Source organism: Amycolatopsis anabasis, from assembly GCF_009765355.1.
Classification (GTDB): domain Bacteria; phylum Actinomycetota; class Actinomycetes; order Mycobacteriales; family Pseudonocardiaceae; genus Amycolatopsis; species Amycolatopsis anabasis.
The window spans coordinates 1,709-45,639 of record NZ_VTHK01000064.1 but is presented as its reverse complement, the minus strand read 5'-3'; the positions used below and the strand labels follow the sequence as shown (position 1 = coordinate 45,639).

48 protein-coding genes are annotated in these 43,931 nt (G+C 69.7%); 15 read left to right on the top strand and 33 right to left on the bottom strand.

Annotation, left to right across the window (positions count from 1 at the left end; all coding sequences use genetic code 11):
* Positions 1 to 1,285, top strand: a 1,285-nt coding sequence (locus tag FXO23_RS43345; protein WP_158893491.1) for an alpha/beta hydrolase family protein, incomplete at its 5' end; no start/stop codon positions are given.
* Between the two features lie 403 nt (positions 1,286 to 1,688).
* Positions 1,689 to 1,817 (top strand): hypothetical protein, encoded by a 129-nt coding sequence (locus FXO23_RS52395; RefSeq protein WP_281356727.1) that lies wholly within the window; start codon positions 1,689 to 1,691, stop codon positions 1,815 to 1,817.
* A gap of 141 nt (positions 1,818 to 1,958) precedes the next feature.
* Here FXO23_RS52395 and FXO23_RS43340 read toward each other — a convergent pair whose 3' ends face one another.
* From FXO23_RS43340 to FXO23_RS43245, 20 genes are all read right to left on the bottom strand, one after another.
* Complete coding sequence (locus FXO23_RS43340; protein WP_158893489.1) at positions 1,959 to 2,948, bottom strand: Gfo/Idh/MocA family protein; 990 nt, start codon at positions 2,946 to 2,948, stop codon at positions 1,959 to 1,961.
* 81 nt (positions 2,949 to 3,029) lie between these two features.
* On the bottom strand, positions 3,030 to 3,443 hold the full coding sequence (locus FXO23_RS43335) for an enediyne antibiotic chromoprotein (RefSeq protein WP_158893487.1): 414 nt from the start codon (positions 3,441 to 3,443) through the stop codon (positions 3,030 to 3,032).
* A 208-nt stretch (positions 3,444 to 3,651) separates the two neighbouring features.
* A complete protein-coding gene (locus tag FXO23_RS43330; RefSeq protein ID WP_158893485.1) occupies positions 3,652 to 4,539 on the bottom strand; it encodes an NmrA/HSCARG family protein in 888 nt (295 codons plus the stop codon).
* The gene (locus FXO23_RS43325) at positions 4,536 to 5,702 is read right to left on the bottom strand and encodes an LLM class flavin-dependent oxidoreductase (RefSeq protein ID WP_158893483.1); all 1,167 of its coding nucleotides are present in this window, start codon (positions 5,700 to 5,702) and stop codon (positions 4,536 to 4,538) included. The genes FXO23_RS43330 and FXO23_RS43325 overlap by 4 nt, the downstream gene beginning before the upstream one ends.
* Entirely contained in the window at positions 5,699 to 6,763 is a 1,065-nt protein-coding gene (locus tag FXO23_RS43320) for a methyltransferase (protein ID WP_158893481.1), read from the bottom strand. The genes FXO23_RS43325 and FXO23_RS43320 overlap by 4 nt, the downstream gene beginning before the upstream one ends.
* A 33-nt stretch (positions 6,764 to 6,796) precedes the next feature.
* The gene (locus FXO23_RS43315; RefSeq protein WP_158893479.1) at positions 6,797 to 8,071 is read right to left on the bottom strand and encodes a beta-ketoacyl-[acyl-carrier-protein] synthase family protein; all 1,275 of its coding nucleotides are present in this window, start codon (positions 8,069 to 8,071) and stop codon (positions 6,797 to 6,799) included.
* A 26-nt stretch (positions 8,072 to 8,097) separates the two neighbouring features.
* On the bottom strand, positions 8,098 to 8,421 hold the full coding sequence (locus FXO23_RS43310) for an antibiotic biosynthesis monooxygenase family protein (protein WP_158893477.1): 324 nt from the start codon (positions 8,419 to 8,421) through the stop codon (positions 8,098 to 8,100).
* Entirely contained in the window at positions 8,418 to 8,723 is a 306-nt protein-coding gene (locus tag FXO23_RS43305; RefSeq protein ID WP_246258400.1) for an antibiotic biosynthesis monooxygenase family protein, read from the bottom strand. The genes FXO23_RS43310 and FXO23_RS43305 overlap by 4 nt, the downstream gene beginning before the upstream one ends.
* Before the next feature lie 23 nt (positions 8,724 to 8,746).
* A complete protein-coding gene (locus FXO23_RS43300; RefSeq protein ID WP_158893473.1) occupies positions 8,747 to 9,505 on the bottom strand; it encodes an SDR family NAD(P)-dependent oxidoreductase in 759 nt (252 codons plus the stop codon).
* A 30-nt stretch (positions 9,506 to 9,535) separates the two neighbouring features.
* Entirely contained in the window at positions 9,536 to 9,985 is a 450-nt protein-coding gene (locus tag FXO23_RS43295; protein ID WP_158893471.1) for an SRPBCC family protein, read from the bottom strand.
* A 2-nt stretch (positions 9,986 to 9,987) separates the two neighbouring features.
* On the bottom strand, positions 9,988 to 10,209 hold the full coding sequence (locus tag FXO23_RS43290) for an acyl carrier protein (protein WP_158893469.1): 222 nt from the start codon (positions 10,207 to 10,209) through the stop codon (positions 9,988 to 9,990).
* Positions 10,210 to 10,258: 49 nt separating this feature from the next.
* Complete coding sequence (locus tag FXO23_RS43285) at positions 10,259 to 11,482, bottom strand: ketosynthase chain-length factor (RefSeq protein ID WP_158893467.1); 1,224 nt, start codon at positions 11,480 to 11,482, stop codon at positions 10,259 to 10,261.
* Positions 11,479 to 11,919: a cupin domain-containing protein gene (locus FXO23_RS43280; RefSeq protein WP_246258399.1), complete on the bottom strand. Its 441-nt coding sequence runs from the start codon at positions 11,917 to 11,919 to the stop codon at positions 11,479 to 11,481. Before FXO23_RS43280 ends, FXO23_RS43285 begins: the two co-directional genes overlap by 4 nt.
* Positions 11,916 to 12,236: a TcmI family type II polyketide cyclase gene (locus FXO23_RS43275; protein ID WP_158893465.1), complete on the bottom strand. Its 321-nt coding sequence runs from the start codon at positions 12,234 to 12,236 to the stop codon at positions 11,916 to 11,918. The genes FXO23_RS43280 and FXO23_RS43275 overlap by 4 nt, the downstream gene beginning before the upstream one ends.
* Positions 12,237 to 12,275: 39 nt before the next feature.
* On the bottom strand, positions 12,276 to 13,031 hold the full coding sequence (locus tag FXO23_RS50905; protein WP_179957046.1) for a SchA/CurD-like domain-containing protein: 756 nt from the start codon (positions 13,029 to 13,031) through the stop codon (positions 12,276 to 12,278).
* Between the two features lie 29 nt (positions 13,032 to 13,060).
* Entirely contained in the window at positions 13,061 to 13,282 is a 222-nt protein-coding gene (locus FXO23_RS43265; protein WP_158893463.1) for a hypothetical protein, read from the bottom strand.
* A gap of 115 nt (positions 13,283 to 13,397) precedes the next feature.
* Positions 13,398 to 14,264, bottom strand: coding sequence for an NAD(P)-dependent oxidoreductase (locus tag FXO23_RS43260; protein WP_158893461.1), 867 nt, complete (start codon positions 14,262 to 14,264; stop codon positions 13,398 to 13,400).
* Positions 14,261 to 15,124 carry a diaminopimelate epimerase gene (locus FXO23_RS43255; protein WP_158893459.1) on the bottom strand — a complete coding sequence of 288 codons (864 nt, stop codon included), beginning with the start codon at positions 15,122 to 15,124 and terminating at the stop codon, positions 14,261 to 14,263. The genes FXO23_RS43260 and FXO23_RS43255 overlap by 4 nt, the downstream gene beginning before the upstream one ends.
* Complete coding sequence (locus tag FXO23_RS43250) at positions 15,105 to 16,163, bottom strand: amidohydrolase family protein (protein ID WP_158893457.1); 1,059 nt, start codon at positions 16,161 to 16,163, stop codon at positions 15,105 to 15,107. Before FXO23_RS43250 ends, FXO23_RS43255 begins: the two co-directional genes overlap by 20 nt.
* Positions 16,160 to 16,552 (bottom strand): SchA/CurD-like domain-containing protein, encoded by a 393-nt coding sequence (locus FXO23_RS43245; protein ID WP_158893455.1) that lies wholly within the window; start codon positions 16,550 to 16,552, stop codon positions 16,160 to 16,162. Before FXO23_RS43245 ends, FXO23_RS43250 begins: the two co-directional genes overlap by 4 nt.
* 255 nt (positions 16,553 to 16,807) lie before the next feature.
* Here FXO23_RS43245 and FXO23_RS43240 point away from each other — a divergent pair, with 255 nt between their 5' ends.
* The 3 genes from FXO23_RS43240 to FXO23_RS43230 are packed head-to-tail and all read left to right on the top strand — an operon-like array spanning position 16,808 to position 20,558.
* Complete coding sequence (locus FXO23_RS43240) at positions 16,808 to 18,568, top strand: amino acid adenylation domain-containing protein (RefSeq protein ID WP_218952331.1); 1,761 nt, start codon at positions 16,808 to 16,810, stop codon at positions 18,566 to 18,568.
* Positions 18,565 to 19,788 carry a cytochrome P450 gene (locus tag FXO23_RS43235; protein ID WP_158893453.1) on the top strand — a complete coding sequence of 408 codons (1,224 nt, stop codon included), beginning with the start codon at positions 18,565 to 18,567 and terminating at the stop codon, positions 19,786 to 19,788. Before FXO23_RS43240 ends, FXO23_RS43235 begins: the two co-directional genes overlap by 4 nt.
* Positions 19,785 to 20,558: an SDR family oxidoreductase gene (locus FXO23_RS43230; protein WP_158893451.1), complete on the top strand. Its 774-nt coding sequence runs from the start codon at positions 19,785 to 19,787 to the stop codon at positions 20,556 to 20,558. Before FXO23_RS43235 ends, FXO23_RS43230 begins: the two co-directional genes overlap by 4 nt.
* Here FXO23_RS43230 and FXO23_RS43225 read toward each other — a convergent pair.
* Positions 20,534 to 21,034 carry a MarR family winged helix-turn-helix transcriptional regulator gene (locus FXO23_RS43225; RefSeq protein ID WP_246258398.1) on the bottom strand — a complete coding sequence of 167 codons (501 nt, stop codon included), beginning with the start codon at positions 21,032 to 21,034 and terminating at the stop codon, positions 20,534 to 20,536. The genes FXO23_RS43230 and FXO23_RS43225 overlap by 25 nt on opposite strands.
* Before the next feature lie 123 nt (positions 21,035 to 21,157).
* Here FXO23_RS43225 and FXO23_RS43220 point away from each other — a divergent pair, with 123 nt between their 5' ends.
* The 4 genes from FXO23_RS43220 (at position 21,158) to FXO23_RS43205 (ending at position 24,417) form a co-directional block, all read left to right on the top strand.
* Positions 21,158 to 22,492 carry an MFS transporter gene (locus tag FXO23_RS43220; RefSeq protein ID WP_246258396.1) on the top strand — a complete coding sequence of 445 codons (1,335 nt, stop codon included), beginning with the start codon at positions 21,158 to 21,160 and terminating at the stop codon, positions 22,490 to 22,492.
* Positions 22,493 to 22,648: 156 nt separating this feature from the next.
* Complete coding sequence (locus tag FXO23_RS43215) at positions 22,649 to 23,134, top strand: MarR family winged helix-turn-helix transcriptional regulator (protein ID WP_246258395.1); 486 nt, start codon at positions 22,649 to 22,651, stop codon at positions 23,132 to 23,134.
* A 335-nt stretch (positions 23,135 to 23,469) separates the two neighbouring features.
* Positions 23,470 to 23,970 (top strand): cytochrome P450 family protein, encoded by a 501-nt coding sequence (locus tag FXO23_RS43210; protein WP_158893447.1) that lies wholly within the window; start codon positions 23,470 to 23,472, stop codon positions 23,968 to 23,970.
* Between the two features lie 309 nt (positions 23,971 to 24,279).
* On the top strand, positions 24,280 to 24,417 hold the full coding sequence (locus FXO23_RS43205; protein WP_158893445.1) for a hypothetical protein: 138 nt from the start codon (positions 24,280 to 24,282) through the stop codon (positions 24,415 to 24,417).
* A 5-nt stretch (positions 24,418 to 24,422) separates the two neighbouring features.
* On the opposite strand, the gene FXO23_RS43200 is transcribed toward FXO23_RS43205, so the two are convergent.
* From FXO23_RS43200 to FXO23_RS43190, 3 genes are read right to left on the bottom strand one after another with little or no spacing between them, the layout of a single operon-like run.
* The gene (locus FXO23_RS43200) at positions 24,423 to 24,635 is read right to left on the bottom strand and encodes an MbtH family protein (RefSeq protein ID WP_158893443.1); all 213 of its coding nucleotides are present in this window, start codon (positions 24,633 to 24,635) and stop codon (positions 24,423 to 24,425) included.
* A 51-nt stretch (positions 24,636 to 24,686) separates the two neighbouring features.
* Positions 24,687 to 26,267, bottom strand: coding sequence for a class I adenylate-forming enzyme family protein (locus FXO23_RS43195; RefSeq protein WP_158893441.1), 1,581 nt, complete (start codon positions 26,265 to 26,267; stop codon positions 24,687 to 24,689).
* Positions 26,254 to 27,018, bottom strand: a complete 765-nt coding sequence (locus FXO23_RS43190) for an SDR family NAD(P)-dependent oxidoreductase (protein WP_158893439.1) — start codon at positions 27,016 to 27,018, stop codon at positions 26,254 to 26,256. Before FXO23_RS43190 ends, FXO23_RS43195 begins: the two co-directional genes overlap by 14 nt.
* A 251-nt stretch (positions 27,019 to 27,269) precedes the next feature.
* Between FXO23_RS43190 and FXO23_RS43185 the strand changes: the two genes are divergently transcribed.
* Positions 27,270 to 28,409, top strand: a complete 1,140-nt coding sequence (locus FXO23_RS43185; protein WP_158893437.1) for a glycosyltransferase — start codon at positions 27,270 to 27,272, stop codon at positions 28,407 to 28,409.
* Positions 28,410 to 28,463: 54 nt separating this feature from the next.
* Here the strand turns inward: FXO23_RS43185 and FXO23_RS43180 are convergent, their stop codons facing one another.
* From FXO23_RS43180 to FXO23_RS43160, 5 genes are read right to left on the bottom strand one after another with little or no spacing between them, the layout of a single operon-like run.
* Complete coding sequence (locus FXO23_RS43180) at positions 28,464 to 29,222, bottom strand: NAD-dependent epimerase/dehydratase family protein (protein WP_158893435.1); 759 nt, start codon at positions 29,220 to 29,222, stop codon at positions 28,464 to 28,466.
* Between the two features lie 13 nt (positions 29,223 to 29,235).
* Positions 29,236 to 30,654, bottom strand: coding sequence for an NDP-hexose 2,3-dehydratase family protein (locus FXO23_RS43175; protein WP_158893433.1), 1,419 nt, complete (start codon positions 30,652 to 30,654; stop codon positions 29,236 to 29,238).
* Positions 30,655 to 30,666: 12 nt separating this feature from the next.
* A complete protein-coding gene (locus FXO23_RS43170) occupies positions 30,667 to 31,887 on the bottom strand; it encodes a cytochrome P450 family protein (protein WP_158893431.1) in 1,221 nt (406 codons plus the stop codon).
* The gene (locus FXO23_RS43165; protein WP_158893429.1) at positions 31,884 to 33,125 is read right to left on the bottom strand and encodes a cytochrome P450; all 1,242 of its coding nucleotides are present in this window, start codon (positions 33,123 to 33,125) and stop codon (positions 31,884 to 31,886) included. Before FXO23_RS43165 ends, FXO23_RS43170 begins: the two co-directional genes overlap by 4 nt.
* Positions 33,122 to 34,339 (bottom strand): cytochrome P450, encoded by a 1,218-nt coding sequence (locus tag FXO23_RS43160; RefSeq protein ID WP_158893427.1) that lies wholly within the window; start codon positions 34,337 to 34,339, stop codon positions 33,122 to 33,124. The genes FXO23_RS43165 and FXO23_RS43160 overlap by 4 nt, the downstream gene beginning before the upstream one ends.
* 636 nt (positions 34,340 to 34,975) lie before the next feature.
* Between FXO23_RS43160 and FXO23_RS43155 the strand changes: the two genes are divergently transcribed.
* On the top strand, positions 34,976 to 36,508 hold the full coding sequence (locus FXO23_RS43155; protein WP_343034582.1) for a helix-turn-helix domain-containing protein: 1,533 nt from the start codon (positions 34,976 to 34,978) through the stop codon (positions 36,506 to 36,508).
* On the opposite strand, the gene FXO23_RS43150 is transcribed toward FXO23_RS43155, so the two are convergent.
* Positions 36,498 to 36,668 (bottom strand): hypothetical protein, encoded by a 171-nt coding sequence (locus tag FXO23_RS43150; RefSeq protein ID WP_158893423.1) that lies wholly within the window; start codon positions 36,666 to 36,668, stop codon positions 36,498 to 36,500. The two genes, FXO23_RS43155 and FXO23_RS43150, sit on opposite strands and share 11 nt — an antisense overlap.
* 497 nt (positions 36,669 to 37,165) lie before the next feature.
* On the opposite strand from FXO23_RS43150, the gene FXO23_RS51270 reads away from it, so the two are divergent.
* Positions 37,166 to 37,513, top strand: a complete 348-nt coding sequence (locus FXO23_RS51270; RefSeq protein WP_218952330.1) for a hypothetical protein — start codon at positions 37,166 to 37,168, stop codon at positions 37,511 to 37,513.
* A 21-nt stretch (positions 37,514 to 37,534) separates the two neighbouring features.
* On the opposite strand, the gene FXO23_RS51265 is transcribed toward FXO23_RS51270, so the two are convergent.
* A complete protein-coding gene (locus FXO23_RS51265) occupies positions 37,535 to 38,191 on the bottom strand; it encodes a LysR family transcriptional regulator (RefSeq protein WP_218952329.1) in 657 nt (218 codons plus the stop codon).
* Positions 38,192 to 38,608: 417 nt separating this feature from the next.
* Entirely contained in the window at positions 38,609 to 39,028 is a 420-nt protein-coding gene (locus FXO23_RS43140; RefSeq protein ID WP_158893421.1) for a hypothetical protein, read from the bottom strand.
* Between the two features lie 799 nt (positions 39,029 to 39,827).
* Between FXO23_RS43140 and FXO23_RS43135 the strand changes: the two genes are divergently transcribed.
* From FXO23_RS43135 to FXO23_RS43125, 3 genes are all read left to right on the top strand, one after another.
* A complete protein-coding gene (locus FXO23_RS43135) occupies positions 39,828 to 41,903 on the top strand; it encodes a helix-turn-helix domain-containing protein (protein ID WP_158893419.1) in 2,076 nt (691 codons plus the stop codon).
* Between the two features lie 407 nt (positions 41,904 to 42,310).
* A complete protein-coding gene (locus tag FXO23_RS43130) occupies positions 42,311 to 42,694 on the top strand; it encodes a site-specific integrase (protein WP_179957045.1) in 384 nt (127 codons plus the stop codon).
* Positions 42,695 to 42,699: 5 nt separating this feature from the next.
* Positions 42,700 to 43,035: a hypothetical protein gene (locus tag FXO23_RS43125; RefSeq protein WP_158893417.1), complete on the top strand. Its 336-nt coding sequence runs from the start codon at positions 42,700 to 42,702 to the stop codon at positions 43,033 to 43,035.
* A 25-nt stretch (positions 43,036 to 43,060) separates the two neighbouring features.
* Here the strand turns inward: FXO23_RS43125 and FXO23_RS43120 are convergent, their stop codons facing one another.
* Entirely contained in the window at positions 43,061 to 43,315 is a 255-nt protein-coding gene (locus FXO23_RS43120; protein WP_158893415.1) for a hypothetical protein, read from the bottom strand.
* Between the last annotated feature and the right edge of the window lie 616 nt (positions 43,316 to 43,931).

Genomic DNA, 43,931 nt, shown 5'->3' with positions numbered 1-43,931 from the left:
CCAACTGCACCTGTTCGACCCCGCGACCGGGACCGCGGAGGATCTCGGACCCGTGGAGGTCGAAGCGCGCTCTTTGGCCTGGTGGCCGGGCGAGGACGGTTGGCACCTCGGTTACGTTGCTCTCACTCCACCGGTTCTGCATGCCGGCACCGCCGTGTTCGACCTGGCCGTGGGCAGCCGCGTCCGCCGCAACCGCACCGCTGGCCTTCCGATGTGCCCCACCGAACTGTGCCAGACCGATGCCGCCCCTCTGGTTGTCTTCGCCGACGGCTTGAACACGACCCTGGCCCGGCTCGACCCCGGTGGCCCCACGACCTTGTCGCACCACCCCGGACATCTCGACGACCTCACCACCACACCCACCGGCAGGAAAATCGCGGTACTGACCGGTACCCGTTACCAGCCCGCGAATGTTCACGTCGGGCCACCGACCCGGCCGCTGAGAAAGATCACCGACACCCGCCCGGAACTCAACGGCATCGCTCTCGGTACCCAGCGACCGCTGGCCTACCGTGCCGCCGATGGCCTCGGCCTGGACGGCTTGCTGATACTGCCGGTCGGAAAAACCGCGTCGGACGGTCCGTTCCCACTCGTCACGATCGTGCACGGAGGCCCCTACGACCGGTACGCCGATCGCTTCCAGCTGTTCTGGTTCCCCAGCGCGCACGCGCAGTTGCTGGCCGCCGCAGGGTACGCGGTGTTCCTGCCCAACCCGCGCGGCGGCCAAGGCCACGGCCACAAGTTCGCCGCCAGCGTGGCCGGCAGGGTCGGCCGGGAGGAGTGGACCGACATCCTGACCGGCATCGACCTGCTCGTTGCCGAGGGCGTCGCCGATCCGGAGCGGCTAGGCATCGCCGGCGGGAGCCACGGCGGATTCATGGCCGCCTGGGCCGTTGGCCAGACCGATCGTTTCCGCGCCGCGCTGGTCCTCGCCGGTGTCATCGACTGGGGCATGCTCGCCGCGACCGGCGAGAACGGCCAGTTCGAGGCCGCGCTCGGTGGCAGCACCGGGTGGTCCAGCGCCGGTCCGCATCCGCATGACGCGGTCAGCCCGATCTCCTTCGCCAGCCGCATCCGCACCCCAGTGCTCATCCTGCACGGCGCCGAGGACACCAACGTCCCCCTCGGCCAAGCCGTGTACTTCCACCGGGCATTGCGCTACTTCGGCGTCGAGCACGAGTTCGTTATTTACCCCAGAGAGGGCCACTCGATCCGGGAACGCAACCACCAACTCGACGTCCTGCGCCGCACCCGGGCCTGGTTCGATCGCTGGCTCCTGCCATGACCAGGGTCGCGTGGTCGTGATGTTGTTACTTCCTACGACCGCAACGAATGGGATGACCCATCGCTCCTGGAAGCCCGCGCGACCAACACCACTGACCTGACGACGAATAGCGCACACTCCGAATAGGTGCCCTCCACCAGTAGTTGGGCCGGGTCTACTGCAGGCACTCGCCGGGGGTGGTCGCCCTGCCGAACAATTGGTACGCGTGTAGGTGGCGCGCCCCGTGTGGCCGAGGGGGGAACCGGCCACGACCGGGTCGGGGCTGCAGGTTCAGCGGCCCGAACTCGTCAACACGAAGTCCGGATCTTTGCTGGCTTTCCAGGTCTTCGGTGCCTGCCAGGACACGCCCTCCTGGCGTAGAACCCGTCTGCCGGACGGTCTCGGTGCTTGCCTGGATCCAGGCGTGTTCGGCGAGGTATCCGATCAGCTTGGCCAGGCTCCAGGTCGTGAACGGCAACCCCAGTTCGGCGGGCTTGCAGTCAGCGATGCGGCAGATCTGATCACCTTGACCGCGGCCGCCCTCGACGGCTGATTCCCGATTTTCCTAGTGGTGCGAGGGAGAATCGGTCGGACTGCCGTACGCGGTTATTCGGGACGACCTGAAGGCGGGGCAGCGGGACTGCGAACCAGGGAGCCGGTGTGTGTGGGGGGATGGGGCGCGTGTTCAAGGCCGCTACTCCACTCCTGGATCCGGTAGCCGCATCGCCTGCTCTCGGATTCGGTCCACCAGACCCGCCTGCGCGACTATCGCCGGGCCCACCAGGTCTGATGGCACGCCGTCTAGGATCCGTGCTGCGAAACGGCTTACCACTGACGCGAACTGGTCGTCGGGCGGTAGTGTCCGCTCCTCCACGCTGTTCTGGTGCTCGATTCGGATGATCGGGGCGTGGCCCGCCGGTGGGGTGTACGCCCACAGCACCGCTATTCGGCCCTTGTCGCCCGTCAGCTCGTAGCGGGAGCGATATCCGTGACGCATTCCGAATGTCACCTGCGCGGTTTTACCCGCCGGCTCGGCCAGTAGGGCGGCTCCGCCCACGTCGACTCGCAAATCGGCGTCGATGTTCAGTGTTGCTCCGGCTACTTCGGCCTCGTCGCCCAGGAAGTCCAGCGCTGTGCGGATTGGGTACACGCCGATGTCCAGCAATGCTCCTCCGCCGATCTCCGGCTCGTACCGCATGTTGCCTGGTGCCGGGGCGGGGATTGCGAACTCCGCCGTCAGTGAGCGGACCGTTCCGATTGTGCCCTCTGCAACCAACTCGCTCACTGCCGCGTGCTGGGAATGGCAGCGGTACATGAAGTTCTCGAGCAGTGTCAGCCCACGCGCGGCTGCCAGCGCCACTAAGTACTCCGCGTCCTTTGCCTTTGTCGCCACGGGTTTCTCGGCCAGTACGTGCAAACCCGCCTCGAGTGCGCGCTCGACCCAGCTTGCGTGCAGGGCCGCGGGGAGCGGGATGTACACCGCATCGAGGTCTTCCCGAGCCAGCAGTTGGTGGTAGCCGGTCACCGGCTCGCCTCCGAACCCGGCCGCGAAGCGAGCGGCTTTCTCCGGATCACGGCTTGCCAGTGCCACCACTGTCACGTCGGGGTTGGCGGTCAGGGCCGGGAGCATTTTGCGCCAGGCGATGCTAGCGCAGCCCAAGACGCCGATGCGGAGCCGGCTCATGGCCGATGATCCTTTCAGGTAAGGAAGCGGCCGGTCGACCGCTGGGGGTGGGGTCGACCGGCCGCGAGACAAGCGCTCAGCTCACTCGAATGAAATCACTGCCGAGGCGACCTCGCTGTATGACTCGTTCGCCGCGCCCACGAAGCAGCCGTTGGCGACCGTGGTGCAGTCCACTGGTCCCGACGCTGTCGTGAGGACCTTGTGCACCACGAACGACGTGGACACCGCTCCCGCGGCGTCGGTGGTCCTTGTTTGGCGGCTGGTGTCGCACACCGGGCCCGTAGCGCCACCGGCGCACTCCCAGATCGTCACCGTCTCGTTGGCCGTATAGCCGGTGGCCGACACCGCCACCGACGCTCCGTCGGCCAGGCCCTTGGCCGGTGACACGGCCACGCTCGGCGTAGGTGCCGCGCTGGCCGCCGTGCTGCCCGCGATGACGACAGCGAACGCTGCCGCAGTCGCCGCGATGAACCGTACCTTGGTGGTTTTGGACATGCAGGAACACTCCGAATCATCAAGGGAAAGTGCAGGTCAGGAAACTCACGGCCGGGGTGCCGTGATCGTTTGACCGCACACCCAATACTAGGAGAGAAGTTCATAACATACAAGCAAAGAAGTATCAATTGCTAGTTTTCTGCCGGTGATGATCACGGACCAGGCCAAGAGCGGAAGCTACCCCGGCCTGGTCCCGTCGTCGCCACGATCACGCCGTCGGCACGGCCTTGATCGGCTTGGCGCCGATGTGCTGCCAGTCCTGCAGCCGCGCCCACTCGTCGAACGTGTGCCAGCCCACGTCGGGGAAGTCCGCGCGCAAGGCGGCGATGTCGGCGGTGAACCCGACGCGGTCGATGTACTTGAACATCGCGCTGAGGTCGGGACCGAGGAACGGCGCGTTCGGCGAAATCGCCGCGTAGCGGACCGGGTCGCCGATGATCCGCTCCAGGATCGCGGCCGCGGACGCGCCGGTCAGGTCGTCGCCGGCGATGTCGAACCGCTCGCCGAGCACGTCGTCGCGGTGTTCCACCGCGTGGCGCACGAACCCCGCGATGTCGGCTACCGCGATCTGCTGCAGCGCCCGCGCCGCGGGCATCGGTGTCGGCAGGAGCCAGCCGTCGTCGGTCCGCCGCAGGCCGAAGAACCGGTTCTCCATGAAGAACGCCGGGGCGACGACCGTGTGCGGCACGCCGTTCTCACGCAGGTGGCACTCGATCGCCGCCTTGCTGTCGAAGTGCGGGACCCGGGTATCGCGGTCGGCGCTCGCCGCCGACGTGTAGACGATGTGCCCCACCCCCGCGCGCCGGAGCCCGTCGACCGCACCGACCCCCGCGGTGACCTCGAAGTCCGTTCCGGCGTCGAAGGAATCCGAGAGTAGGAACGCCGCGTCGGCGCCGTGCGCGGCCTCTTCGATCGACGCGGCGACGGCCAGGTCGCCGGGCACCACCTCGGCGCCGAGGCCGGCCAGCTCGATCGCGGCCGCCGAATCGGGTTTGCGGGTGAGTGCCCGGACGACGTGCCCGCGCCGGAGCAGTTCCCGAGCGACCGCGCCGCCCTGCTGGCCGGTCGCCCCCACGACGAGGACGTCGAGACTCATACCGGAACCTCCTGGGCCACGGGCGACACCCGGCCGGCTCGGCGGGTGCGCAGGCTTCGGCTGAGCCACACCAGACCCGCCATGCTGTAGACCGCGTCGGCGGCTGCCACCATCGCCGACGCCGCGACCAGCACCGGGTGCCGCAGGCCGGCGTCCACCAGGGCGCCGATCCGGTCCCGGACCTGCTTCGGCGTGCCCGCGACCACGCGGCTCGCGACGAGCTCGTCGGGAGCCGCGCGGATGGCGTCCTCGACCTGGGCCCGGCTGTACCGGTGCGGCAGGAGGTCCATCGCCCCGCGGAAATCCGGGCCGAGCGGATGCTCGGCACCGAACGCCCGCCACGCACGTGCGTTGGCGAGCAGCGCGAGGTACCGCACGGACTTGGCGCGTAGCAGCCGCCGCACGTGGTGTTCGTCCCGGCCGAGCACCACGGTCAGCACCTGCGCCGCGTGGATCGCTTCGGGGTCGCGCCCGGCCCGCTTCGCCGCGCCTTGGACCTCGCGCAGCCGCCGCCCGTATTCGTTCGGATCGACCGGTTCCCACGGGTACCACCCGTCGGCGTACCGGCCGGTCAGCTCGAGCATCCGCGGGCCGTGCGCGGCCAGCCAGATCTCGGGACGGCGGCCCTTCGGCGCCCGCAGGTCCAGCACCGCCTGGTCCAGTCGGAAGAACTCGCCCGCGAAGTCGAACGGTCCCGTGGAGTCGAAGCACTTCCGGATGATCTGCACCGCCTCGGCCAGCCGGGCCACCGGCCGGTCGTAGGCAACGCCGTAGGGGTCGAGGTTCTCCCGTTCCCCGGCGCCGAGGCCCAGGATCGGCGGCTTGCGCGTCAGGTGGGACAGGGTCAGGAAGGTCTGGGCGAGGCTCACGGGGTGGCGGCGGTGCGGATCGGTCACGCCGACGGCGAGCCGCACGTTGCCCGCCTTGGCTGCCAGGTGCCCCAGGGCCATGACGAAGTCGAACGCCTCGTCCGGGGTGGACGATCCCTTGGCCAGGAACGTGAACTCGGTGTCCCAAACGGCCTGGGGGAACGGGCTGATCAGGTGGTCGACCGTCCACAGTGAACCCATGCCCGCGAGCTTCGCCAGGTTGAGGTGGCCGAGGCCCGCTGCGGTCGGCGCGCTGGTGGCCCAAACGATCCCGGGCGACACGGAGCGGCTCATCGCGGCTTCGCCTCCAGGACCCAGTTGGGCGGCGTCGCGCGGGTCGTGGTGGCCAGCTTGAACCCGCTGTTGTCGAACAGGGCCCGCCACTCGGCTTCGGTCCGCTCCCGGCCACCGAGGTTGACGAGCATCTCGATGTCCATCAGCTTGCTGAAGTCGAATGTGTTGAGCTCGGGAACGGTGGCCTCGAACAGAATCACGCGCGCGTCCGCGTTGTCGCCGATGCGCCGCCGGATGTTGCCGAGGATCGTGACGCACTCGTCGTCGGTCCAGTCGTGCAGGACGCTCTTCAGGACGTAGGCGTCCGCCACCGGCACGTCGGCGAAGAAGTCACCGGGGGAGCGCGTGACCCGGTCCTGCACGCCGTTGCGCTCGAGCACCGGGTCCGCGCCCGCGAGCACTTCGGGCCGGTCGAACAGGATGCCCTTGACCGCCGGGTTGGCGCGCAGCACGGCGGACAGCATGTGGCCGTGGCCGCCGCCGATGTCGGCGACGACGCCGAAGCGGCCGAAGTCGCCGATCCCGCTCAGCTCGCCGGCGGCCGCTTCGCTGAAGGCCGTCATCGCGCCGTTGAAGACCTCCGCCAGGTGCGGGTGCGCCGCGTAGAAGTCGAACGACTGCATGCCGTGCACCTGCTGGAACGCCTGCTTGCCGGTGCGCACCGTGTCCACCATCGAGGCATAGGACTGCAGGCGGCAGGCCTGGCCGACGTGCCGCGCGAAGTTGCGCAGGCTGCCGGGCGTGTCGCTGCGCAGGCAGTCCGCGTCCGGAGTCAGCTCGAACCGGCCGTCGGGCCGCTCGGCGAACACCCCGAGCGAGGCCGCCGCGCGCAGCACGCGGTACAGCGCGTCCGGGTCGGTCTCGGTGGCTGTCGCGATTTCGGCCACCGTGCGGGGGCCGGCCACCAGGTGGTCGGCGACCCCGATCTCAGCCAGGACGTTGATCGAGTGCGAAAGCCATTGCGCGGTGACGAGCATGATCACGCGCACGCGGGGCGGCAGCACCGCCAGGTTCGGGAAGCCCGCCCCGGCGGTCGGCGGGGCGATCACTTCACTGGTCACGAGGTGTCCTCTCATCGGATGGGCTGGGGTTGGTCAGGACGTCGGCCGGGTCAGGACCGCGGCGGACTGGAAGCCGCCGAAGCCGCTTCCGACGCTGAGCACGACGTCCATGGGGTGTTCGCGGGCGTGCACCGGGACGTAGTCGAGGTCGCACTCGGGGTCCGGGGTGCTCAGGTTGGCGGTCGGCGGCACCACCTGGTGCTCTAGCGCCAGCGCACAGGCGGCGAGCTCGATCGAGCCGATGGCGCCGAGGGAGTGGCCGACCATGGACTTGATGGAGCTCACCGGCACCGTGCGGGCGTGCTCGCCGAGGCTCCGCTTGAACGCCGCGGTTTCGTGCCGGTCGTTCTGCTTGGTGCCCGACCCGTGCGCGTTGATGTAGTCCACTGCGGACGGATCGAGCCGGGCCTGCTCGAGCGCCCGGTCGATCGCTTCCCCCATCTCCCGGCCGTCCGGCCGGAGCCCGGTCATGTGGAAGGCGTTGCTGCGCGCCGCGTACCCGGCGAACTCGGCGTAGACGTGCGCGCCGCGGGCCCGCGCGGCGGACAGTTCTTCCAGGAGCAGGATGGCCGCGCCCTCACCGATGACGAACCCGTCCCGCTCGCGGTCGAACGGCCGGGACGCGTGCCGCGGGTCGGCGTTGTTCGCCGACGTCGCCCGGATCGCGTCGAAGCACGCGACGGTGATCGGCGAGATCGGCGCGTCGGTGGCGCCGGCTAGGACCACGTCGGCCGAACCCTCCCGGATCAGCGCCGCGCCGTGGGCGACGGCGTCGATGCCGGACGTGCAGCCGGTGGAGATGACCGCCGCGGGCCCTTCCGCGTTCGCCGCCCAGGCGACCTCGGTGGCGAGCGTGCTGGGCACCATGAAGCTGTACAGGTGCGGCACGACGTAGTCCTCGTCGACCTCCCAATGCCGGCCGTGGTCGCTGAGCACCACGTACTCCCGCTCCAGTGCGGTCGTCGCGCCGACGGCACTGCCGACGCTGATGCCGATCCGCTCGGGCGGGATCGCCCCGACGTCGAGGCCGCTGTCGGCGATCGCCTCCCGGGTGCTGGTGACGACGAACTGGGCGGCCCGGTCCATCCGCCGGACCTCGCGTTCGCTCAGCCCGTTCGCCGCGGGGGAGAAGTCGACCTGCGCCGAGATCTGCGACCGGAAGCCACTCGGGTCGAACAGGGTGATGCGGTCGGTGGCGGAGCGCCCTGCTGAGAGCAGGTCCCAGAACTCCTTCTTCCGGATCCCGCCCGGGGCGACGACGCCGATGCCGGTGACGGCGACCCTGCGGCCCTGTGCTGGCGGTGCCATGAGCTTCCTCTCCGAGAACGGTGGTCTTAGGACTCGCCGAACTCGTCGGCGCGGTATTCGGACACGACCTGGTAGATCGCGAACGGCTTGACGCGGGTGCCGTCCTGGTGGTCCCGCAGCGGGGCGGTCGACGCGCGGTGTTCCGGGCCGCGCTCCCAGGCGTCGAACTCCTCGAGGCTGGCCCACTCGCTGAGCACCGCCAGCTCCGCCGGGTCGTGCGGCGACCGCAGCAGCTCGTTGCCGAGCAGACCCGGCGTCCCGGCCAGGCATTCGCTGATCCGGTGGTACGCCTGCTCGATCGGCGCGCTGTCGGCACCGCGCAGGTAGAGCAGCACGCGCACCCGGCTCACCGGGACGCGCCCGCGGCCTGCAGCGCGTGGACCACCGTCGTCGTCTCCATCGACCCGCCCGTGCGGTACGGGTGCAGCTTCACCCGGTGCTCTAGGTGGTCGGCGCTGCGTTCGAACTCGCGGAACTCCGGCTCGCTCGTCCAGTCGCTGATAACGAAGTACACCGGCGCGCCGTCCTGCGTGCTGCGCAGCAGCCACTGGCCGAGGTTGGCGGGGTGCCCGGTGATGACGTCGGCGATGTCGAGCCAGGTCTGCTCGAACTCCGGCTCGACCCCCTCCTTGATCTCGAACCGGAGGATCACTCGGAAGGTCTCCTGCCCGCCCATCACATGCCCCCGTCGACGGTGATGACCGCGCCGTTGACGAACCCGGCGGCGTCGCTCGCCAGGAACGCGACGACCGCGCCGACGTCGCCCGGGTCGCCGAGCCGGCCCAGCGGGATCCGCTTGCGGTAGCCCTCCAGGCGCTCTTCGACGGCCGCGCGTTCGTGGTCGGTGGCCCGCTCGGCCATTTCGGTCGCGATGATCCCCGGGGCGACCAGATTGACGCGGACGCCCTGCGCGCCCAGTTCCTTCGCCAGCGACCGGGTGAGGCCGGTGAGCCCGGCCTTCGCGGCCGTGTAGTGGGCGCGCAGCGGAACGCCGATCTCGGCGACTTTCGACCCGATGTTGATGATCGTGGAGCCCGGCCGGAGGTGGATCATCGCGCGCTGCGCCAGCAGGTACGCGGCGGTCAGGTTGGTGTCGAGCACCCGGTTCCAGTCCGCCACCTCGAGCTTGACGAACGGGATGTGGCTGATCGCGCCCGCGTTGTGCACGAGGACGTCGAGCCCGCCGAGGCACTCACCGCACACCTCGATCAGCCGGTCGATCTCGGTTTCCTGGGCGATGTCGGCCTGCACCACGTGGTGGTTGCCGTCCCGTTCGGACAGTTCGGCTTCGAGGGCCTTCGCCGCGTCGGTGTCGCTGTGGTAGCAAGTGACGACGTCGGCGCCGCAGTCCGCCATGGCGAGCACCACGCCGCGGCCGATGCCGCGGGTCCCGCCGGTGACGAGAACGCGTTTCCTGGCAAGAGAAAGTGCCATGGTCTTCCTCCCTGGGTGGGTGGGGTGGGATCAGTCGGTGGTCGCTTCGACCTTGTCCTTGATCAGCTTCAGCTGGCCGGCGGAGTTCGTGTTCAGCCGGTCCGTCATGCCCGCGTCGTCCAGCGGTGCGCCCGGCTTCATCTCGAAGTCCTGGACCCAGCGCATGCGGACGCGGCCGCCGAGGTCTTCGTACTCCCAGAACAGGGACATGTACTTGAAGACGCCCGTGTCGACCCGGTGCGCGCGCACCGTCCGGGTGGCCGGGTCGGGGGTCCGCTCGGACACCCAGCTCCAGGTCTTGCCGTTCTCGTCCGGGTGCAGCGACAGCCGGAACTGCACGGTGTCGCCGCGCTGCTCCAAGATGACGGCCTCGGCGTACTCGCTGAACAGCCGCGGCCAGTTCGCGACGTCGTTGGTCATCCGCCATACCCGGTCGAACGGGGCGTCGATCACGATCTCGTTGTCGGTGTGCCCGGCCACGGCTAGACCACCTCCACGAGGTTCCGGTTGACGTAGGCGACCAGGTCGTCGGGGCGCAGGAGCAGGGTCGCGGAGTCCTCGGGGAAGGAGATCCCCAGTTCCTGCTTGACGCGAGCCTGGATCTCCAGCATCGCCAGCGAGTCGAACCCCAGGTCGGTGAACTCGGTCGCGCCGATGTCCCCGCCGAGGTCGACCCCGTCGTCGGCGCCGCCCGTGGCGTCCATGATCTGTCTCAGACTGTCCAAAGTGAACACTGCCTGTCTCCTTTCTCGGTCAATCGGTTCCGCACTGGCGCACGACCATCGCGGAGTTGAAGCCCCCGTGGCCGCGGGCGAGCACCAACGCGGTCCGCACCCGCGCTTCCCGCGGCTCGTCCAGCACCAGGTCGAGGTGATACCCGCCGTCCGGCCGGCGGACGCCGACGGTCGGCGGGACCACGGAGTCCCGGATCGCCAGCAACGCGAATGCGACGTCGAGCGCCGCACCGCCCGCGAGGAGCCGGCCGGTCATCGTCTTGGGCGCGGTCACCGGAACCCCTTCCGGCCCGAAGATTCCGGCGATCGCGGCGGCCTCGTCACGGTCGAGCGCGGGCGTCCCGGCGGCGTCCGCGAAGACGACGTCGACCTCGCCGGGCGCCACCCCCGCGTCGTCCAGCGCCGCCAGCGCCGCGCGGCGGAGACCGGGCGGCCGCGGCGAACCCGGCGAGGGATCGAAAGTCGCGGCGTAGCCGGCGATCTCGCCATACCGGTGTGGCGCGCCGCGGTCCACCACGGACGCGTGGTCCTCCACGACGGCGATGGCCCCGCCTTCGCCGACGACGTGCCCGCACGCGTCGGCGTCGAACGGGAGGTACGCGCGGTCGGGGTCGGCACGTGTCGACATCCGCCCGGTGGCGGTCTGGGCGACCAGCCCGTACGGGCACAGCGAGGCGTCGGTGCCGCCGGTGACGATCACCGGGGTGCCCGCCCGGAGCAGGCGCCGGGCCTGACCGATGGCGTCGAGCCCGCCGGCCTGTTCGGTGGCGACCACCCCGCACGGCCCGCGCATCCCGTGCCGGATCGAGATCTGGCCGGTGGTGGCGGCGTAGAACCACGCGATGGACTGGTAGGCCCCGACGAACTCGGGCCCCTGCTCCCACAGGCGCTGGATCTCCCGCTGGCCGAACTCGTTCCCGCCGGACGAGCTCGCGGTGACCACCGCCATCTCGTACTCGCCGAGCGCCGCGGTGTCGACGGCCGCGTCGGCGAGGGCGTTTTCGGCGCAGACCAGACCGTGCTGGGTCCACTTGTCGGTCTGCACGATCAGCCCGCGCGGAACGCGGTCGACGGCGTGGAAGCTGGCCAGCTCCCCGGCGACCTTGACCGAATACCGGGACGCGTCGAACCCGGAGATCGGCCGGATGCCGGTCTTCCCGGCCAGGGTGGCGGCCCAGCACTCCTCGACGCCCATCCCGTTGGGCGCGAGGATGCCGAGGCCGGTCACCACGGCGGTGGTCACCGGCGCTCCGCGGCGAGCGACGCGACCGGCCCGCCGACGTCCATGCCGGCTTCGGCCGGGTTGGCCGGCGCCTCGGTGTCCACGTGCCCGAGTTCGGGCCGCGGCGCGAGCGGGCACAGGTGGAACACGGCGAACGCGGGTTCGGCGCCGCGGTTCTCCAGCCGGTGGCGCACGTCCTTGGGCACCAGGACGGCCTCGTCCGCGCCCAGTTCGACCGGCTCGTCGTCCAGCGTCAGCACGAGCGTGCCGCGCACGACGTAGAGGTACTCCTCGGAGTACGGGTGGTAGTGCTCCGTCACGGACTCGCCCGGCAGCAGCGTGACGCCGCCCATGAACCCCGTGGTCGACGTCACCGTCTTCGGGCTGAGCAGGACCCGCAGGTCGCCACCCCGCCGCCGGTTGGCGGGCACGTCGCCGAGAGCGATCTTCTGCGTCACGTGGCACTCCAGCTGTAGAAGGTCTCGGCCATGGCGTCCTTCGGTTCGCGCCAGCCGGGGTCGTACGGGCTGATGAACTCCGCGAGCCGCTCGTTGATGTCCTTGTAGAGCGGGTGGGACCGGGCCTTGTACAGGTCCCCGGTGATGTCCTCGTCGGCTTCGACGAGGTGGAAGTAGAGCCCGTGGAAGCGGAAGAGGGTCCGGCGGTTCACGCCGATCAGGTGCGGCAGCTCGGACGCGTCCGAATCGGCGAAGATCCGGGCGACGTCCGCGCTGTCGTCCGCGCCCATGCGGGCCACGATCAGTGTTCTCTGCACGCGCACCTCCGAAGGTGGTCTCGTTGTCGGACAGGGGTTTCAGACGCGCGCGGGCAGGATTTCGCCCGCGGGGGAGTCGTGCATCGCCAGCTGGGACAGGCAGCGCATCGCGAGCTGGCCGACGATGTCCGGGTAGGACTCTTCGGTCGGCCGCAGCGTCCCGCCGGACAGCGCGGCCAGCAGCCGGGTTTCGTGCGCGAAGGCGGTCGCGTCTCGGGCCACCACGCGGGCCACGTCCCGCAGTTCGCCGGTGTGCTGCCACAGACGCACGACGGATTCGCCGTTGCGGTACCAGCGTTCGGTGAGCAGCGCGGGACCGTTCGGGTGCCCGGGCCCCGCCCAGATCGGCACCTGGCTCTCGAGCGCGAAGTCCGCGTGGGCGGGTCCCGGGTGCCGGAACCGCATCACCGTGATGTGCGCGAGCCGGTCCGGTGTCGTCGACCCGCCGCAGTCGGCCATGAGGCTGTTTTCGAAGTACCGGAGGAAACCCTGTTCTGTTTGCGTGTCCCGCGGCTCGGCTAGGAACGGGCCGAGCCGCTGCTCGGCGAACTTCACCGTTTTCTGCCGGGACATGTGCCGGGCGACGTCGTCGAGCTCGCCCTGGTACTGGATGATTCGAACCATGCTGTCGTCCCCGATGAACAACCCGGTGGCGGGGATCAGGCCGACCTCGTTCCCGTCCGCGTCGTAGACGACCGGCGAGCCGGTCCGCTTGAACCCCGTGGCCGAGAAGATCTCGGCGATCTCGGCCTCGGTGTCCGGGCGGATGTTGTAACTGATGGCGGCAAACGACACTTTCCTACCTTTCTGCTCGGTGCACCCGGTCAGGTCAGATTCCTCGTGATGTCGGCCCACGCGCTCAGCTCGACGTCGGTCAGCGGCGCGGGTTCCGGCGAGGAACCGGGTACCGGTTCGCCCGGGGCGGGCAGGACGACGAACCCGTTGAAGGCGGCGCCCACCGAGCCCAGCGCCGCCAAGGTGTACCGGCCGAGCGCGCGCAGGCGGCGGCGCGACTGTCCACCCTGGACGAAACGGCGGTCCGGCATCCGGCTCTCACCTTCCTTTCTGTCCGGCTCGTGCGGCACCCTCAGCCAACCTCGGGAGGCTGCGGACGACCACGTGCTTGTACCTGCAGGAATGCCTGAACTTCGCCCACACCGCTCAGGCGAGGACGACGGCCGCGTCCTTCTCGCCGTCACCCTGCTCGGTCGCCGCGGCGAAACGCCGTGCGGCGTGCGTCAGCAGGCCCGCGTCGAGCCCGTGGTCCCGCGCGGTCCGCTCGGCGAGGCGGAGGTCCTTGGCCATCAGGTCGGTCCGGAACGCCGCCGGCACCAGCCGGTCGTCGCGCACCAGCGCGGCCCGGAAGCTCAGCACCGGCGAGCTGAAGCCGCTGCCCGCGATCGCCTCGAGGAGCCGGTCGCGGTCGACCCCGCCCGCGGCGCCGATGTCGAGCGCTTCGGCCAGGCCGGCCAGCTGCACGCCGAGCAGCGCGTTGAACGCCAGCTTCGCGCTCGCGGCCGACCCGGTGCCGCCGATGTGCCAGGTGTGCTTGCCGATCGCGCCGAGCAGGCCGGACACCTTGGCGACGTCGGATTCGCCGCCTGCGGCGAGCACGCGCACCTCGCCGGATCTCGCCTGGAACGGGTTGCCGATCAGGCAGGCCTCCACCCGGGACACCCCGGCTTCGGCGAGCCGGGCCGTGCAGGCGCGGGAGAAGTCCGGTGAGACGGTGGAGGTGTCGACGACCACCGTGCCCGGCTCGAGGCCGTGCACGGCGCCGTCGTCGCCGAACAGCACCTCGTCAACGGCTTCCGGTCCGCTGAGGCTGACCAGGACCGTTCCGGCGTCGCCGACGGCGGCCGCGGGCGTCACCGCGAACCGGGCGCTGCGGTCGGTCAGCGGGCTCACCTTCGCCTCGGTCCGGTTGAACACCGAGACCGTCCAGCCAGCGTCGAGCAGCCGGTGGGCGAGCCCCGACCCCATCGCGCCGAGGCCAAGGCACGCGATCGTGGCGTCCGGTCCGGTCATGACGGCTCCTTGTCGAGAGAGGTGATCCAGGTGGCGTTGAGGGTCCCCAGCGCGGCGACGCTGGCCACGCCGGTGAACACGGTCTTGCCGTGTCCGCGGAGGGTGACCGACAGGGGCCCGGCGTCGGTGTCGACGACCGTCGTGCCCCAGGCGCCCTCCGACCGCTGGCGGGCGGCCGCGGCCGCGCACACGGCCGTGCCGCACGAGCGCATCTCGCCCGTGCCCGGCTCGTACACGCGGGTGCGCAGGCGGCCGTCGGCCAGGACGTTGGCCCAGGTGATGTCGAGGTCGGCGCCGTCGAATCCGAGGTCGGCCAGCACGGGCTCGGCCGACAGGTCGAGCGTCTCGACCGGCGCCGTCACGAAGCAGACGAGGTGCAGGTTGCCGAGCGAGATGACGCTGCCCGGGTACTCGCGGCCGCCCAGCCGGACCGACGACGAGCCGAGGAACTCCGGCGGCAGCAGCTCGATCGACGTCTTGCCGGCGTCGTCGATGACCGTCCGCTTCGCGCCGACCTTGGTCCCGACCCACACCTCGCCCGGCGCGATCAGGCCGGCGTCGAGCAGGTAGCGCGCGATCAGCCCGAGCCCCGGACCGCACATGGGCGCGACCGTGCCGTCCGGGTTGCGGCAGTCCATGAACCACTCGGCGTCGCCGGCCAGGGCCGGATCGGCGAACTCGGTGCGCACCAGGCGGAGCACCCCGTCGCCGCCGAGGCCGCGGTACCGGTCGCACAGGCCGCGCACGGCGTTCCCGGTCAGCCGGACGTCGTCGTCGGGATCGATCAGCAGCACGAAGTCGTTGCCGCCGCAGAAGCCCTTCGCGTACTGCGGCCCCTGGTCAACCGCCGGCGGGGACACGGCGCTCCTCGGCGGACGCACGGGCCTCGAGGAAGTCCGTGAGGTCGAAAAGTCGCAGCGCGTTCCCGGCGAGGATGTCCTGGGCCTCGGCTTCGCCGATGGGGAGGTCGCGCACGGCCTGGACCTTGTCCTCGAACTTGACCGGGATCGGGGGAGCGTCGGTGCCGAAGACGATGTGCCGGGCCCCGAGCAGGCGCAGGTTCGCCTCGTGCAGGCTTGGGTGGTCGAAGGTGGTGTCGACGTACAGGCGGCCCGCCAGTTCGCTGGGGCGCAGCGACGACGCGGTCTGGTGCAGCTCCGGGACCGGGGCGCCCGCGGCGTCGTCCTCGCCGCGGTTCTGGGTGGTCCGGTCATCCCAGTGTCGCGGCCGGACCGCCCAGTCGATGCGGTCGGCGAACAGGCTGAACGCGCCGCCGGAGTTCGCCGAGATGAAGTCGAGCGACGGGTGGCGTTCCAGCCGGCCGGACAGCACGAGGGCGGCGAGCCCGAGGGTCGCGTCGCACGGCCGACCGAAGATCTCGAGCAGGCCGTAGTTCGCGATGTCCCGGCAGCTCGCGGGCAGCGGGCCGGCGTGCAGCAGGATCGGCACGCCGGCCTCTTCGGCCATGGCGAAGAAGTCGTCGGCGCGCGAGGAGTCGAGGTACTCGGCGTCCGAGCTGAAGTTCGCGATGAGCCCGACGAAACCGGGTTCGCGCAGGGTTTCCGCTGCGGCGGCGACGCTCTTCTCGTCGCCGAACACGTCACAGTAGACGTAGGCGCGCAGGTTCCGCCACCACTTCTGGACGGTCTCGCCGAGCCAGTCGTGCAGGGCGCGCAGCTGGTCGAACGGCTGCTGGTAGCCGAACGGCTGCCGGTACCCGGCGAACCGGTCCGCGGGCGCCATGGTCCGCGCGCCGCTCGGGCTGCCGACGATGGTCAGGTCGATGCCGGCGGCCGCTTTGGCCTCGATCATGCCTTCCACGTCGACCAGGCTGCGGGGCATCGGGGCGCGCTCGGCCGCTTCCGCCGAGATGATGTGCCCGTGGATGTCGATGATCATCGCGCGATCGCTCCCGCCGGGTCCTGGGCGGGCTTGCGGAAGTACAGGCAGCGCATCGCGGAGTCCGCGAAGAACGTCCGGAACCCCTCGGGGGTGCTGAGGTCGGCGGGCTTCTCGAGGTACTGCTGCAGCGCGCGGTCGATCTCCGAATGCGTCGACTCCATGGATTTCTGGCGCAGCAGTTCGGGCAGCGGGCCTTCGAACTCCATGACGCGCACGACGAGGTTGTCGCGCAGGAAAACGGCGGTCGCCAGCATGCGGCCGACCACGTTTCCGTCGTTGTCGGTTATTTCGAGCGAGTCCGGCGGGGGATAGCGGAGGAGCAAGTTTTCGACTTCGCTCCTGCATTCCCGGCGAAACGTCCAGGCTATCGCCGCAACCTGCGTCATCTGATCACCTCTTGGAGTTCCCGCGAGTTCTCACAGCGGATCGGATCCGTGCCCCACTCAGGCAAGAATGGGCACGGCGCACCCGGCTGGCCAGGCAATCGGAGCAATTGCCGCCGAAACTGCCGATCGGCGTCCACTACTTCCACCAGAAGCACATGGCCGGGTTCTCCACGTGGTGTTTAGCCTTGGCGCGTGACGGTATCGAAAGACGAGGCGAGCACTGCCCACGACTTTCGTCGAGCGGCAGTCGGGCAAATGGCGAACGACGGCGTGCACCGCACCTTGCACGAATTATGGGAGTGCGCGGTGCGACGGCATCGGCACCGCACCGCGCTGATCGCCGGCGGCGAAGTCCTTTCCTACGACGAGGTGAACACCCGGGCGAACCGGCTGGCCCGGCTGCTGGCCGACCACGGTGCCGGCCCCGAACGCGTGGTGGCGCTGGCGATGCCGCGGTCCGCGGCGATGGTGACGAGTGTGCTGGCCGTGGCGAAAGCCGGGGCGGCCTTCCTGCCCGCCGACCTCGCCTACCCGACCGAGCGGGTCGCGCACATGCTGACCGACGCCGCGCCGGTGGTGGTCAGCACGACGCGCGCCGACGCCGGGGTCCTGCCCGAGACCGGCGTGCCGGTGGTGGTTCTCGACGACGAGGGGCCGACCGAAGCGGTGAAGAAGCGCGCCGGCACGGACCTGACCGACGGCGAGCGCACCGGCGGAGTCTCCGCGGCGAACCTGGCCTACGTCATCTACACCTCCGGCTCGACGGGCCGGCCCAAGAGCGTCGCGGTGACCCACGTCGGGCTGGCCGGACTGGCGAGCGCGAAGGTCGCGGCAATGCGGGTCACCGCGGACAGCCGGGTCTTGCAGTTCGCGTCGCCAAGCTTCGACGCGTTCCTGACCGAGCTGCTGGCCGCGCTCACGTCCGGGGCCGCGCTGGTCGTGCCGTCGGCGCCGACGCTGGCCGGCGAGGTGCTCAAGGCGGCGCTGCGGGACGGGCGCGTTACGCATGCGGTCCTGCCGCCGACCGCGGTCGCGACGCTGGCGCCGGAGGACGTCCCCGAGCTGCGGACGCTCGTCGTCGCCGGGGAGGCGTGCCCACCGGACCTCGTCGCGCGGTGGGCCCCGCACTGCCGGCTGATTAACGCCTACGGGCCGACCGAGGGCACGGTGTGCGCCACCATGACCGGGCCGCTCGCGGCGGGCGAGCCGGTGACCATCGGCACCCCGATCGCGGGCGTCTCGGTGTACGTCCTCGACGGCGGGCTGCGGCCGGTGCCGGCCGGCGAGATCGGCGAGCTGTACCTCGGCGGCTCCGGGCTGGCGCGGGGCTACCTCGGCCGGCCAGCGTTGACCGCCGAGCGGTTCGTCGCCGACCCGTTCTCGACAGGGGGCGCCCGCATGTACCGCACCGGCGACCTCGCCTCGCGCCGCGCGGACGGCGCCCTCGTGTTCCACGGCCGCGTCGACGACCAGGTCAAGCTCCGCGGGTTCCGCATCGAGCTCGGCGAAGTCGAAGCGGTGCTCACCCGGCACCCCGGCGTCGCCCAAGCCGCCGCCGTGGTCCGGGACGACGAGGCCGGCGGTCGGCAGCTGGTCGTGCACGTGGTCCCGGCGAACGGGAGCACGCCGTCGCCGGACGAGCTGCGCGCGCACGCGATGCGGTACTTGCCCGACCACATGGTCCCGGCCGCCTACCCCGCACTGCCGGCGATGCCGATGTCGCCGAACGGGAAGGTCGACCGGACCGCGCTCCTCGAGCGGGAGGTCCGTCCGCGTTCGAGCGGCCGGCCGCCGGAAACCTCCGCCGAGAAGGCGATCTACTCGATCTTCCGCGAGCTGTTCGAGGGCGCGCCGATCGACGTCGGCAGCAACTTCTTCGAACTCGGCGGGACCAGCATCCTCGCCATCGACGTGATCCTGCGCGCGCAGGAGGCCGGCCTGGAGCTCTCGCCGCGCAGCGTCATGGACAACCCGACCATCGAAGCACTGGCCGCCGCCGCCCGGAGCGAAGCATGACTACCCGACCGATCGCCGACCCCGGCGCGCTGGACGACCTCGACCTGGCGTCGCCGACGCTGCACGCCGAGTACGAACTGGGCGAGGTGTGGCGGCACCTGCGCGCCCACCGCCCGGTCCACTGGCAGCCGCCGCGCGGGTCGCAACGCGGGTTCTGGGTGATCACCCGGTACGCCGACGTCAACAAGGTGTACCAGGACAAGGCGCACTTCGGGACCGAGAACGGCAACGCGCTGGCCACGCTGCTGCACGGCGGGGACTCGGCGTCGGGGTCGATGCTGGCGGTGACCGACGGCGAGCGCCACGACAAGGTCCGCGGCGTGCTGAAGAAGGGCTTCTCCAAGCGGATGCTCGACCTCATCGGGCATTCGCTGCAGGAGACCGTGGACGGGTTGCTGCGCAGCGCCCTCGAAAAGGGGGAGTGCGACGCCGCCCGGGACGTGTCGTCCAACGTCCCGCTCGGGGCGATCTGCGACCTGCTGGAGATCCCCGAAGACGACCGCAAGTACCTGCTCGACCTGACCGCGCACGCGTGGAGCTCGGACTACGCCGACGAGCCGCCCGAGGAGAGCTGGGTCGCCAAGAACGAGATCCTGCTGTACTTCAGCCGGCTGGCCAAGGCCCGCCGGGGCGCGACCGGCGACGACATGGTCACGCTGCTCGCCAACTGCCACATCGACGGGATGCCGCTCAACCAGGCTGAACTCATGGTGAACTGCTACGGCCTGATGATCGGCGGCGACGAGACCGGCCGGCACGCGATCACCGGCACGATCCTGGCCCTGATCGAGAACCCCGGCCAGTGGCGGGCGCTCAAGAACGGCGACGTTGACCTGGCCACCGCGACCGAGGAGGCCCTGCGCTGGACGGTGCCGTCCCTGCACGGCGGCCGGACGGCGACCGCGGACGTGGTGGTCGGCGGCCGGGCGATCAAAGCCGGGGACGTGGTCAGCGTGTGGATCTCGTCGGCCAACCGGGACGAAACCGTGTTCGCCGAACCGGACCGGTTCGACCTCGCCCGGACCCCGAACCAGCACTTCACCTTCGCGTACGGGTCGCACTACTGCCTCGGGCACTACCTGGGGCGGATGGAGGTCCGCGCGGTGCTCGACGGGTTGCGCCGACTGGTGTCCGAAGTGGAGCAGACCGGCGAGGAGAAGTGGATCTACTCCAGCATCCTGCACGGGATGAGCTCCCTGCCGGTCATGTTCACCGCATGAGCGCTCCGGAATGCGCCGTGGCCGCCGCGGAGGTGGCCATCGTCACCGGCGCGGCGCGCGGGATCGGTGCGGTCACCGCGAAACTGCTCGCGGCCAGAGGTGTCTCGGTCGTCGCCGTCGACCGCGACGAGGGCGAGCTCGCCGGCACGGTGGCCTCGATCCGGGCGCCCCGCGGCGCCGGCACGGGCATCGGCTGCGACGTCACCTCGGCCGATCAGGTGACGAGCATGGTGCGCCGGGCGGTGGGCGAGTTCGGGCACGTCGACGTGCTGGTGAACTGCGCCGGCGTCACCCGCGACCGGCTGCTGCTCACCATGACCGACGACGAGTGGGACGCCACGGTCGAGGTCAACCTCGGCGGCACGATCCTCTGCTCGCGCGTCGTCGGCGAGCACATGAAGCGGCGGCGGTCCGGGCACATCGTCAACTTCAGCTCCGTCGCCGCCGACGGCAACGCGGGGCAGGCGAACTACGCGACCGCGAAGGCCGCCATCACCGGCTTCACCCGGGCGCTCGCCGCGGAATTCGGCCCGTTCGGCGTCACCGTCAACGCCGTCGCACCGGGCTTCGTCGCGACGGCGATGGTGGACGACCTGGCCGACCGGCTCAACGTCGACCGGCAGGCGTTCCTCGACCGGGCGGGGGCGGCGACCGCGCTGGGCCGCGTCGCTTCGGCCACGGACATCGCCGGCGTCGTGGCGTTCCTCGCCGGCCCGCGATCGGGCTACGTCACCGGGCAGACGGTCTACGCGACGGGCGGTGACCGGTGATCGCCGGGTTCGGGCAGCCGGCCCGCGACGTGGTCGCGCAGCCGCTCGAGCACGTCGACCAGGGTGGCGCGTTCGGCGTCGGTGAGGATGCCGAAGGTCAGCTCGGCGTGTGCTTCGTGCAGGGCTCGGATCTCCCCGAGGTGCTCGTGGCCCTTGGCGGTGATCTCGAGCCGGGTCGAGCGGCGGTCGCCGGGATCGTGGTACCGCCTGAGCAGGCCTTCGTCCTCCAGCCCGTCCACCAGGGACGTGATCGACCTGCCGGTCACGCCGAGCCGGTCCTTGAGGTCGCCCATCCGCGGGGTACCGGCCTCGTTGACGGCCAGCATCAGCAGCACCCGGGAGGGGGACCAGCCCCGCTGCTGGTAGGGCTGCCCGGCGAACCGCCGCAGCGCGTGCGTGGTGCGCATGAGCGCGTCGGACAGCTGCGCCCCGGACGGCTCCGGCCGGGAAGACTTCAGCGGTTTGTCGCTTGACACCCTCCGAGAATACCGGTAATCCTGACAAGCACAATTAACTCTGTCCGGATTGAAACTAAATTCAGGAGTGCGTGCATGGAAGCAACGGGGACGAGCACGGGCCCCCCGGGGACCGTCTCTCCGGTGAAGAAGAAGTCGTGGTTCAGCCGCAACTACAAGTTGCAGATGGCGGGCGCGATCATCTCGGCACTGGGCACGTCCGCCGCGCCGGTCGCGATGGCGTTCGCGATCCTCGACACCGGCGGCTCAGGTACTGCGGTCGGCCTGGTGTCCGCGGCGGGCACCGTGCCCGCGGTGCTGTTCTTCGTGATCGGCGGTGTCGTGGCCGACCGCCTGCCACGGCACTTGGTCATCGTCGCCACGAACCTGCTCAGCACGGTCGCGCAGGGGCTGTTCGCCCTGGTGGTGTTCCTGGATTCGATCAAGCTCTGGGAGCTGGTCGCCTTCTCCGCCGCCAACGGGCTCGCGATGGCGTTCCGCATGCCAGCCACCGAAGGCCTGCTGATGCGCAGCGTCGACCGGGAGCACGCCAGCAAGGCGTTCGCCATCTTCCGGACCGGCCTCAACGGCGCCCAGGTCGCCGGGGCCGCGCTCGGCGGTGTGCTGGTGTCCGCCTTCGGACCGGGCTGGGTGCTCACGATCGACGCGGCCACGTTCGCCTTGACATCTTTGCTCGCCTTCGCGATGCAGGCCGAGGGGAAGCTGCGCAAGCGGGAAGGCATGATCACCGAACTGCGCGAAGGCTGGACCGAGTTCTCCAGCCGGCGGTGGCTGTGGAGCGTGACCGTGCAGTTCGGCGTCGTCAACGCTCTCGGTGTCGGAGCGTTCACGGTGCTCGGCGCGGTGGCCTCCGACCGTCAGCTCAACGGGGCGAGTGACTGGGGTTTCATCCTTTCGTGCGACGCGGTCGGCATGATCCTGGGCGGGTTGCTGATGGTCCGGCTGCGGCCGCAGCGGCTGCTGGCCTCCGGCGTCTGCGGCGCCGTGCTGCTCGCGTTGCCGCTGGCGGCGTTCGCGGCCGGCGCGCCGCTCCTGGTGATCTGCGCGGCCACGCTGCTCGGGGGCGTCGGCGTGGAGATCTTCACCGTCAACTGGATGACCACGCTGCGGCAGGAGATCCCGCACGAGAAGTTCTCGCGCATCGCCGCCTACGAGGCGCTGTGCTCGTTCGGGCTCACCCCGCTGGGTGCGGCCGGCGCGGGCCCGGCCGCGGACCGGCTCGGTCTCGGCCAGACGCTGTGGTTCGCCAGCGGGGCCATCGTCGTCACCACCGCCCTGGTCCTCGCCTCGTCCGAGGTGCGGAAGATGAAGCGCGCGCCGGACGACGGCACCCGCGGGCCCGGCGGGCCGTTCGGTGGCCCCGGTGGCCCCGGTGGCCCCGGTGGCCCCGGTGGCCCCGGTGGCCCCGGTGGGCCCGGTGGGCCTGGTGGGCCGGGCGGACCGCCCGGGCCCCGCTGATCGCCGATGGGCGAACCGCGGTGCTCGGTGCGGATCCCCGCGGCACCGAGCAGCGCACGCGGCGCTTCGATTGCCGGCTCAGGAGTATTTCGGTGCACCAGTCACAACCCGGATAGCTTTACTTTCGTCTATCCGGATTGCGTGTAGCCTGGCCGCGTGTCGAGCGAAAAAACGCCGGGGTCTTCCCGGCCGGAGGGTCCGCCGACCGGGGCGCAGCTGGCCGATGCGTTGATGCGCACCACGCACGCGTTGCGGCGGTTCGCCGGGCAGCCGTACCAGCAGCGGGGCTGGTCCACTTCGCGGGTTCTGTTGATGCTGGCCGTCGACGAGGCCGGTACCCCGCGGATGGGTGAGCTGAAGGAGCGGCTGGGGGTGACCAGCAGGTCGATCACGTCCCTGGTGGACGGTCTGGAGCACGAAGGGCTGCTCAAGCGGTGTGACGATCCGGGCGACCGTCGGTCGACCCGGCTCGAGATCACCGCGAAGGGCCACGAGCACCTGAGTGAGATCAAGGCGCTGCACGACGCCCACGCGGAGCTGACGTTCGGCATCCTCACCGACGCCGAACGCGTCGCCCTGGTCGACGTGCTCGACCGGCTTCGCGACCACGTCGCGGGTCGGCTACCCGAACCCGACCGGTGAAAACGAACCGATAATTCCCGACCGGCAGAAAAACCGCACTAATCACTATTCCCGTTGCTCGCGGGAATGATTCGTGCTCATGATGTCGGCATGGTTGATTCGATCGCGATCACGGCCGATCTTTCCGATCCGGAATTCCTGCAGAACCCTTATCCCGCACTGGCCCGACACCGCCGCGAATCCCCGATTGCGCGCGTCCGGACCGCGTTCGGGTTCGACGCCTGGCTGCTGACGGAGTACGACCTCGTCCGGGAGTCGCTCGCCGACCCGCGGCTGGTCCGCTACGTGCCGGGGGAGGTGGACCCGATCCGGCAGGCGACCCCGGCGGCGGCGCCGTGCCCGGCCGCGACTTCGTCCCGCCCAGCGTCCTCGACACCGTCGACCCGCCGGAGCACACGCGGCTGCGCGCGCTCGTTCAGCCGGCGTTCACCAGCCACCGGATCGACGCGCTCGTCGACCGGATCGAGACGGTGGTCGCGCCCCTGATCGACGAGCTCGCCGAGACGCCGGGGTGGGACGTCATCTCGCGGATCGCCTACCGCCTGCCGCTGGCGGTGATCGGGGACATGCTCGGCACACAGCGGGATGTCGAGGTCGAACTGATGCGGATCACCGCCGGTCTGCTCGCGGAGGACACCGACGAGCACAGCTTCATGGCCCACCGCACCGCATTGCACTCGCTGCGCGACTACCTGGTCGAGCTCATCGCGGAAAAGCGCCGGCAGCCCGGCCTGGGCCTGACCAGCGCCCTCGCCCAAGCCGTGCCGACCACGGACGAGGTGGCCGGGTACGAGCTGGTTTCGCTGCTGGTCAACATCGTCGTGGCCGGCTACTGACCACGGGCAACATGATCGGCAGCGGGCTAGCCGCCCTGCTGAAGCACCCCGATCAGCTCGCCCTGCTCCGCGAAGACAGCGGGTACATCCCTTCAGCGGTCGAGGAGTTCGGGCGCATCGAGGCGCCGTTCACCTCCGTGCTGGCCTTCGCCGCGGAAGACCTGGTGTACGGCGAGGTCGCGATCAAGCGCGGGGACGCCGTGATCTCCTCGCTAACCGCGGCCAACCGCGACCTCGGCCGGTTCGCCGACCCCGACCAGTTCGCCATCACGCGCGCGAGGTGGCTGCCTCGGCAGCCACCTCGCGCGCGTGGAGGTCGCAGTCTTCCTGCGGCTGCTGCTCGACCGCTTCCCGGTGCTGGAACTGGATTGTGCACCGGAGGACCTGCGGTGGCGGGCCATCGGCGAGATCCGCGGGCTGCGGGCCGTGCCCGTCCGCACGGCCTGAGCGGGTTACGCCTCCCCGGCGTGGATCGGCGCCCGGGCCCGCAGACCGGTCCAGTTCCGCTCGACCCAGCCGAGCGCGGACTGCCGGTCGGCCGGCCCGGACGCGATCCGCCAGCCGGCCGGGACCTCGGCGAAGGCCGGCCACAGCGAATGCTCGTTCACCTCGTTGACCAGGACCAGGTAGCGACCGTCCTGGTCTTCGAACGGGTTGGTTCCCACGAAGTTCCCTCCACACCATAGATGTTCCTGGCCCGGACCGGCCGGGCGCGGCTACGCGTCAACCAGGCCCTCGTCCTCCACCGCGACGAGGGCATTGGCCCGCCGCACCGCGACGCGGTCGACCTTTCCCGCGGTGCTGACCGGGAACCGGCGCCAGCGCACGAACTTGACCGGCGCGTGCGTCGGCGTCATGTGCCGGGACACGTGGTCCCGCAAGGCCGCGAAGGCGGGCGGGCCGTCCTCGGCCAGCACCACGCCGGCGTGCAGTTCCTCCACGAGATCTGCGCGGCGGTGACCGTACACGCACGCGTCGACGACCCCGGGGTGGCCCACGAGCACCTTCTCGACCTCCGTCGGCGCGATCTTGGTGTCGTGCACCTTGACCACGTCGTTCATCCGGCCGAACAACCGCAGGTACCCGGCGGCGTCGAAACTGCCGTAGTCCCCGGTGCGCACCCAGCCGTCGCGCAGCACCGCGTCCGTCAGTTCCAGGTCGGCGGCGTAGCCCCGCATGCTGTACGGGCTGCGCACGGTCACCTCGCCGACCTTGCCGGTCGGCACCTCCCGGCCGGTTTCCGGATCCCGGATGACGACGGCGATGTCGGGCCGCGGCCGGCCGACGGTCTTCCGCAGCGTGGGATCGCCGTGGCCGTCGGCGGTCAGCATGGCGATCGGGCCGGCCTCCGTTGTCCCGTACGCGTAGTGCAGCACGCCTGGGAAGACGGCGAGCACCTGCTCGACGCGTTCCGGCGAAGCCGGGCAGCCGCCGTAGAGTAGTCCCCGCAGGGACGACAGGTCCGCCGACCGCACGGCGGGGTGGCCCGCCAGCTCGTAGAGGAGCGGCACGCCGATGAACGTGTCCGTGATCCGGTACTTCTCGATGTCCCGCAGGAACGGTTCCGGCTCGAACCGCTCGCGCAGCAGCACGCTTCCGCCGGACGCCATGGCCACGTCGGCCAGGACGCCGCCGGTGTGGCTGGCCGCGCTCACCACGAGGAAGTGCTTCGGCTCGTCCGCGCCGGCGAGCACGAGGTCGTTCCACGCGGCGAAAGGCTTGTACACGCCTTTGGGACGGCCCGTGCTGCCGCTGGTGTAGATCACCGTGGAGCACTCGGGGATCTCGGGCTCGAACTCCATCTGGTAGTGGCCGAGCGGCCGGCCGTCCACCGTCACCGTGTCGCGGATCGGCCGGCCCACCCCGCACAGGTGCGGCTTTTCCGGCAGCAGCGCGGCGATCTTCCCGGCCCGCTCGGCGTTCGCGTCGTCGAACACCACGAACACCGCGCCGGTCTCGCGGATCATGCGGGCCCGGGCCGCGACCGAGAGCTCGTGCGTCACCGTCCCGTGGTTGGCGCCGCTGATGTGCACGACGGTGGCACCGAGCAGGTGCGTGGCGTACCGCGCCACCAGCATCCACGGGCTGTTCACCGCGGTCAGGATCGCGACCGTGTCACCGGCCCCGGCGCCGGCCTCGTGCAGCGCCGACGCGACCCGCAGCACCGCGAAGCGGACTTCGGCGGCGGTGAACGTTTCGTCCCGCCACCGGAGGACCGGCCGGTAGCCGTCCCCGGCCAGTTCGCCGAGGATGCGCGCGACGTAGTGCCCGGGGGCTGCCGGCTCAGTGGCTGACATGGCTGTCCCACTTCCCGTTGGAGGTCTGGAGCTGCTGCGGGTCGAGGCCCCGGGGCGGGCGCGACCAGCCCGCGACGTAGGTGCCCTGGCCGGTGATCGCGCTCGCCCGGTCGTCGACCAGGAACTCGGTCACGTGCGCGACGCCGGCCGAGTAGGGCTCGGCGCCGTCGCCTGCCGAGCGCAGGCGCGGGCGGGGGTTTGTGGCGCACGCCAGCGGTGCGATGTAATTCGCGGTGATGCCGAACGCCGCCAGTTCGACCGCGAGGGACCGGGTGAAGCCGATCAGCCCGGACAGCACGGTCTGCGCGTCGCGCCACTCGTCGTCCCCGGTGCCCGTGGCCAGGCCGACGTTGATGACCCGGCCCCACTTCCGGCGCGCCATGTGCGCGGTGGTGGCCCGGCAGCAGACGAACAGCGAGCGCAGCCGGCGCCGGACCGTACCGATGTGGTGCTCGAGCGACGGCGACCGATCGGCCTGGACGCCGAGCGGGACGCCGGTGACGAGGACGGCCGGGCTGCCGAGCTCGGACCCGACCGCGCGGACCGCGCTCTCGAACGACGTGCTGTCGGCGCAGTCGGCTTCGAGGGCGACGCACTGCCGGCCGGCCTGCGCGATCTGCCGTGCGGTCTCTTCGAATCCGGTGAGGTTGGTGTCGATCAGCGCGACGTCGAACCCGCCGCGGGCGAGCCGGACCGCGGCCGCCGGGCCGACGTCGTCATTCGCGCCCGCGATGACGGCGACCCGGATCACCGGGCACCCGGCTGCTGAAAGTTGCGTCGCATGGCGATTCTTCCTGGTCGATCGAATGCCGAACCGTGCTTTCCGGCCAAGGCTAGGCAACGCACCGCGAATCGGGCCATGCGGTTCCGGCAGAAAGAAGAAATTCCTCCACCGGCAGTTTCCCGGCAGATGCCCCGATTCACTGGCCGGGAAAGTCCGGCGGTCGCATCCTGGGAAAGTGGTGTTCGAAAACCGGCTGCGCCGAACAGAGGAGTCCACCGTTGCGAGTATTGTTCACCACCCTGTCCGGCGTCGGCCACCTGTTCCCGATGGTGCCGCTGGCCCGGGCGTTGCAGGAGGTCGGGCACACCGTGCTCGTCGCCAGTGACGAGGCTTTCGCGCCGGCGGTGCGGGGAGTGGGCCTGCCGGCCACGGCCGTGCTGCCCCCAAGTGACCTGTCCACGCTGCTGAAACCGCCGACGGGCGTCAACTTCGGCCGGTTCGACCCGCAGCGGGCGGCCGAGGGCAGCGGGCGGCGGTGCGGCGAGGCAGCCGTCCGGGCGCTGCCGGCCGTCCGGCGGCTGGCCGGGGAATGGCAGCCGGATCTGGTGGTCTCCGAACCCATGGAGCTGGCCGGCCCGGCCGCCGCGACCGAGGCTGGTGTGCCCTGGGTGCGGCACCACTGGGGACTGTTCCCGCCCGAGGGTGTGCTGGCCGCCGCGACCGCGTCGATGGCGGCCGCCGGGCTGCCGCCGCTGGCCGAGCCCGTGCGGACGCTCGACGTCTGCCCGGCCGGCCTGCAGTTCCCGGCGGACGCGCCTGTGACCCCGATGCGGTACGTCCCCCACCACCTGCCGGCCGACGTACCCGCCTGGTTGACCGACGGCGCGCCGGCCCGGCCGCGGGTGTGCCTGACCATGGGTACGTTGCTGCCCCAGCGGGATCCGCAGCCCGCGCCGCTGTGGCGGCGGCTGCTGGACGAGTTCCTCGAGCTCGGCCACGAGGTGGTCATCGCCATCGACCCGAACCACCGGTCGGTGCTGGGCGAGCTGCCCGACGGCGTGCGGGCGGACTGGGTGCCGCTGGCCGTCCTCCTGCCGGCTTGCGCGGCGATCGTGCACCACGGAGGCATGGGGAGCTCCCTGACGGCCGCGGCGTGCGGCGTGCCTCAGCTGATCGTCCCGCACTTCGGCGACCAGTTCCGCAACGCCGGGCGGATCACCGAGGTCGGCGCGGGCACCAGCTTGTCCCGGGCCACGGAGGACCCGACGGAGATCGCCGCGGCCGCCGCCCGGATCGTGGACGACTGGGGACTTCGAGACGTCTCGCAGCGACTGGCGGCCGAGAACGCGGTCCGGCCGAGCCCGGCCGAGGTGGCCGGGGAGCTGGTCAAGCCGGTCGCGGCGACGCGGCGGGGGTGAATGCGCGGCCGACCGGCGGTGGAGGTTTCCTTCACCGCCGCCCGGCCGCGCCGTTCACGCGGGGAGCGCGGGCTCGCTGGCCGGAACGTACCGATCGAGCACTGTGGACAGATAACCCGGCCCGAAGCCGAACGTGTCCACTTTGGGCACGAGCCGCCGCAGGCGGTCCAGGCTGACCATCGGCGTGCTCTCCGGCCGGTGCACCACCTGCTTGAGGGCCGTCGTGCCGAGCCGGTCCTCGATGCCGGCGATGATGCGCTCGACCGGCGTCGGCACCCCGGACGCCACGTTCACGACGGTGTCGCGCACCCCGGCGCGCAGCAGGCCGTCCAGCGCGGCGAGGACGTGGCGGACGTCCACCAGGTCCCGGGAGACGCCGCGGCGCACGAGCACCGATCCGGACCGGACCTGGGCGATCAACGCGGGCAGCAACTGGTGCTCGCGCTGGCCCCGGCCGACGAGGTTGCTCAGCCGCAGGGTCAGCCAGCCGGCCCCGCTGGCCGCCAGCACCGTTTCCAGCGCCAGTTTGTGGCGTCCGTAGGCCGAAGTGGGGAACACCGGCCCGGTCTCGGTGCCCGGTGACGGCGTCCCGTACAGAACCGGCGACGCCGTCGAGAAGAACAACGCCAGCCGGCCGCGGTCCCGGCACTCGAGCGCGACGCGGTACAGCAGCTCGGCTTCGCGGTCGAATTCGGCCGCCGAGTCGACGATCGTGCTCGACACGCCGGCCGCGATCGCCGTCACGCCGGGGTGCCGGTCGCCGAAGTGCGCGCGCAGGTGTGAGGCCAGGAAACCGCCGCCGATCACCCGCATCGCGGCCGGGTGCTCATATCAGCGCCCGCAGCGCCGCGACCAGCGTCCGGGCCTGGACGTTGAGGTAGTGGCGGTGCTGCAGCAGCACGGTCAGCTGGCTCAGCGTCAGCCAGTGGAACTGGCCGTCCGGCCGGACCGAGAACCCGTCGTCGACTTCGAGGATCACGTACCGGCTCCGGGCGTCGTAGAACCGGCCGCCCTCTTCGGAAAGCTCGACGTCGAACCAGGTCCGCTCCGGCCGCCGGGCGCGCACCAGGTCCACGTAGGGCGGCTGGCTGTCGGGCGGCAGGTGCCGGTAGTTTTCCGGGACGCACTGCACCGTGGGCGCCAGCTCGACGACGTCGAGGTAACCGGGCTCGACCCGGGCGTTGATCAAGGCGTGCATCACTCCGTCGAAGCGCTTGACCAGCAGCGCGACGATTCCGACCCCGTGCGGCTCGAGCAACGGCTGCTGCCACGAATCGACTTCCCGGCAGCCGGCCTGCACGTCTACGGCCACGACGCTGAAGAACCGCCCTGACTCGTGCGCGATGGCGGAGTCCGTTTGGTGCCAGCGCTCGATCTCGCGCAGCGGTGCTCGCTCGGTAACCAGTTCATGCTCGGTGCGCATCCGAGTGACCCAGCTGAGTACCTCCGCCGTGGTGTGCAGGCTGCCCGCGGAGCCGTCCGCCGAGCGGGCGATGGCCGGGCGCGTCGCACCGCCCCGGTCGGCCGCCGCCGGCAGGCAGGACAGTACCGTCCGGGCGTCCATGTTGACGACGTTGTCGAGGTGCAGCAGCCGGTGCAGCTGCCCCAGGGTGAGCCAGCGGAAGTCGTCCCCCGCCTCGACCTCGGGACCGACCTCGACGACCATGTTCCGGTTGCGCTTGCGGTAGAACCAGGCGCCCTGTTCGGACTGCAGGACGTCGGCGATGACCTGCCGCGGGTCGGCCGGGGCGAATTGCTCCAGGTAGGGCACCACCCGGCCGCCGTGCACCCGGGTGTAGTTGCTGCGGGTGGCCTGGACCGTGGGCGCGAGCTGCAACCCGCCGGGGTTGCCGGGCTCCGCCTTGGCCTGCATCAGGCAGTGCAGCACGCCGTCGATCTCGCGGACGGCGATGCCCAGGATGCCGATCTCGGGCTGGTGGATGATCGGCTGGGACCATTCGCGCACCGGCCCGAAGTCGCTGCGCACCCGCAAGCCCTCGACGGAGAAGAACCGGCCGCTGGCGTGCGCGAGGTTGCCGGTGCCCGGGTCGAAACCCCAGCTGCCCAGCTCGGCGAAGGGGATCCGCCGCACCTCTTGGACGTGGTGCGGCTGGCGGCTTTCCAGCCACGCCAGCACTTCCCGGTGGGTCAGCACCCCGTCGATCGTCGCGGCGGACTCGGCGATGCGCTCGGGCAGCGAAGCGTCGGTGTGGCGCAGCAGCCCGGTGGACGTGGCCGTGGGCATTCGGATCCTCCGTTACGCCAGCAGGACCGGCAGTTCGGCGAGCCCGCGGAACGCGGGGATCTCGACCCCGAGCCACGGCACCTGCGTGGCGGGCACGGCGAGCCGGGTCCCCGGGTAGCGCGTGAACAGCGTCGACAGCGCGATCTGCGCTTCCATCCGGGCCAGCGGCGCGCCGAGGCAGTAGTGCGCACCGTGGCCGAAGCCGAGGTGGCCGCTGTTGGCGCGGCCGAAGTCGACCGTGTCCGGATCGGGGAAGCGGGCCGGGTCCCGGTTGGCCGCGGCGATCGCGATCTGCACGAGCGCGCCCTGCGGGATCACTTCGTCGCCGATGCGGATTTCTTCGGTGGCGTACCGGAAGGTCGCGTTCTCGGCCGGCCCGTCGAAGCGCAGCAGCTCCTCGACCGCGTGCGCCGTCAACTCCGGCCGCGCGCGCAGCTCAGCCAGCCGGTCCGGGCGCTGCAGCAGGTGGAAGATCGAGTTGCCGATCAGGTTGCCGGTGGTTTCGTGGCCGGCGAACAGCAGCAGCCAGGCCGACGACACGAGCTCCCGCTCGTCGAGCCGGTCGTCTTCGCGGGCGCTCACCAGCGAGCCGATCAGGTCGTCGCCTCGCTCGACGCGCTTGCGGACGATGAGGTCCACCAGGAACTCGTGCAGCCGACCTTCGGCCTCCTGCTGGGCGCTGGTGGATTCCTCGTCGAACCCCGTGTGCGCCACGGTCGCCGACCACCGCTGCACGTCCGCCCGGTCCGCTTCCGGCACCCCCAGCAGCTCGCAGATCACCGTGATCGGCAGGGGAAAGCTGAACGCGGCCATCAGGTCGACCGGTTCCCCCAAGGGGATGCCGTCGAGCAGCTCGTCGGTGATCGCCTGCACTCGCGGCCGGAGCGCTTCGACCCGGCGCGGGGTGAAGGCCACGTTGACCAGCCGCCGCAGCCGGGTGTGCTTGACCCCGTCGGAGTTGATCATGTTGTCGTCGAGGTGCACCGAGCTGTTGCCGAAGATGGCGACGTAGGCGTCCCACGCGCCGTACATGTCCTTGCTGAGCCGGGGATCGGCGAGGGCGGCCCGGGCGTCTTCGTAGCGGGTGATCACGTAGGTCGGGAACCCGTGCGGCGCCGTCACCGGGCACGCCGCGGCCGACTCGCGCAACCGGGCGTAGGTGGGGTACGGGTCGCGGCGGAAGTCCGCCGTGAACATCTCCGAAACCGGGCTGCTGTCCGCGATCTCCGTCATTCGAGGGCTCCCTTCGCGTCGAACCGGACCGGCAGCTCGTAGACCGAGCGCAGCAGCAACCCCGAACGCCAGCGCAGCTCGGCGGGCTCGACGGCCAGCCGCAGACCGGGCAGCCGGCGCACCACGGCCGAAAGCCCCGCGGTACTCACCATCTGGCCCACCTTCTGCCCGAGGCAGTTGTGCGTGCCGATGCCGAACGCGATGTTGAGCTCGCCTTGGCGGGTCACGTCGAGCCGTTCGGGCTCGTCGTAGTGCCGGGGATCCCGGTGCGCGGCGGTGATCACCGGGCACACGACCGCACCCTTGGGGATCACGGTGTCGCCATAGTGCAGATCCTTGGCGGCGAAGCGGAACGTCGCCGTCTGGGTCCCGCTGTCGTACCGCAGCAGCTCGTTGACGGCGTTGTCCATCAACTCCGGCCGGGCCCGCAGCAGCTCCAGCTGGTCCGGGTGGGTGAGCAGCGAGTGCAGTGCGGTCCCCAGGAAGGCGGTGACCGAGTCGACGCCGGACAGCACCATCGTGACTACCATGGCCAGTAGTTCCTGCTCGGTCATCTCCTCGCGGTCGTGGGCCCGGACGAGATCGCTGATCACGTCGTCGCCCAGCTGCGCGCGGCGCAACCGGATCACCTCGAGTACGAGGTCGCGGATCTCGTACTTGATGCGGTCGAAGTCCTCCGAGTGGTGCTGGTAGCTGGGGCTGGTCAGGTTGCGGCCGAGCTCGCGCAGCCGGGCCCAGTCGGCCGGCGGCAGCACGTGCACCCCGACCAGCTCGCCGATGATCCCGTCGGCCAGCGGCGACGCGTACCCCTCGATCAGTTCCGTTTCGCCGTTAGCGGCGAACTTGTCGATCAGCTCGTCGGCGAGCCGTTCTGCGGGCTCCTGCAGTTGGCGCGCCTGCCGCGGTGTCATGTTCTTCGCGATCACGCGGCGCAGCCGGGTGTGCTCGGGCGGGTCGAGCATGGACAGGTTGCGGTGGAAGGGTTTCAGCTCCGGGTCCATCAGCTGGTGCGCCGCGAGCGAGCCCTCGGTGACCGAGCTGCGGTCCTTGACCAGGTCGGGATCGATCAGCGCCGCGCGCACGTCGTCGTAGCGCGTGAGGAACCAGAGCCGGTTCAGGCCACCCGGGTAGAACCGCTGGGAAACCCCTTCCTTCTCCCGTATGTGCTCGTAGGTGGCGTGCGGGCAGGCCACGAACTCGGGACTGAAGAGCTCGGGCACCGCGTCCTGCTGGGTCATCGGCTCTCCTTGTCAGTGAAGGTGACGGGCAGTTCGCGGACGGCGCGCAGCAGGATGCCGGGCCGCCAGTCGAGGGTGTCGGGCGGCGCGGCGAGCGCCAGGCCGGGGAGCCGGCGCAGCACGGTCTCGAGCGTGATTCGCGTCAGCATCCGGCCGAGTTCCGCGCCGAGGCAGTTGTGGATGCCGTGCCCGAGCGCGACGTGGTGCTTGGCGTCCCGCGTGATGTCCAGCCGGTCGGGGTCGGGGAACCGCTCGGGATCGCGGTTGGCCGCGGCCAGGGTCAGCGCGACGACCGCACCGCGGGGGATCACCGTGCCCCCGAGCTCGACGTCTTCGCTGGTGAACCGGAACGACGCGGTCTGCATGGCGCCGTCGAACCGCAGCAGTTCCTCGACCGCGTTGTCCATCAGCTCGGGCCGGGACCGCAGCAGCTCCAGTTGGTCGCGGTCGAGCAGCAGCGCGAGGAGCGCGTTGCCGAGGAAGGCTGCCGTGGTGTCCATGCCGCCGAGCACGAGGGTGACCACCAGGCCGAAGAGCTGGTCGGCGGTCAGCTCGCCGCGATCGGTGGCCGCGATCAACGCGCTGAACACGTCGGGCCCGGGCTTCTCGCGGCGTCGCGCGATCAAGACCTCGACCATCGCCTTGATCTCGAACTTGATTTCGTCGTAGTCGACGGTCGTCGCGCTGTTGTCCGGCGTGGTCAGCCGGTTGCCGAGCACCCGCAGCCGGTTCCAGTCGAACCCAGGCCAGTCGTCCTCGGGCCGAGAGCCGAGCATGCCGCCGATGATGTGGTAACACAGCGGAACGGCGAGGTCGCCGATGAGCTCCGCTTTCCGGTCCGGCCGGAACCCGGCGACGAGCTGGTCGACGTAGGCCGCCGCCTTGTCCGCCATCGCCCGGATACGGCGCGGGGTGAACTCCTTGGCCACCAGCCTGCGCAGGGCGGTGTGTTCCGGCGGGTCCAGCATGATCAGCGTCCGGTGGAACGCGGCCAGTTCGGGATTTCCCCGCCCCCTGGCCAGCCCGCCCGTCGACACCGAATCGCGGCTCTTGCGGAAGCGCGGGTCGCGGAACGCCGCGCGGACGTCTTTGTAGCGGGAGACGAACCACACCTGCATACGTTCGCCGGCGTACCGCTTGCACACCACCGGTTCGTTTTCGCGGAGTGCCTGGTACGTGGGGTGCGGATTTGCGGTGAACTCTTCGCTGAACAAAGCGGGAGCATTTGTTTTCGGCATGGTCACCTCGAGTGGCCTGACGGGGAAAGAAACTCGAACTCGACGTCACCCACGACCTTATTGGCTCACCGCGGTCCGGACACCTGAGAGAACGGCTGCAGTGTTCCGGCGGTTTCGGTGCACGTTCCGCGGCCTCTCGAGCAAAACTGAACAAAACGGACTTAAGTGATATCGATGCCTTAACAACATGTCAGACACGTTGATAGACAAACTTGTATATTCCGAACGAAACCCTCCGAGGGCGCGCCTTATGGAGATCGACAGTCGGCCTTAGTCATCCGGCGCCGCCCAGTTGTGTGTGCGCCACCCGGAGCCACCCGGTGAGCAGGACGGGTCTCCGGTTTCCTCTTCGTGTGCCGCCGGGTTCCGGCTCGCGACCGATCGCGAGCTGTGCGGCCGTTCGCCGACGTTCGCTTGACCCTTGAACTTTCCGGCCCGTCCAGGCATTCTCGGTGTCGAGGCGCGGTGACAAGAGAATTCCACGACGTGATCTCCGGGCTGGGGGATAGCGGCACTGTGGTACAAGTAAAAAATGGGGGAGGTTGGTAGCTGGGGTGAAATTCGGCTTGTATTGAATTGATCGGATCGCGCACTCCGCCAGGTGTCGGGTGTGTGCAATCGGTGATCGCGGGCTGGGGAGTTGTCGGGTGGCGCCGACCGGGGCGCACGATCGCCGGTCAAGGGTACTCGCGGTGCGTTCGTGTCTTTCGCGGGCGGGCCGACGGGGAAATTCACTTGGGGGTGGGCCTTGTGTTCGAATCAAACGAATCATTCAGAGTTGAATTGCGGAGATTGCGTATCAAATCCGGCGTTACGCAGGAAGAATTGGCGGAGGCGTCGGGCGTCAGCGTGCGGGCGATTAGCGACCTCGAGCGGGGCCGGACCCGCCGCCCGCAACGCAAGACGGTGGAGCTGCTGGCCAGCGGGATGCGGCTGGACGAGCGCGACACGGCTCGGCTCGTCTACGTCGCCCGGAAGTCCACTCTGCAGGTGTCGCTGCCGCACGCCGCGGCCGACGCGGTCCAGTGCGGTCACGACGCGGCCCGCTTCGAGACGGCGGATCCGGGCCGGATCTGCGAGTTGCCGCCGCGGCTGCTAGGGCTGCACAACACGCTGCCGAACTGCCCGGTGCTCGACGACTTCCTGCAATCGGTGGCCGCGGCCGAGACGTTGGCCCCCGCCAACGGCAACACCGCGTTCATCGTCGGGTCGCCGTGGGTGGGCAAGACGACGGCCGCGGTGCACGCGGCCTACAAGTGGCGGCACCTGTTTCCGGACGGTCAGCTCTTCATCGACCTCAGTCCCGACGGCCAGTCGGCGATGCGCCCGCTCGACGTCGTGCGGCGGTTGTCCCGCTCGGTCGGCGCACCGGTGGCGGAGGGCGCTGACCTCGAATCCGCAGCGGCCGCACTGCGGAGCTTCCTGGCCAGCCGCCGGCTCCTCATCGTCCTCGACAAGGTTGTCAGCGAAGCCCAGGTGCGCGCGGTGCTGCCGGGTGTCAGCGCGAGCGCGGTGCTCGCGGTGTGTCGGCGCCGGTTCCCCGCGCAGGTGGGGATGCCGACGGTCTTGGTCGAGCCGTTGTCGGTCGGCCTGTCCGTGGCGCTGCTCGCGGCGGTGCTCGGTGAGCAGCGAGTGCGGGACGAGTACGACGCGGCGATCGGGCTGGCCACCCTGTGCGGCGGGCTCCCGCTCGCCCTGCAGTGGGTGAGCGGCCGACTGCTGCGCAATCCACATTGGACACTGCGCCGGATGTTCACGGCGCTGATCAACCCGCAGACGAGGAAGGAGCTGATCGGGTCCAGCCGGACGGACCTCAGCGGCCGGTTCCACACCCTGTACGAGGAGCTGCCCCCGGACACGCAGCGAGCGTTGTGCGCGCTGTCCCATATCCACGCCGATGAGTTCACATTGGACATGGCAGCGGCGGTGCTCGGCACGTCGGTGGACACCGCCGAGCGGATGATCGAGTACCTGATAGAGTGGCAGATCACATCTGTCCACTACGACTCGGCGCGCCCGGCCGCGTTCCGAATAAACCCGTTCGTCCGGGCGTTCGCGGTGAGCGTGTCGGAGACGAGCGACCCGCTGGCGGACCTGGAGTACGTCCGGCAGCGAGCGACGACGGTGCTGGGAGTCAAGGTGTGAGCGACGCCATACTGCACGACGGGGTGACCGCGGTGTTGTACGGGGCCACGGCCAGCACGGTGGCTCCGGCGGAGGGGCCTTTGCAGACGAGCCAGGACACCTTGTCGACGATGACGCGGCGCCACCGTGCCCTGCGCGGCCGCCAGATCGGGATCCACATGCCGTACCGGCTGGTCCAACACCTCAGCCGGGGACACCTCCAGCGCATCCGCCAACGCCGTGACCAGCCTCCGGTCATCCAGCCGGCGCTTCCCGCTCGTGCTGGTGTCCATACCGGTACCCCTTCGCCGAGTTACCCCTCTCCGCCGCAACCCCCGGCCGGTCGAAGGGCCGGGGGATGTTCGACCTCGGCGAAGATCCCCGCCAGCGTGAAGCACCAGACCGAGCCCGGCAAGAGGCCACCACCGAGCGCGTCGCGGTGAACGCCGAAGGCCCGGGCATGAGCCAGCGGGCTGCTCGTCGTCGAACTCGACACAGCTCCGAGCGGATCGAAGACCTGTGCCCAAGTCGGCCGGGACATCCAGCCAACCCGTTGTCGCCCACCCCTGTGAGCGCTCGGCGTCCGCTCGGTTGAGCCAGTCGTGAACACGCCCCACTGCGGCGGAGAAGTGGTGCTGATTGTTGGGGTTCGTGCCGCTACGAGGGCGTGGAGGGCGCGTGCTGGGTGAACTGACGCCACAGCAGGTTGAGCGGGTGGTCCGGGGTGTATCGGTGTCGTTCGTTTTTGCGGCCGAAGATGCCGGTGACGAGTTCGAGGTCGGGCCGGTAGTGGTCGGCAAATTCGACGAGGCGGAGTTGCTCTCCGCCGGGGAGTCGTCGGTCGATGACGGCTTGGGCGACGGCGCTGGTGGTGAGCAGGCAGCCGTGGAGGAGGTGGCTGTTGAGCAAGCCGAGGCCGTAGTTGAGAGAGTCGATGTCGGCGATGATGTTGAGGGTGCCGCGGTAGTCGGGCCCGTACCAGCGGCGCAGGAATTCCGCCAGCAGTCCGGCGGCGAGGGCGAGTAGTGGGAGATCGCGGAGTTTGGTTTAGGTGACGGGTTTGTCGGGGAGTTCGCGGGTGGTGAGGTTGGCGAGCAGGGCGACGCCTTCGCGGTGCCATTCGATAAAGTCGTAGTCCAATGTGGGCAGTTGGTCGCGTTCGGTGGCGAAGGATCCGCAGATGAGGTCGACTTGCTGGGCGTCGAGTTTGGCGCAGAAGTCGCGGGTGCGGACGTGGGAGATCTTGAGTTCGACTTCGCGTCCTTCGAAGTCTTGCTGGATGGCGGGCCAGTTCTCGCCGAGGAACCGGATGGTGAACTCGGTCGTGCCGACGGTGATTGTGGTGCCGACCCGGCGGCGGGCGCGGTGGATCCCGCCGGACCAGGATGCGAGGGTGTTCTCGGCCAGGGCGACGGCTTCGTCTCCGCTGGGGCTGAACAGGAACGGCTCGCCGCGGCCTTGTTTGATCACCAGCGATTCGCCGATGAGGCGTTGTGCGGTGTCGTTGAGGTTGTTGAGCTGCTTCTGCACGCTGGACTGCTCACGCCCGAGTGCTCGGGCAGCCAACAACGCGGTCCCGGTCTTGTGCACGACGACGAGAATGCGGAACTGATCCAGGGTGAGGTCGAGGAGCTCCGGCGGGACCGCGAGCAGCTCGGCGAGCGGATCCCCCGACTGCAATCGGACCGGACCGGTACTGGACAAGCTGCCCACCTTTTTCCCAGTGCAGTCTTTGACCTGCATGTTGGTCGTTCGGACAGTTCGGCTGAACATGACCACAGCGCCCGCCGAAGAATCCTCTCGATGTTCGATCGATTAGCTGGACAGACACTATTGGCCAGGCGAACACTAACGGTCCGTTGGATATCGCATACTCTCAGTCTCGGAGGCTGGGTCGAGTCGGAGGACTGGTCGTGGTCGTTCGCAGTATCGCCGACGGCGCCCATGCCAGCTCGTGCTATTTCCGCACGACGGTGGAGGCCCCGTTTCGCAAGGCATTGGTACAGATCGACGAGCGGTGCAACCTGCAGCGCATTCACTAGGCAAGTCCATTGCCGGATTCAGGGTGGTCGGATCATGTCGTCCGCTGTGGGAATCCTGGTCAGGTGGGAGATTCGAGACTTACTCATGTTGATGAGTAGGCAGCCGGGCGATCTGGTGTGCGTGGGTGAGTTCGTCCCTGGCCTGTTCCAGCTCAAGGGAAAGTTCGGCGACCACGCGGCGCAGGAGCGCGGTGGCGGCCCGTTCGTTGCTCAGATCCTCTTTGAGGGTCGCCAGTTCCTCTTTCGCTGCGGTGTAGTCGTCGGCGAGCTGTCGCATGGCGACTGGGGTGGAGTTCTGGGCTTTCACGTGCGCTTTGAACTCGTCGACCAGGTCGCGGTGTTCGTAAACCACATCCCGGCGCAGCCCGGACTCGGTGATCAGTTCAGTGGTGGTGAGCTTGCCGGTGGTGGAGTGAAGCGGGTTCCCGGCCAGAAGCCGGTCCGCGGCGGCGCGGATGGCGGCTTGCTCGGTTTGCCGGCCCCGGGGACGGCGGCTCATGCCACTTCTCATCGTCCAAATCGGACTGATGCTCGTGTTCGTGCCGCCGGATGATCGTGCGGATTTGTGTGGCTTGGGCGGTTGCTCGGTCTCGCAGCGGGTGCGGTGCTAGCGGGTCGCTCGCGCCGATGTCGAGCTGTGCCAGGCGATCGCGGAGTTGGTTGATGTCGCGGTCGGTGTAGGCGAGGTTGGTGCAACTTGAGCGGCACTCTGATTCGTCGGGTGCATCGTCGACCGGTAGTCCTTGAGCCAGTTTGGTGTTGCGGCAGGCGGCGGTTTCGGCCTGCCCAGACGCAGGTCATGGCGTCGCCGTGATGGATGTTCGGGTCGGCTTGGGTCAGCAGGCGTCGGGCGTTGCGGACGCCGGTCACGACCCGGCCGGCGAAACGGGAAACGCGGGCCAGGCGAGCCCGGTGTTCGGCGGCCGAGGGGCCGCTGACATGCTCGCCGTCGGTGAGGAGGGTGAGGTCGTTGTCGATGTGCTCGATCACCATCTCCAGCCGTTCGATCGCCCTCCGCTTAGCGCTCGAAACCGTCCCCGTCCGAAGGCTCGTCCCAGTAGCCTTTGCCAGCCAGGTAACAGCTTCGGCAGAGAGGTTGGACATGTGCTTCCTCCGGCAGGAACCCGGAAGTGATCCGGCAAATCACCAGATGTTGGGTGAGAATCAACTTTAGTTGACCGGCGGGAATCAACCTTGCGCGGCGTTCTGAGCCGTGGGTACCGTACTGGCAATCAGGGGTAGAGGACCAGTGTCGAAAGAAAGAGGACACGAAACACTGCTAACTAGGGGGATTTGTGGTGTATGAACCAATTCTTTCCAGTTCCTTCGGCGGAGCCCTTCGTGAGTGCAGAATTGACGCCGGGCTCACGCAGGAAGAATTGGCGGACCAATCTGGCCTGAGCGTGCGCGCGATCAGCGACCTGGAACGCGGCAGGACGAGAAGGCCGCAGCGCAAAACGATCGAGCTGCTGGCCAAGGCGCTCGACCTCGGCGAGCGGGAAACCGCCGCGCTCACCCGCCTGGCTCGCGTGGCGATAATCCACCCAGACGCGGAAATCCCGCGGACGGACCCGTCGCTGATCCGTCACCATCGGGCCTTCCATGAGCCGACGGAGGAGCGGTCCTGGTGTGATCTACCGCCGGATATGCCCGGCCTCATCGGCCGCGAGCATGAGCTCGGCTTGCTCGACCGCCTGCTCCACACCGACCGCCACCAGACGGACGCCCAAGTCCGGATCGCGTTGATCACCGGGCATCCGGGGGTCGGCAAGACCGCGCTCGCGGTGCACGCGGCACACCGGTGGCGACACGACTTCCCGGACGGCCAGCTCCACATGGACCTCGCGCCCCAGGGGCAACCGGTGCTCCGGCCAGCGGAGATCGTGCGCCGGGTCGCGGCCTCACTGGGCGCCGCACCGGCCGACGGCGCCGAAGATCTCGAGCACGCCTGCGCTCAGCTGCGGGCGCTGCTAGCTTGGCGGCGGGTGCTCATCGTGCTGGACAACGCAACGAGCGAGGCCCAGATCCGCTCGGTGTTCCCCGGTGTCGGGGGCACCTCGGTCCTGGCCACATGCCAACATTCCCTGTCCGCGTTGGTTGACGTTCCGATCATCGCTCTCGAACCGCTCGCGATGGGGGAGTCACTGGCGGTCCTGTCCGCGATGGTCGGCGAACGACGGCTGGCCGCCGAACGTGACGCGGCACTCCGGCTGGCGAGGCTTTGCGGCGGTCTGCCCATCGCGCTGCGCGCTGTGGGCGCGCACTTGCGGGTGCGCCCACACTGGTCGCTGCACCGATTGCTCGCCTCGCTCATCCAGCCCGGCAACCGGCTGAAACAGTTGGCCTTCGATGATCTGGGGGTCGATTCGTGCTTGGCCCGCGCCTACGACGCGCTCGACCCGGAGAGTCAGAAGACCTTGCGGGCGCTCGCGCACGTGGAGAACGGCACCTACACGTCCGGGACTGCCGCAGCGGTGCTCGACCGTTCCATCGAAGAGGCCGAATTCTCGATAGAGCGCCTCATCGACAGCAACCTGTTGCAGGTCGGTGGCCGGGACGCCTCGGGGCACCTGCATTTCACCATGCACCCCCTGCTGCGGTTGTCCGCCTTGAAACGCGCGGCCGAGGTAGACGATCCGGTGGAGCGGAAAGCGCTCGCGGAGCGCGCTCGTGAGTCCGCCGAGTCGTCCGGACACGCGGGTTCCTCCTCCACGATTTTCCCAGCCGGGCCGGATGTTCCTGGGATGGATGCTCCTGCTTCGGCCCGGCTGGGAGAGTGGTGCACAGATCCGGCTTTCGTTCCCGGGATCGTGTCGTTGTCAGAACGGCGGCCCGCCGGCGGACTTTTCCTCGTCCGGTGCGCGCCGCATCCTTCGCACATCGGGAATCGTGAGCACGAGGGCGGTGACGGCCAGGATCGCACCGGGCGCGCACCACAGGGAACGCCCGAGCCCGAGGCGGTCCGCGGCGGGACCGGCGGCGGCCGCCCCCAGCGGAGTCAGCCCGAAGGAATCCAGGGCCTCGTAGGCCTCAATCCGGGAGAACTTCTCGTGCGGTATCTCCTGTTGCAGCGTGGTCATCCAGTTGACGCTGAAGATCTCCACCCCGAAGCCGCCGAGCAGGGACGCCACGCAGATCAGCGGCAGCGGCAAGTCGATCGCGAATGCCGCCAGCGGCAGCGCGAGCAGCAGGCCGGCGGAGACGGCCGAGGCCAGCAATCGCTGCGGCCGCAGCCGCATCATCAGCAGACCACCGAGCACCATCCCGATCGCGTCGCAGGAGAGGATGAAGCCTCAATCGCGCGCCCCGCCAAGCTGGCGGTCCGCGGCCAGCGCGCCGAGCACCCCGAAAGGCGCCGACGCCGAGCGCGTTGACGATAGCGAACTGCGCCACCACGCTCCACAGCCAGCGCCGACCGGCGAATTCGGTCCAGCCTTCCTTGAGTTCGGTGACCATGCCAGTGCGCTTCCGCAGGCAGCCTTCGACCTGCATCATCGCCCGCAGCCCTGCGGCGACCAGGAACGTGGCCGCGTTGAGCACGAGGACCCGCGGTCCGGGAAGTCGATGACTCAGTGACGACCCCGGCCACGTTCAGCACGCTGGCAACGGCGTGCACGATGGTCGCATAGCGGTCAGGGGGCAAGTCCGGTAGTCGGACCCGGAGTTCGCGTGGCGCTGGGTCCATGGTGTCACCTTCCCTGTTTGCTGTGGTGGGTGTATTGACTGAACTCGTGGGAGTGTTTTTGCAGGTCAGAACGGGTTTCTGCTAGCTTCCCCTGCCATGCGTGCTTGGGGTGATCAACGGGATCTGGCGGCGCTCGTCCTGCCCGAGGTCGGGCGGCTGGTCGGCACCGGCGAGGAATGGGAGTCCTACCGGCTGCTCGACGCTGATGGCGCGGTAGTGGCCCCGGTGGCCGAATACTTCGCAGAGTTGCAGGCCGTGGACGTGTCGAAGTCGACGGTCTACTCCTATGGCAATGATCTGCTGCGGTGGTGGCGATACCTCTACGTGGTAGACGTGGCCTGGAGTCAAGCCACGCGCGTGGAGGCGCGGGACTTCATGCGGTGGATGCGGCTCGCGGACAAATCCGCCCCCACTGGCGTCACAAGGACAACCCCGAAGCCCGCGGCCAGACGCCCCGCCCGTCGGCAGCCGGGGACCTGAACCCGGTGACCGGGAAGTCGAGGCCGAGTAGGAAGTACGCGGCCTCGACCCGCGCCCACGCCGAGACGGTGCTGCGAGCATTCTACGAGTACCACCTGCACGCGGGGTCTGGGCCGATCATCAACCTGTTCCCGCTGGACCGGTCACGCCGGGCGGGCAGGGCGAACGCCCACCACAACCCGCTCGAGCCGTTCAAGAAGGAGCGGACGGGCCGCTACCGGCCCAAGACACCCAAGCGGATCCCCGACGAGGTGTTCAACGCGCTGTTCGCCGGGTTGAACCACCATCGGGACCGGGCGCTGCTGGCGTTCTGGATCTCCAGCGCCGCCCGCGCCGAATGAGCACAGCTGCATCCGATGCCCTCTCCTACGCGTTGACCCGAAGGAGAAAACCCAACTGATCGAGATCCGCGACAACCTCACCGCCCGAATCAAGGAAGCCGAACGCGAAGGCTGGCTCGGTGAAGCCGAAGGCCCGCACGTCAGCCTGACCCACGCGAACGACAAACTCACCCAGTTGGAGGAACGCGCCCGCCGCGCCACCACCATCAACCTCGGCCTCCCCACCTTCGGTGAGATCACCGGCAGAACCGCCGCCCTTCCAGCCCGGCCCACCCGGCAAGCCTCAGATGTCGACACGGTCAGCTGACCAAGGACGGCGCCCACCATGAACCTGAACACCGGCGACGCTGTCGAGCTGGCCGACCTGCTTCAGTTCTTGCCCGACTGGCTTGCCATCCACCCCGATCGGCAGTCCTGTCGAACGGGCGCGGCCGATGCCACGAACCGAGTCGCCCGATACCCTCTTCGGCGGAGTGCTCGCCTGAGCCCGGCGCCGCCGGGTCGGCGGACTCGGGTCGTTCCGAATGTCCTCCGCGCTAGAGTGTTTAGCCTATTTGTGGCAGTAGGTGATCGCGAATTTTACATGCCCGAAGTTGACGATCCACTCAGTAGTGGTCATCTCCTTAATGTCGACTCGGCCAATCCCTGCTCGTCACATCGGGTGGGACGGCGTGACGAGCATAAGGGACGGTGGCGCTGAGGTGGCGGGGGTGTCCTGAAGAGGCCACGGGTGGTACGGGACGCGCGTGGCGGGACATTCTGTTAGTCGACGTTGAGTTCGGCAACGGAAGGGGTGTCCCACCGGGCTACGGCCGGCTGGTCGTGCGTGGCATGGCATTCCGACCCGACAGTGATCAGGAGGTGCGGAGATGGCCGGGGAACAGCAGAAAGGCGGC

Excerpts from the sequence above, each read along its gene's own strand:
- FXO23_RS43140 (WP_158893421.1), bottom strand. The coding sequence starts at position 39,028 with ATGAGCCGCCGTCCCCGGGGCCGGCAAACCGAGCAAGCCGCCATCCGC.
- FXO23_RS43330 (WP_158893485.1), bottom strand. The coding sequence starts at position 4,539 with ATGAGTCTCGACGTCCTCGTCGTGGGGGCGACCGGCCAGCAGGGCGGC.
- FXO23_RS43300 (WP_158893473.1), bottom strand. The coding sequence starts at position 9,505 with ATGGCACTTTCTCTTGCCAGGAAACGCGTTCTCGTCACCGGCGGGACC.
- FXO23_RS43260 (WP_158893461.1), bottom strand. The coding sequence starts at position 14,264 with ATGACCGGACCGGACGCCACGATCGCGTGCCTTGGCCTCGGCGCGATG.
- FXO23_RS43245 (WP_158893455.1), bottom strand. The coding sequence starts at position 16,552 with ATGACGCAGGTTGCGGCGATAGCCTGGACGTTTCGCCGGGAATGCAGG.
- FXO23_RS43290 (WP_158893469.1), bottom strand. The coding sequence starts at position 10,209 with ATGGACGCCACGGGCGGCGCCGACGACGGGGTCGACCTCGGCGGGGAC.
- FXO23_RS43325 (WP_158893483.1), bottom strand. The coding sequence starts at position 5,702 with ATGAGCCGCTCCGTGTCGCCCGGGATCGTTTGGGCCACCAGCGCGCCG.
- FXO23_RS43170 (WP_158893431.1), bottom strand. The coding sequence starts at position 31,887 with ATGACGGAGATCGCGGACAGCAGCCCGGTTTCGGAGATGTTCACGGCG.
- FXO23_RS43180 (WP_158893435.1), bottom strand. The coding sequence starts at position 29,222 with ATGCGGGTGATCGGCGGCGGTTTCCTGGCCTCACACCTGCGCGCGCAC.
- FXO23_RS43250 (WP_158893457.1), bottom strand. The coding sequence starts at position 16,163 with ATGATCATCGACATCCACGGGCACATCATCTCGGCGGAAGCGGCCGAG.
- FXO23_RS43265 (WP_158893463.1), bottom strand. The coding sequence starts at position 13,282 with ATGCCGGACCGCCGTTTCGTCCAGGGTGGACAGTCGCGCCGCCGCCTG.
- FXO23_RS43130 (WP_179957045.1), top strand. The coding sequence starts at position 42,311 with ATGCGTGCTTGGGGTGATCAACGGGATCTGGCGGCGCTCGTCCTGCCC.
- FXO23_RS43165 (WP_158893429.1), bottom strand. The coding sequence starts at position 33,125 with ATGACCCAGCAGGACGCGGTGCCCGAGCTCTTCAGTCCCGAGTTCGTG.
- FXO23_RS43230 (WP_158893451.1), top strand. The coding sequence starts at position 19,785 with ATGAGCGCTCCGGAATGCGCCGTGGCCGCCGCGGAGGTGGCCATCGTC.
- FXO23_RS43195 (WP_158893441.1), bottom strand. The coding sequence starts at position 26,267 with ATGTCAGCCACTGAGCCGGCAGCCCCCGGGCACTACGTCGCGCGCATC.
- FXO23_RS43235 (WP_158893453.1), top strand. The coding sequence starts at position 18,565 with ATGACTACCCGACCGATCGCCGACCCCGGCGCGCTGGACGACCTCGAC.
- FXO23_RS43150 (WP_158893423.1), bottom strand. The coding sequence starts at position 36,668 with ATGTGGATCCCGATCTGGCGGCCGCGCAGGGCACGGTGGCGCCGCGTC.
- FXO23_RS43315 (WP_158893479.1), bottom strand. The coding sequence starts at position 8,071 with ATGGCACCGCCAGCACAGGGCCGCAGGGTCGCCGTCACCGGCATCGGC.
- FXO23_RS43240 (WP_218952331.1), top strand. The coding sequence starts at position 16,808 with ATGGCGAACGACGGCGTGCACCGCACCTTGCACGAATTATGGGAGTGC.
- FXO23_RS43335 (WP_158893487.1), bottom strand. The coding sequence starts at position 3,443 with ATGTCCAAAACCACCAAGGTACGGTTCATCGCGGCGACTGCGGCAGCG.
- FXO23_RS43175 (WP_158893433.1), bottom strand. The coding sequence starts at position 30,654 with ATGCCCACGGCCACGTCCACCGGGCTGCTGCGCCACACCGACGCTTCG.
- FXO23_RS43340 (WP_158893489.1), bottom strand. The coding sequence starts at position 2,948 with ATGAGCCGGCTCCGCATCGGCGTCTTGGGCTGCGCTAGCATCGCCTGG.